54 protein-coding genes (2 of these 54 cut by a window edge) are annotated in these 56,949 nt (G+C 58.9%); 29 read left to right on the forward strand and 25 right to left on the reverse strand.

What is annotated here, in order from left to right:
* Positions 1-23, reverse strand: partial view of a molybdopterin molybdotransferase MoeA gene (moeA, locus tag ABLU50_RS02455; RefSeq protein WP_087832379.1) — the start only. Its footprint begins 1,213 nt before the window's first position; the window shows 23 of its 1,236 coding nt (coding positions 1-23); the start codon lies at positions 21-23; the stop codon falls past the left edge of the window.
* Between the two features lie 235 nt (positions 24-258).
* Between moeA and iaaA the strand changes: the two genes are divergently transcribed.
* From iaaA to gsiD, 5 genes are all read left to right on the forward strand, one after another.
* Positions 259-1,200 carry a beta-aspartyl-peptidase gene (iaaA, locus tag ABLU50_RS02460; RefSeq protein WP_023320035.1) on the forward strand — a complete coding sequence of 314 codons (942 nt, stop codon included), beginning with the start codon at positions 259-261 and terminating at the stop codon, positions 1,198-1,200.
* A 17-nt stretch (positions 1,201-1,217) separates the two neighbouring features.
* Positions 1,218-3,077 carry a glutathione ABC transporter ATP-binding protein GsiA gene (gene gsiA / locus ABLU50_RS02465; protein ID WP_017900145.1) on the forward strand — a complete coding sequence of 620 codons (1,860 nt, stop codon included), beginning with the start codon at positions 1,218-1,220 and terminating at the stop codon, positions 3,075-3,077.
* A gap of 32 nt (positions 3,078-3,109) precedes the next feature.
* Positions 3,110-4,651: a glutathione ABC transporter substrate-binding protein GsiB gene (gene gsiB, locus ABLU50_RS02470; protein ID WP_323083958.1), complete on the forward strand. Its 1,542-nt coding sequence runs from the start codon at positions 3,110-3,112 to the stop codon at positions 4,649-4,651.
* A gap of 72 nt (positions 4,652-4,723) precedes the next feature.
* On the forward strand, positions 4,724-5,644 hold the full coding sequence (gsiC, locus tag ABLU50_RS02475) for a glutathione ABC transporter permease GsiC (RefSeq protein WP_087832378.1): 921 nt from the start codon (positions 4,724-4,726) through the stop codon (positions 5,642-5,644).
* A gap of 1 nt (position 5,645) precedes the next feature.
* Complete coding sequence (gene gsiD / locus ABLU50_RS02480; protein ID WP_004886276.1) at positions 5,646-6,557, forward strand: glutathione ABC transporter permease GsiD; 912 nt, start codon at positions 5,646-5,648, stop codon at positions 6,555-6,557.
* Positions 6,558-7,095: 538 nt separating this feature from the next.
* Here gsiD and rimO read toward each other — a convergent pair.
* Positions 7,096-8,421, reverse strand: a complete 1,326-nt coding sequence (gene rimO / locus ABLU50_RS02485; RefSeq protein ID WP_048294427.1) for a 30S ribosomal protein S12 methylthiotransferase RimO — start codon at positions 8,419-8,421, stop codon at positions 7,096-7,098.
* A 235-nt stretch (positions 8,422-8,656) separates the two neighbouring features.
* Positions 8,657-9,898: an oligosaccharide MFS transporter gene (locus ABLU50_RS02490; protein ID WP_017900143.1), complete on the reverse strand. Its 1,242-nt coding sequence runs from the start codon at positions 9,896-9,898 to the stop codon at positions 8,657-8,659.
* A gap of 376 nt (positions 9,899-10,274) precedes the next feature.
* Between ABLU50_RS02490 and bssR the strand changes: the two genes are divergently transcribed.
* Both bssR and ABLU50_RS02500 read left to right on the forward strand, forming a co-directional pair.
* On the forward strand, positions 10,275-10,658 hold the full coding sequence (gene bssR / locus ABLU50_RS02495; RefSeq protein ID WP_004201285.1) for a biofilm formation regulator BssR: 384 nt from the start codon (positions 10,275-10,277) through the stop codon (positions 10,656-10,658).
* Positions 10,659-10,773: 115 nt separating this feature from the next.
* Complete coding sequence (locus ABLU50_RS02500; RefSeq protein WP_087832914.1) at positions 10,774-11,883, forward strand: PQQ-dependent sugar dehydrogenase; 1,110 nt, start codon at positions 10,774-10,776, stop codon at positions 11,881-11,883.
* A 2-nt stretch (positions 11,884-11,885) separates the two neighbouring features.
* On the opposite strand, the gene ABLU50_RS02505 is transcribed toward ABLU50_RS02500, so the two are convergent.
* Positions 11,886-12,512, reverse strand: coding sequence for a glutathione S-transferase family protein (locus ABLU50_RS02505; protein ID WP_017900142.1), 627 nt, complete (start codon positions 12,510-12,512; stop codon positions 11,886-11,888).
* Between the two features lie 255 nt (positions 12,513-12,767).
* Here ABLU50_RS02505 and dacC point away from each other — a divergent pair, with 255 nt between their 5' ends.
* Entirely contained in the window at positions 12,768-13,970 is a 1,203-nt protein-coding gene (dacC, locus tag ABLU50_RS02510; RefSeq protein ID WP_004201290.1) for a serine-type D-Ala-D-Ala carboxypeptidase, read from the forward strand.
* 39 nt (positions 13,971-14,009) lie between these two features.
* On the opposite strand, the gene deoR is transcribed toward dacC, so the two are convergent.
* Positions 14,010-14,768, reverse strand: a complete 759-nt coding sequence (gene deoR, locus ABLU50_RS02515) for a DNA-binding transcriptional repressor DeoR (RefSeq protein ID WP_348864524.1) — start codon at positions 14,766-14,768, stop codon at positions 14,010-14,012.
* Between the two features lie 102 nt (positions 14,769-14,870).
* On the reverse strand, positions 14,871-15,464 hold the full coding sequence (ybjG, locus tag ABLU50_RS02520; RefSeq protein ID WP_048294431.1) for an undecaprenyl-diphosphate phosphatase: 594 nt from the start codon (positions 15,462-15,464) through the stop codon (positions 14,871-14,873).
* A gap of 326 nt (positions 15,465-15,790) precedes the next feature.
* Here ybjG and kdeA point away from each other — a divergent pair, with 326 nt between their 5' ends.
* Positions 15,791-17,023: a multidrug efflux MFS transporter KdeA gene (kdeA, locus tag ABLU50_RS02525; protein ID WP_023320039.1), complete on the forward strand. Its 1,233-nt coding sequence runs from the start codon at positions 15,791-15,793 to the stop codon at positions 17,021-17,023.
* A gap of 38 nt (positions 17,024-17,061) precedes the next feature.
* On the opposite strand, the gene ABLU50_RS02530 is transcribed toward kdeA, so the two are convergent.
* The gene (locus ABLU50_RS02530; RefSeq protein WP_017900140.1) at positions 17,062-17,874 is read right to left on the reverse strand and encodes a Cof-type HAD-IIB family hydrolase; all 813 of its coding nucleotides are present in this window, start codon (positions 17,872-17,874) and stop codon (positions 17,062-17,064) included.
* Positions 17,874-19,076 carry an MFS transporter gene (locus ABLU50_RS02535; protein ID WP_017900139.1) on the reverse strand — a complete coding sequence of 401 codons (1,203 nt, stop codon included), beginning with the start codon at positions 19,074-19,076 and terminating at the stop codon, positions 17,874-17,876. Before ABLU50_RS02535 ends, ABLU50_RS02530 begins: the two co-directional genes overlap by 1 nt.
* Before the next feature lie 82 nt (positions 19,077-19,158).
* Between ABLU50_RS02535 and ABLU50_RS02540 the strand changes: the two genes are divergently transcribed.
* On the forward strand, positions 19,159-19,722 hold the full coding sequence (locus ABLU50_RS02540) for a TetR family transcriptional regulator (protein ID WP_087832915.1): 564 nt from the start codon (positions 19,159-19,161) through the stop codon (positions 19,720-19,722).
* A gap of 178 nt (positions 19,723-19,900) precedes the next feature.
* Here the strand turns inward: ABLU50_RS02540 and ABLU50_RS02545 are convergent, their stop codons facing one another.
* Positions 19,901-21,586, reverse strand: coding sequence for an aspartate:alanine antiporter (locus ABLU50_RS02545; RefSeq protein ID WP_004179131.1), 1,686 nt, complete (start codon positions 21,584-21,586; stop codon positions 19,901-19,903).
* Positions 21,587-21,853: 267 nt separating this feature from the next.
* Between ABLU50_RS02545 and ybjM the strand changes: the two genes are divergently transcribed.
* Positions 21,854-22,237 (forward strand): inner membrane protein YbjM, encoded by a 384-nt coding sequence (ybjM, locus tag ABLU50_RS02550; RefSeq protein ID WP_004201325.1) that lies wholly within the window; start codon positions 21,854-21,856, stop codon positions 22,235-22,237.
* 6 nt (positions 22,238-22,243) lie between these two features.
* On the opposite strand, the gene ABLU50_RS02555 is transcribed toward ybjM, so the two are convergent.
* Positions 22,244-22,507, reverse strand: a complete 264-nt coding sequence (locus ABLU50_RS02555) for a GrxA family glutaredoxin (protein WP_087832916.1) — start codon at positions 22,505-22,507, stop codon at positions 22,244-22,246.
* A 202-nt stretch (positions 22,508-22,709) separates the two neighbouring features.
* On the opposite strand from ABLU50_RS02555, the gene ABLU50_RS02560 reads away from it, so the two are divergent.
* From ABLU50_RS02560 to ABLU50_RS02615, 12 genes are all read left to right on the forward strand, one after another.
* Complete coding sequence (locus ABLU50_RS02560) at positions 22,710-22,997, forward strand: YbjC family protein (RefSeq protein ID WP_004201326.1); 288 nt, start codon at positions 22,710-22,712, stop codon at positions 22,995-22,997.
* Positions 22,981-23,703, forward strand: coding sequence for a nitroreductase NfsA (nfsA, locus tag ABLU50_RS02565; protein ID WP_004201327.1), 723 nt, complete (start codon positions 22,981-22,983; stop codon positions 23,701-23,703). Before ABLU50_RS02560 ends, nfsA begins: the two co-directional genes overlap by 17 nt.
* Before the next feature lie 114 nt (positions 23,704-23,817).
* Positions 23,818-24,720, forward strand: a complete 903-nt coding sequence (rimK, locus tag ABLU50_RS02570; RefSeq protein ID WP_004201328.1) for a 30S ribosomal protein S6--L-glutamate ligase — start codon at positions 23,818-23,820, stop codon at positions 24,718-24,720.
* Between the two features lie 88 nt (positions 24,721-24,808).
* Positions 24,809-25,288, forward strand: coding sequence for a YbjN domain-containing protein (locus ABLU50_RS02575; protein ID WP_017899416.1), 480 nt, complete (start codon positions 24,809-24,811; stop codon positions 25,286-25,288).
* Between the two features lie 348 nt (positions 25,289-25,636).
* Complete coding sequence (potF, locus tag ABLU50_RS02580) at positions 25,637-26,749, forward strand: spermidine/putrescine ABC transporter substrate-binding protein PotF (RefSeq protein WP_004201329.1); 1,113 nt, start codon at positions 25,637-25,639, stop codon at positions 26,747-26,749.
* Between the two features lie 161 nt (positions 26,750-26,910).
* Positions 26,911-28,044, forward strand: a complete 1,134-nt coding sequence (gene potG, locus ABLU50_RS02585; RefSeq protein ID WP_002896370.1) for a putrescine ABC transporter ATP-binding subunit PotG — start codon at positions 26,911-26,913, stop codon at positions 28,042-28,044.
* A 10-nt stretch (positions 28,045-28,054) separates the two neighbouring features.
* The gene (potH, locus tag ABLU50_RS02590) at positions 28,055-29,008 is read left to right on the forward strand and encodes a putrescine ABC transporter permease PotH (protein WP_004201331.1); all 954 of its coding nucleotides are present in this window, start codon (positions 28,055-28,057) and stop codon (positions 29,006-29,008) included.
* Positions 29,005-29,850 (forward strand): putrescine ABC transporter permease PotI, encoded by an 846-nt coding sequence (potI, locus tag ABLU50_RS02595; RefSeq protein WP_002896372.1) that lies wholly within the window; start codon positions 29,005-29,007, stop codon positions 29,848-29,850. Before potH ends, potI begins: the two co-directional genes overlap by 4 nt.
* Positions 29,851-29,907: 57 nt before the next feature.
* Positions 29,908-30,396 carry a YbjO family protein gene (locus tag ABLU50_RS02600; protein WP_004201332.1) on the forward strand — a complete coding sequence of 163 codons (489 nt, stop codon included), beginning with the start codon at positions 29,908-29,910 and terminating at the stop codon, positions 30,394-30,396.
* Between the two features lie 41 nt (positions 30,397-30,437).
* Positions 30,438-31,565 (forward strand): 23S rRNA (uracil(747)-C(5))-methyltransferase RlmC, encoded by a 1,128-nt coding sequence (gene rlmC, locus ABLU50_RS02605; RefSeq protein WP_017899418.1) that lies wholly within the window; start codon positions 30,438-30,440, stop codon positions 31,563-31,565.
* Positions 31,566-31,643: 78 nt separating this feature from the next.
* The gene (locus ABLU50_RS02610; protein ID WP_004201334.1) at positions 31,644-32,360 is read left to right on the forward strand and encodes a response regulator transcription factor; all 717 of its coding nucleotides are present in this window, start codon (positions 31,644-31,646) and stop codon (positions 32,358-32,360) included.
* On the forward strand, positions 32,357-33,829 hold the full coding sequence (locus tag ABLU50_RS02615; RefSeq protein WP_087832917.1) for an ATP-binding protein: 1,473 nt from the start codon (positions 32,357-32,359) through the stop codon (positions 33,827-33,829). The genes ABLU50_RS02610 and ABLU50_RS02615 overlap by 4 nt, the downstream gene beginning before the upstream one ends.
* An 83-nt stretch (positions 33,830-33,912) precedes the next feature.
* Here the strand turns inward: ABLU50_RS02615 and artJ are convergent, their stop codons facing one another.
* From artJ to yahO, 7 genes are all read right to left on the reverse strand, one after another.
* On the reverse strand, positions 33,913-34,644 hold the full coding sequence (gene artJ, locus ABLU50_RS02620) for an arginine ABC transporter substrate-binding protein ArtJ (protein WP_004201336.1): 732 nt from the start codon (positions 34,642-34,644) through the stop codon (positions 33,913-33,915).
* Between the two features lie 184 nt (positions 34,645-34,828).
* Positions 34,829-35,497 carry an arginine ABC transporter permease ArtM gene (gene artM / locus ABLU50_RS02625; RefSeq protein WP_004201338.1) on the reverse strand — a complete coding sequence of 223 codons (669 nt, stop codon included), beginning with the start codon at positions 35,495-35,497 and terminating at the stop codon, positions 34,829-34,831.
* Complete coding sequence (artQ, locus tag ABLU50_RS02630; RefSeq protein ID WP_087832918.1) at positions 35,497-36,213, reverse strand: arginine ABC transporter permease ArtQ; 717 nt, start codon at positions 36,211-36,213, stop codon at positions 35,497-35,499. The genes artM and artQ overlap by 1 nt, the downstream gene beginning before the upstream one ends.
* A gap of 6 nt (positions 36,214-36,219) precedes the next feature.
* Positions 36,220-36,951 (reverse strand): arginine ABC transporter substrate-binding protein ArtI, encoded by a 732-nt coding sequence (gene artI, locus ABLU50_RS02635; RefSeq protein WP_002896390.1) that lies wholly within the window; start codon positions 36,949-36,951, stop codon positions 36,220-36,222.
* Positions 36,952-36,971: 20 nt separating this feature from the next.
* Positions 36,972-37,700: an arginine ABC transporter ATP-binding protein ArtP gene (artP, locus tag ABLU50_RS02640; protein ID WP_004201340.1), complete on the reverse strand. Its 729-nt coding sequence runs from the start codon at positions 37,698-37,700 to the stop codon at positions 36,972-36,974.
* 226 nt (positions 37,701-37,926) lie between these two features.
* Positions 37,927-38,442 carry a lipoprotein gene (locus tag ABLU50_RS02645; protein WP_004201341.1) on the reverse strand — a complete coding sequence of 172 codons (516 nt, stop codon included), beginning with the start codon at positions 38,440-38,442 and terminating at the stop codon, positions 37,927-37,929.
* A 250-nt stretch (positions 38,443-38,692) separates the two neighbouring features.
* Positions 38,693-38,965: a DUF1471 family periplasmic protein YahO gene (gene yahO / locus ABLU50_RS02650; RefSeq protein WP_004201342.1), complete on the reverse strand. Its 273-nt coding sequence runs from the start codon at positions 38,963-38,965 to the stop codon at positions 38,693-38,695.
* A gap of 360 nt (positions 38,966-39,325) precedes the next feature.
* Between yahO and ABLU50_RS02655 the strand changes: the two genes are divergently transcribed.
* Together ABLU50_RS02655 and ABLU50_RS02660 are read left to right on the forward strand one after the other, a co-directional pair.
* Positions 39,326-40,465, forward strand: coding sequence for a GGDEF domain-containing protein (locus ABLU50_RS02655; RefSeq protein ID WP_087832919.1), 1,140 nt, complete (start codon positions 39,326-39,328; stop codon positions 40,463-40,465).
* A gap of 31 nt (positions 40,466-40,496) precedes the next feature.
* Positions 40,497-41,327, forward strand: a complete 831-nt coding sequence (locus tag ABLU50_RS02660; RefSeq protein ID WP_004201345.1) for an N-acetylmuramoyl-L-alanine amidase — start codon at positions 40,497-40,499, stop codon at positions 41,325-41,327.
* Here ABLU50_RS02660 and ABLU50_RS02665 read toward each other — a convergent pair.
* The 4 genes from ABLU50_RS02665 to poxB form a co-directional block, all read right to left on the reverse strand.
* The gene (locus ABLU50_RS02665; RefSeq protein ID WP_002896399.1) at positions 41,324-42,337 is read right to left on the reverse strand and encodes an NAD(P)-dependent oxidoreductase; all 1,014 of its coding nucleotides are present in this window, start codon (positions 42,335-42,337) and stop codon (positions 41,324-41,326) included. The two genes, ABLU50_RS02660 and ABLU50_RS02665, sit on opposite strands and share 4 nt — an antisense overlap.
* A gap of 87 nt (positions 42,338-42,424) precedes the next feature.
* Positions 42,425-43,867, reverse strand: a complete 1,443-nt coding sequence (locus ABLU50_RS02670; protein WP_087832921.1) for an SDR family oxidoreductase — start codon at positions 43,865-43,867, stop codon at positions 42,425-42,427.
* A 10-nt stretch (positions 43,868-43,877) separates the two neighbouring features.
* Complete coding sequence (gene ltaE / locus ABLU50_RS02675) at positions 43,878-44,879, reverse strand: low-specificity L-threonine aldolase (protein WP_057214149.1); 1,002 nt, start codon at positions 44,877-44,879, stop codon at positions 43,878-43,880.
* Between the two features lie 38 nt (positions 44,880-44,917).
* The gene (poxB, locus tag ABLU50_RS02680) at positions 44,918-46,636 is read right to left on the reverse strand and encodes a ubiquinone-dependent pyruvate dehydrogenase (RefSeq protein ID WP_087832966.1); all 1,719 of its coding nucleotides are present in this window, start codon (positions 46,634-46,636) and stop codon (positions 44,918-44,920) included.
* A 151-nt stretch (positions 46,637-46,787) separates the two neighbouring features.
* On the opposite strand from poxB, the gene ABLU50_RS02685 reads away from it, so the two are divergent.
* Positions 46,788-47,222, forward strand: a complete 435-nt coding sequence (locus tag ABLU50_RS02685; protein ID WP_004201350.1) for a DoxX family protein — start codon at positions 46,788-46,790, stop codon at positions 47,220-47,222.
* A 206-nt stretch (positions 47,223-47,428) separates the two neighbouring features.
* Here the strand turns inward: ABLU50_RS02685 and hcr are convergent, their stop codons facing one another.
* The 4 genes from hcr to aqpZ all read right to left on the reverse strand — a co-directional run bounded on the left by hcr (position 47,429) and on the right by aqpZ (position 51,914).
* A complete protein-coding gene (gene hcr, locus ABLU50_RS02690) occupies positions 47,429-48,397 on the reverse strand; it encodes an NADH oxidoreductase (RefSeq protein WP_087832922.1) in 969 nt (322 codons plus the stop codon).
* A gap of 10 nt (positions 48,398-48,407) precedes the next feature.
* A complete protein-coding gene (hcp, locus tag ABLU50_RS02695; protein ID WP_348864530.1) occupies positions 48,408-50,060 on the reverse strand; it encodes a hydroxylamine reductase in 1,653 nt (550 codons plus the stop codon).
* Between the two features lie 143 nt (positions 50,061-50,203).
* Positions 50,204-51,103: a lysine exporter LysO family protein gene (locus tag ABLU50_RS02700; protein ID WP_004201354.1), complete on the reverse strand. Its 900-nt coding sequence runs from the start codon at positions 51,101-51,103 to the stop codon at positions 50,204-50,206.
* A 115-nt stretch (positions 51,104-51,218) separates the two neighbouring features.
* Positions 51,219-51,914, reverse strand: coding sequence for an aquaporin Z (gene aqpZ / locus ABLU50_RS02705; protein ID WP_004201355.1), 696 nt, complete (start codon positions 51,912-51,914; stop codon positions 51,219-51,221).
* A gap of 419 nt (positions 51,915-52,333) precedes the next feature.
* Between aqpZ and ABLU50_RS02710 the strand changes: the two genes are divergently transcribed.
* The 3 genes from ABLU50_RS02710 to macB form a co-directional block, all read left to right on the forward strand.
* The gene (locus ABLU50_RS02710; protein ID WP_049093426.1) at positions 52,334-53,992 is read left to right on the forward strand and encodes an ATP-dependent endonuclease; all 1,659 of its coding nucleotides are present in this window, start codon (positions 52,334-52,336) and stop codon (positions 53,990-53,992) included.
* 146 nt (positions 53,993-54,138) lie between these two features.
* Positions 54,139-55,254, forward strand: coding sequence for a macrolide transporter subunit MacA (macA, locus tag ABLU50_RS02715; RefSeq protein ID WP_087832923.1), 1,116 nt, complete (start codon positions 54,139-54,141; stop codon positions 55,252-55,254).
* Positions 55,251-56,949: the 5' portion of a macrolide ABC transporter ATP-binding protein/permease MacB gene (gene macB / locus ABLU50_RS02720; RefSeq protein ID WP_069602577.1), read on the forward strand. It continues 242 nt past the right edge of the window; the window shows 1,699 of its 1,941 coding nt (coding positions 1-1,699); it begins with the start codon at positions 55,251-55,253; its stop codon lies beyond the right edge, outside the window. Before macA ends, macB begins: the two co-directional genes overlap by 4 nt.

Raw genomic sequence — 56,949 nt, forward strand, 5'->3', positions numbered from 1 at the left:
ATCAGTCCGGCGGTAAAATCCATGGGTCACTCCTGCGGGCAAAACGGCGAAAACGCCTATTATGGCAGAAAAGCGGCGCGGGCTGTATGCCACCTGGGTACGAGGCTTTACATCGCCCGCCGCTCTTTCTATATTCAAAAATTGTATAAGACATTCAGCAATATAATGATATCAATACCCTTATTCCTGACGTGACCGGCGCCGCGACGCGCTACGACAGGGCGGGGGCTATCCACTTCATCGTTAAGGACTGGCGAAATGGGCAAGGCGGTTATAGCAATTCACGGCGGCGCAGGGGCGATTTCTCGCGCGCAGATGACGCCGGAGCGGGAGCGGGAGTACGTGGCGGCGCTGTCGGCTATCGTCGAAAGCGGACAGAAAATGTTGGCTGCGGGCGCCAGTGCGCTGGATGCCGTGACCGAGGCCGTCCGTCTGCTGGAGGAGTGTCCGCTGTTTAACGCCGGGATCGGCTCGGTATTTACCCACGATCAAACCCACGAACTGGACGCCTGCGTGATGGACGGCTACAGCCTGCAGGCGGGGGCGGTGGCCGGGGTCAAACATTTACGTAATCCGGTGCTGGCGGCGCGTCTGGTGCTGGAAAAGAGCCCGCACGTGCTGCTGATCGGCGAGGGGGCGGAAAATTTCGCCTTCTCCCACGGAATGGCGCGCGTCGATAACGATCTCTTTTCCACCCCCGAGCGCCTGCTGCAGCTGCAGGAGGCGAAAGCGGGTGGGGAGATCATCCTTGACCACCATGCCGCTCCGCTCGACGAACGCCAGAAAATGGGCACCGTCGGGGCGGTGGCGCTCGATCTGGCCGGCAATCTGGCGGCGGCGACCTCCACCGGCGGCATGACCAACAAACTGCCCGGACGCGTTGGCGACAGCCCGCTGCCGGGCGCGGGGTGCTACGCCAACAATGCCAGCGTGGCGGTCTCCTGCACCGGCACCGGCGAAGTCTTTATGCGTACTCTGGCGGCCTACGATATCGCCGCCCTGATGGAGTACGGTCAGCTCAGTCTCTATTCCGCCTGCGAGCGGGTGGTGATGGAGAAGCTGCCGGCCCTCGGCGGCAGCGGCGGACTGATTGCCGTCGATCGCGAAGGCAACGTCGTTTTACCGTTTAACAGCGAAGGCATGTACCGCGCCTGGTGCTATGCCGGCGATACGCCGACCATTGGCATTTATCGCGAATAGAACAAGGGAGAAGGAGAGTGCCGCAAACTCACGAAACGGATACCTGCGAAGTACTGGTGGTGCGCAACCTGAACGTGGCGTTTCGCCAGCAGGATGCGCCAGAGGTGCAGGCCGTGCGTCAGCTTTCCTTCAGCCTGCGCCGCGGCGAGACGCTGGCGATTGTCGGGGAGTCCGGTTCGGGAAAATCGGTCACCGCTCTGGCGCTGATGCGTCTGCTTGACGCCGCCAGCAGCGAGGTGAGTAGCGAGGGGCTGTGGCTGCGACGGCGCAACCGGCAGGTGATCGCGCTCAATGAGCAATCGGAGGCCGAAATGCGCCGGGTACGCGGCGCGGACCTGGCGATGATTTTTCAGGAGCCGATGACTTCGCTGAACCCGGTGTTCACCATCGGCGAGCAGATCGCCGAATCCCTGCGTCTGCACCAGGGGCTGGGGCGCGAAGAGGCGCTGCGCGCGGCAAAAAAGATGCTCGACCAGGTGCGTATTCCCCAGGCGGAAGAGATGCTCTCACGCTATCCGCACCAGCTCTCCGGCGGCATGCGCCAGCGGGTGATGATCGCCATGGCGCTCTCCTGTCGGCCGGCGGTGCTGATTGCCGACGAGCCGACCACGGCGCTGGATGTCACCATCCAGGCGCAAATTTTGCAACTTATCGCCGTCCTGCAAAAGGAGATGGCGATGGGAGTAATCTTTATCACCCATGACATGGGGGTGGTGGCCGATATCGCCGATCGGGTGCTGGTCATGTATCGCGGCGAGGCGGTGGAGACCGGCAGCGTCGAGGAGATTTTCCGTTCACCGCAGCACCCTTATACGCAGTCCCTGCTGGCGGCGGTCCCCCGGCTGGGTGAGATGCGCGGTCGGGATCTGCCGCGCCGCTTTCCGCTGCCGGGGCAGCCGCTGGCGGAGACAGAAACGCCAGACACGGTGGTGGCGGGTGAGCCGATTCTGCAGGTGCGCGATCTGGTGGCCCGTTTCCCGGTGCGCGGCGGGCTGCTCAATCGCGTGACGCGCGAAGTGCATGCGGTGGAGAAGGTGAGTTTTGATCTCTGGCCGGGAGAGACCCTCTCTCTGGTGGGGGAGTCCGGCTGCGGCAAGTCGACCACCGGCCGGGCGCTGCTGAGGCTGGTTGAGACCCAGGGTGGCACCATTACCTTCGATGGTCAGCGGATCGATACCCTCTCCGGCAGCAAGCTGCAGTCCCTGCGGCGCAATATTCAGTTTATTTTTCAGGATCCTTACGCCTCGCTCGATCCGCGCCAGACGGTCGGCGATTCGATTATGGAGCCGCTGCGGGTGCATGGCCTGCTGGACAGGGAGGCGGCTCGCGAGCGGGTCGCCTGGCTGCTGAAGCGCGTGGGGCTGCAGCCGGAGCATGCCTGGCGCTACCCCCACGCCTTTTCCGGCGGCCAGCGGCAGCGGATCTGCATTGCCCGCGCGCTGGCGCTGAATCCGAAGGTGGTGATTGCCGATGAGTCGGTGTCGGCCCTGGATGTCTCCATTCGTGCGCAGATTATCAATCTGATGCTCGACCTGCAGCGCGAGATGGGCATCGCGTTTCTGTTTATTTCCCATGATATGGCGGTGGTGGAGCGCATCAGCCACCGCGTGGCGGTGATGTATCGCGGCCGGATTGTCGAAATCGGCCCGCGCCGCGCAGTGTTTGAAAACCCGCAGCACCCCTATACCCGTAAGCTCATGGCTGCCGTACCGGTGGCCGACCCGGCCTACCGTCATCCGCAGCGGGTCCTGCTGTCTGATGACGTCCCGGGCAATATCTATAAGCGGGGCGAGGAGATCGCCAGCCCGCCATTGCAGCAGGTTGGGCCGGGCCACTTCGTCGCCCGCGACGCCGCCGACGTGCTGGGCAGAACATAACAACACATAACGCACCTTTTCAGGAGAACACGATGACACAACCTGTTTCACGCAAATGGTGGCTGGCGCTGAGTATCGCGGCGGCCCTGGCGAGCGCCCCCGCTTTTGCTGCCAAAGATGTGGTGGTGGCGGTCGGGTCTAACTTCACGACGCTCGACCCCTATGATGCTAACGATACTCTGTCGCAGGCGGTGGCGAAGTCCTTTTATCAAGGCCTGTTCGGCCTTGATAAAGAGATGAAGCTGCAAAATGTTCTTGCCGAGAGCTACACCGTGTCGCCGGATGGCCTGGTGTACACCATCAAGCTGCACGGCGGGGTGAAATTCCAGGATGGCACCGACTTTAACGCCGAGGCGGTCAAGGCTAACCTCGACCGCGCCAGCAACCCGGAAAACCATCTCAAGCGCTATAACCTGTATAAAAATATCGCCAGCACCGAGGCGGTTGATCCGACCACGGTGAAAATCACCCTCAAACAGCCGTTCTCGGCGTTTATTAATATTCTCGCCCATCCGGCGACAGCGATGATTTCGCCGACGGCGCTGAAAAAATATGGCAAGGATATCGGCTTCCACCCGGTGGGCACCGGGCCGTATAAGCTCGATACCTGGAACCAGACCGACTTCGTGAAGGTCAGCAAGTTCGATGGCTACTGGCAGCCGGGGCTGCCGAAGCTGGATTCCATTACCTGGCGACCGGTAGTCGATAACAATACCCGGGCGGCGATGCTGCAGACCGGCGAGGCGCAGTTTGCCTTCCCGATCCCCTACGAGCAGGCGCCGCTGCTGGCGAAAAACAGCAAACTGGAGCTGGTGGCCAGTCCGTCGATCATGCAGCGTTACATCAGCATGAACGTGACGCAGAAACCGTTCGATAATCCGAAGGTGCGCGAAGCGATCAACTACGCCATCAACCGCCAGGCGCTGGTCAAGGTGGCGTTTGCCGGCTATGCCACCCCGGCGACCGGCGTGGTGCCGCCATCGATTGCCTACGCTCAGAGCTATCCCGCGTGGCCTTACGATCCGGCGAAAGCGCGCCAGCTGCTAAAAGAGGCCGGCTACCCCAACGGGTTTAGCACTACGCTGTGGTCGTCACATAACCACAGCACCGCGCAGAAAGTGCTGCAGTTTACCCAGCAGCAGTTGGCGCAGGTGGGCATAAAGGCGCAGGTGACGGCGATGGACGCCGGTCAGCGGGCGGCGGAAGTGGAAGGTAAAGGGCAGAAAGAGAGCGGGGTACGGATGTTCTATACCGGCTGGTCCGCCTCCACTGGCGAAGCCGACTGGGCGCTGTCGCCGCTGTTTGCTTCCCAAAACTGGCCGCCGACCCTGTTCAACACCGCTTTTTACAGCAACCCGCAGGTGGATAGCGCGCTGAGCGAGGCGCTGAAAACCACCGATCCGCAAGAGAAAACCAAACTCTACAAAGCGGCGCAGGATATTATCTGGAAAGAGTCGCCGTGGGTGCCGCTGGTGGTGGAGAAACTGGTCTCCGCCCACAGCAAGAACCTCACCGGCTTCTATATCCAGCCGGACACCGGCTTCAGCTTCGAACAGGCAGATTTAACACCGTGAAGGTCGAGATGATGCCCTCCGGCGCTAGTGGGCGGAGAGCGGTTTTTCCGCGGGGCGGGTTGTGGAGGTACGATGCTCAACTATGTGATTAAGCGCCTGCTGGGGCTGATCCCCACCCTGCTAATCGTCGCGGTGCTGGTGTTTCTCTTCGTCCATATGCTGCCCGGCGACCCGGCGCGGCTGATTGCCGGACCAGAGGCCGATGCCCAGGTGGTGGCGATGGTGCGCCAGCAGCTGGGGCTTGACCAGCCGCTGCACGTCCAGTTCTGGCACTACATCACCAACGTGCTGCGCGGCGATTTTGGCATGTCCATGGCCTCGCGGCGTCCCGTTGCCAGTGAGATAGCCAGCCGCTTTATGCCCACCCTGTGGCTGACGCTGGCCAGCATGAGCTGGGCAGTGCTGTTTGGCATGGCGGTGGGGATCGCGGCGGCGGTGTGGCGCAATCGCTGGCCTGACCGTCTGGGAATGGCGCTGGCGGTGAGCGGTATTTCGTTTCCGGCCTTTGCCCTCGGCATGTTGCTGATGCAGGTGTTTTCGGTTGAGCTGGGCTGGCTGCCGACGGTGGGCGCCGACAGCTGGCGGCACTATATTTTGCCGTCGCTGACCCTCGGCGCGGCGGTGGCAGCGGTGATGGCGCGCTTTACCCGCGCGTCGTTCGTCGATGTGCTGCATGAAGACTATATGCGTACCGCCCGGGCGAAAGGGGTGAGCGAAACGCGGGTGGTGCTCAAGCATGGTCTGCGCAATGCGATGATCCCGGTGGTCACCATGATGGGGCTGCAGTTCGGTTTCCTGCTCGGCGGCTCGATCGTCGTGGAGAAGGTCTTCAACTGGCCGGGGCTGGGGCGACTGCTGGTCGATTCGGTAGAAATGCGCGATTACCCGGTGATTCAGGCGGAAGTGCTGCTCTTTTCGCTGGAGTTTATTCTTATCAATTTAGTGGTGGATGTGCTGTACGCGGCCATAAACCCGGCTATCAGGTATAAGTAAGGTGCGATTGCTTAACTGGAGAAGGCAGGCGGCGCTGAACGCCATGCCGGGCATCAGGCCCGGCGAAATCCATACCCCCTGGCATGAGTTCTGGCGGCGCTTTCGGCGTCAGCCGGTGGCCATGGGCGCCGGTATTTTCGTGCTGTTGCTGATTGCGGTGGCCATCGTCGCCCCATGGATAGCGCCGTACGATGCGGAAAATTATTTCGACTACGACCGGCTTAACGAGGGGCCTTCGCTGGTGCACTGGTTCGGTGTCGACTCTTTGGGGCGCGATATTTTCAGCCGGGTGCTGGTGGGGGCGCAGATCTCGCTGGCCGCGGGGGTGCTGGCGGTGCTGATTGGCGCGGCCATCGGCACGGTGCTTGGGCTGCTGGCCGGCTACTATGAGGGCTGGTGGGACCGGCTGATTATGCGTCTGTGCGACGTGCTGTTCGCCTTTCCGGGGATCCTGCTGGCGATCGCGGTGGTCGCCGTCATGGGTAGCGGGATGGCCAACGTGATTATCGCCGTGGCGATCTTCTCGATCCCGGCGTTCGCCCGGCTGGTGCGGGGCAACACCCTGGTATTAAAGCAGCAGACCTTTATTGAATCGGCGCGCAGCATTGGCGCCAGCGATGCCACCATCCTCTTCCACCACATCCTGCCGGGGACGGTGTCGTCGATCGTGGTTTATTTCACCATGCGCATTGGGGTATCGATTATTTCGGCGGCCAGTCTGTCGTTTCTCGGTCTCGGCGCGCAGCCGCCCACGCCAGAGTGGGGCGCGATGCTCAACGAGGCGCGGGCGGATATGGTGATGTCCCCGCACGTGGCGCTGTTTCCGGCGGTGGCGATTTTCGTGACCGTGCTGGCGTTTAATCTGCTGGGGGATGGCCTGCGCGATGCACTGGATCCGAAGTTAAAGGGGTAGGGTGAGGGAAAGCACCGCCGTGCGGTGCTTTATATTATTTGTGGCTTCAGCGCACATTGCGCTCCCGGTTAATCTTCTGCGTTATGTCTCTCATCGCGCAGGGAGCGCACAGGGGGCGGCCAGTCGCCGCCGCCCCCTGTACCCCGGGCTCCGGCCAGCAACATCGCCACTGCGTGGTGCCTTCGACTTATCCCTGCAGGCTGCGGGTCGGGCCGAGGCAGCGTCCGTGCAAAACACGGCCCTCAGCCCGCATCCATGTTGGCTGCCCCGGCCTTCCGGGAACGTCTCAGCGATGTTGAGGCCGCCAGCACCGGCAGTTTCAGCGGCCCCATGTCCGGCGGCGATTCACATATTGGGACTGGACCCCGTAGGCCGGGTAAGCGTAGCGCCACCCGGCAAAATAACGGCGCAACAGGGTTGCCTGGAAGGTCATCAACGCTTGCCCGGCAGCGCTGCGCTTGCGCGGGCCTGGAGGGGGAGCCTACGGGAGAACCCCGTAGGCCGGGGAATGCGCTAAGCCGCTATCCGGGAAGCTGGACTAGACCCGGGTTCCCCACAGGTCGTATTCGTCGGCGTGCTCGACTTTCACCCGCACCACGTCGCCCGGCTTGACGCCGGTTTCGCCGTTCAGGTAGACCGCGCCGTCGATTTCCGGGGCGTCGGCCATGCTGCGGCCAATGGCGCCTTCTTCATCAACTTCATCCACCAGCACCAGGATTTCGCGACCCACTTTTTCCTGCAGACGCTCGGCAGAGATCTGCTGCTGCAGCTGCATAAAGCGGTTCCAGCGCTCCTCTTTCACCTCTTCCGGCACCTGGTCCGCCAGCTCATTGGCAGTGGCGCCTTCAACCGGGCTGTACTTGAAGCAGCCGACGCGGTCGAGACGCGCCTCTTTCAGGAAGTCGAGCAGCATCTGGAAATCTTCTTCCGTTTCCCCCGGGAAGCCCACGATAAAGGTGGAGCGCAGGGTCAGATCCGGGCAGATTTCACGCCACTGCTTGATGCGCGCCAGCTGACGGTCAGCGGAACCTGGACGCTTCATCAGCTTCAGGATGCGCGGGCTGGCGTGCTGCAGCGGAATATCGAGGTACGGCAGAATTTTGCCTTCTGCCATCAGCGGGATCACATCGTCAACGTGCGGGTACGGGTAGACATAGTGCAGGCGCACCCAGATGCCGAGCTTCGCCAGCTCTTCGCACAGGCTGACCATGCTGGTCTTCACCGGCATACCGTTGTGGAAACCAGTGCGGTGCTTGACGTCGACGCCGTATGCGGAGGTGTCCTGCGAAATCACCAGCAGCTCTTTCACGCCAGCGTCAGCGAGGCGTTTGGCTTCCGCCAGCACTTCGCCAATCGGACGGCTCACCAGGTCGCCGCGCATGGACGGAATAATGCAGAAGGTGCAGCGATGGTTGCAGCCTTCAGAAATTTTTAAGTAGGCGTAGTGGCGCGGCGTCAGCTTAACGCCCTGTTCCGGCACCAGGCTCAGGAACGGGTTGTGCTTCGGCTTTGGCGTATAGTGGTGGACGTGCTCCAGCACCTGCTCATAGCTGTGCGGACCGGTGATCTCCAGCACCTTCGGGTGCACTTCACGGATCTGATCCTCTTTTGCGCCGAGACAGCCGGTGACGATCACCTTGCCGTTCTCTTTCAACGCTTCGCCGATCGCTTCCAGCGATTCCTGCACAGCGCTGTCGATAAAGCCGCAGGTATTAACGATCACCATATCGGCGTTGTCGTAGGTAGGGACGACGTCATAACCTTCGGTGCGCAGTTCGGTCAGGATACGCTCTGAGTCCACGAGGTTTTTCGGGCAGCCCAGGGAGACGAAGCCGATTTTCGGCTGGTGCGTGACATTGCTCATAGCTTAAAAAGTGTTCAATTATTGGAATGGTCAGGGCAGGAATTCTACAGATCTTTGCGAAAAAGAGTATAGCTCCGTCACGGTTAATGGTGAAAAAGCGCACCCAGCCCTGCCTTTCATGCCCCTGCCGCTAAAGCGGATCCCGCACGCCCCGGAGCAGAGGGGCGGGAAACGCTTCCGGCAAGCCGTGCGCGCAGGCGGCGATTCACGCCCGGCGTTGCTGCCGGGCAGAAACTTATTGCGCCGGGGTGACGGCTCCGGAGGGGGCGGCGCCGGGCTTTTTCGGCTCGCGCTTATCCTGCAGCGTGAAGACAGAGATCAAAGTAAAGAGCCCGGCGATGCCGCCGAGGATCAGATAGGTGTCGGCGAAGCCAATGGTATCGTACAGATAGCCAGCCAGCGGGGAGTAAATGGCGGTGGCGATCGAGGCGACAAACAGCACCAGTAAATAGACTGTCGAAGAGAGCTTGTGGTCGAAGTTGGCGGCGATGAATTTAAAGACCGACACCAGAATTAACGGTTTCTCCAGGGCATGCATCATTTTTACTGCGCCAATCCACACCGGGCCAAGAGGCACCGCCGAACCAACAATACGTACCGACATGATCAGCCCGGCAATGATCAGCGCCCACTTGGCGCCGGTCCGGTTAACAAACCACGGCATCAGGCATAAGAACAGCGTTTCGCCGCACACCTGAATGGAGGCGAGGATCCCATACCAGCGGTTGCCTTCCTCCGGCGTCGGGAACTGTTGCGAGAAGTACTGGGCAAACTGCTGATCGTAGGTGTCATAAATCTGCGTGACGAACAGGGTAAAGAGCAGCAACATCCAGAACTGACCATTCTTCGCCAGCTCGAGGGCATGGGAGACCTTCAGCGATTCGCTTCGCGCTACATCGGCGTCGGTTAATTCGATTTTGGTCAGCATAAAGCAGACGGCGGCGATGACGATGGCGAGGCTGGCGAGCCAGAAGGCCAGATTGGGATTGCTGTCGATATATTTACCGACGATCCAGGCCGCGGCCGCCCAGCCTAACGAGCCCCACATCCGCACCCGACCGTATTCGAACTGGTAGCGGCGGGAAATCTTATCGATATAAGAGTCGATCACCCCGCAGCCGGAGTTAAAGATGATCCCCAGATAGATCCCCCCCAGCAGCGCGCCAATCCAGAAGCTGTGCATCAGCAGCGGCGCGTAAACGTAGATAAAGAAGGGGCCTACCGGCAGGAGCAGGGTCACCAGCAGCCAAATAAGCCGTTTTTTCAGGCCGAACTTGTCGGAAATAAAGCCGAAGAAAGGCTGCATTAGCAGGGCGATAAAGGCGTTTACCGAGTAGAGCAGGCCGGTTTTCGTGGCGCTGATGCCAAGATGCTGGGTGGTCCAAATGACAAAGAAAGCCATGGTCGACGACCAGGCGAACAGGTAGAGGAAATCGAATAGACTCAACAGAAGGTAGTTTCTTTTACCGGGCGTCATGGTTCAGTTCCTTGCAAACGGTCAGAGAGATTATCAGCGAACCGCGGCCGAGGTCGCTGTTTTTATTAAATGTTATACGTATTACATTAATGATTTGTTATGGCACTCGGGCTGACGATCATGCAATAGCGTCTGCGATATAATGTGATCATTGCAGCACTATTTGGCCACTTAATGGCGATGAAGGCGATTTTGTTTCTTTGCGAAATTAAATGTGACCGTATTACATTTATTTTGTTATAGACCTGACAAAGCGGCAGAGTTGTCAAATTGTAAAGGGTGTTAAAGTCTTGGGAATAATTGACCTGGCGCATCATTTTGTACAAAAAATAACCGTATTATGGATAGGGTAAAGGACGACAGAGGAGGAACCGTGATGACCGTTGACAGACTATACCGCCACCTTTTGCAGAAGCTCATTAACGCCAATATCGATATTGACGCCTATCTGCAGCTGCGGAAGGCCAAAGGCTACATGTCAGTCAGCGAAAATGACCATCTGCGTGAAAACTTGTTTGAGCTTTGCCGTGAAATGCGTGCCCAGGCGCCGCGCCTGCAGCATGTCATTTCACCGGAGGAAAAGGATGCCCTTCGTTTGGCCGGCGAGTCCGTCGCCGCCGCTGCAGTATGCCTGATGAGCGGGCATCATGATTGTCCGCTGTACATCGCTGTTAACGTAGAGAAGCTAGAACGCTGTCTGACAGGATTGACTTCAAATATTCATAAATTGAATAAATTGTCGCCAATTCCTCATGCCTGATCGGCTGAAACCCAGGGGAAGTGGATGCTTCCCCTGTTAAAGGTTATGTAAAAATCCCCGCGCAAATTTCCCCGCTGGCTACCCTTTAGCGCAGAGCTGACGAAAGGAGAATGCCATGCGTCCGATCCCGCTGCTGTTGCTATTGAGCGCCCTGTCGCTGCCGGCCCTGAGCCAGGCCGCGGCGCGGGTGGAGGTATTGCAGAACCGGCTGGCCCATCCGTGGAGCCTGGCATTTCTCCCCGGCGACCAGGGCATGTTGATTACCCTGCGTGGCGGCGAGCTCAAGCGCTGGCAGCCGGGTAAAGGCCTGTCGGCGCCGATAGCCGGCGTGCCGCAGGTGTGGGCCAACGGCCAGGGGGGCTTACTGGACGTGGCGCTGGCACCGGATTTCGCGCAGTCGCGGCGGGTGTGGCTAAGCTATGCGGAAAGCGACGCCAGCGGCAAAGCGGGCACCGCGGTGGGCTACGGGCAGTTGAGCCAGGATGCCACCCAACTGACGAATTTCACCGTGGTGTTTCGCCAGCAGCCGAAACTCTCCATCGGCAATCATTTTGGCGGCCGGCTGGTGTTTGACGGCAAAGGGCATCTCTTTATTGGCCTCGGGGAGAACAATCAGCGTCCCACCGCTCAGGATCTCGACAAGCTGCAGGGAAAAGTGGTCCGCCTGACGGAGAACGGGGGTGTGCCGCCGGATAATCCCTTTGTTGGCCGGGCCGACGTGAGGCCGGAGATCTGGGCCTACGGCATCCGCAACCCGCAGGGGATGGCGATAAATCCGTGGAGCGGGGCGCTGTGGCTGAACGAGCACGGCCCGCGCGGCGGGGATGAAATTAATATCCCGCAGGCGGGAAAAAACTACGGCTGGCCGCTGGCGACGCACGGCATTAACTACAGCGGCCTGCCCATTCCGGAGGCCAGGGGCAAAACGGTTCCGGGAACCGAGCCTCCCCTGTATGTCTGGCCGGTCTCACCCGGGGTAAGCGGGATGGCCTTCTACGCGGCGCAGACCTTTCCCCAGTGGCAACATAAGCTGTTTATCGGCGCGCTGAAGGAGACGTCGCTGATTGTTCTGGCGGTGGACGGCAATCAGGTCCGCGAGGAGGGGCGCCTGCTGGAGGCGCGCGGGAAACGCATCCGCGACGTTCGCGTGGGACCCGACGGCTATCTGTATGTGTTAACCGACGAGTCTAACGGCGAGCTATTGCGGCTGAGTCCGGAGAAGTAGCGTCAGGTGACCGGGATCTGCACCACTTCGCGCCAGGCGGGACGCTGGCTAATCTGCTGATACCAGCGCTGCAGATGGGGCCGCGGTTGCCAGCTGTCGAGGATCGACAACAGGTTGTAGACGAAGGGGGCGACGGCAATATCGCCAAGGCCGAACTGCTCGCCAGAGAGCCACGGCATTTTGGCCAGTTCGTCATCCAGCATGGCGAATAGCGCTTCGCAGGCGCTGATCCCCGCGGCGATCGCCGCCGGGTCGCGTTGCTCCGGCGGCGTCCTCACCAGGCCCATTAACACCGGGCGATGAGCGGGAGAGAGGGTGCCGTTGGACCAGTCCATCCACTTTTCGCCTTGCGCGCGCTGCGCCGGCGCGGCCAGCCACAGACGGTCAACGCCATACTGGGCGGCAAGGTAGCGAATAATCGTATTTGATTCCCACAACACCACCCCGGTGGCATCGTCCTTTAACAGCGGCACCAGCCCGTTGGGGTTCATCGCCAGATATTCCGGGTCATGATTGAGACCAAACTCCAGCCCGGCGAGGATCTGCTCATACGGCAGATCCAGCTCCTCCAGCACCCAGCGCACTTTCTTCACGTTGGTCGAATTATTACGTCCCCACAGTGTAATCATTTTCGCTCCTGAGTTTGTTTCACTGCCGTTGCAGCGCGATCGGCGATCATGTTGGGATAAAGTTAATATTTAGGCAATCACGATCAAAAAAATTGTTCTGATTAAAGCACGGCGGCATGTTATTGCGTAAACTTTAAAAACTTTACCAACTCGCTGTTTCTTTAAGGTCATTTGTACGCTTTACTCACCGGTTGCTGCGGCGCGGTCAGAGTGGCGCGGCATATTTTGTTTGGAAAGGATACTTGGGTGGCTCTTATGATGCATGACGCTTTTTCCCTTCGCGGCCTCGCGGCAGGTTGCGCGCTGTTATTTCTTGTCGCACCTGCGGTGCAGGCTGCAGAACAACTCCCCGACGCCCCTTCGATTGACGCTCGCGCCTGGATCCTGATGGACTACGCCAGCGGGAAGGTGCTGAGCGAAGGCAATGCCGATGAAAAACTCGACCCGGCCAGTCTGACGAAGATCATGACCAGCTACGTGGTGGGGCAGGCGATAAAAGCGGGAAAAATTAAACTGACCGATATGGTGACCGTCGGGCGCGATGCCTGGGCGACCGGCAACCCGGCGCTGCGCGGCTCATCGGTGATGTTCCTCAAGCCCGGCATGCAGGTTTCCGTGGAAGATCTGAACAAAGGGGTCATCATTCAGTCCGGTAACGACGCCAGCATTGCCATTGCGGACTACGTGGCGGGCAGCCAGGATGCTTTCGTCAGCCTGATGAACGGCTACGCCAAAAAAATGGGGCTGACCAACACCACCTTTATGACCGTTCACGGCCTTGATGCGCCGGGGCAGTTCAGTACCGCTCGCGATATGGCGTTGTTGACCAAAGCGATGATCCACGATGTACCGGAAGAGTACGCGGTACATAAAGAGAAAGAGTTCACCTTTAATAAAATTCGTCAGCCAAACCGTAACCGTCTGCTGTGGAGCACCAACCTCAATGCCGATGGTGTGAAAACCGGGACCACCGCCGGAGCCGGCTATAACCTGGTTTCTTCGGCCACGCAGGGCGATATGCGTCTGATTGCCGTGGTGCTGGGGACCAAAACCGACCGCATTCGTTTTAACGAGTCAGAAAAACTGCTGACCTGGGGCTTCCGCTTCTATGAAACCGTGACGCCGATTAAACCGGATGCCACCTTCGTCACTCAGCGCGTGTGGTTTGGCGACAGCAGCGAAGCGAAACTGGGGGCTGGCGAAGCGGGCTCTATCACCCTGCCGAAGGGGCAGCTGAAAAACCTGAAAGCCAGCTACACCTTAAACCAGCCGCAGCTTACCGCGCCGCTGGAGAAGGGGCAGGTGGTCGGGACTATCGACTTTAAGCTGAATGATAAAACCATCGAGCAGCGCCCGCTGATCGTCATGGAGCCGGTGAAAGAAGGTGGCTTCTTCAGCCGAATGATCGACTTCGTACTGATGAAATTGCACGGCTGGTTCGGCAGCTGGTTCTCCTGATGTCATGACCGCGCCCGGCGGGGCGCGGTCCGTTCATGTTCAGTACAGCAGCGAAATCTGCTGCGCCTTCGCCAGCGCGACCAGCTCGTCATCCGGGCAGATATCGCTGGCGATCACATCAAACTTTGCTAACGCCCCCATGCGCGCCGGACGCACTTTGCCAAACTTGCTGTGGTCTACCACCAGCACGTGGTAGCGCGCGTGTCGCATCGCCCAGTGCTTGACCGGCAGTTCCTCCAGGTTATAGCAGGTTGCCCCTTGCTCGCAGTCAATGCCCGCCGCCGAGTAAAAGGCGATGTCAGGGCTCAGATGGCTGAGGGTATCCTCAAGGCTCAGCGGCATAAAAATCGCGTTGCTGGCATGAAATTCCCCACCGCACAGGACCGCGCGGCACTGGGGCTTTTCCTGCAGGGCCAGAAAGGTGTTCAGGGAGTAGCAGACGCCGGTGAAGGGCAGGGCGTCGTCAATGGCGTCGATGATCCACGGGGTGGTGGTCCCGCAGTCGAAGAAGGCCATCTGATGGGCCTCCAGCAGCGCGGCCGCATGGCGGGCGGCACGGCGTTTTTCTTCGACCAGCCGGGTTTTTTGGTCGCTGAGCAGGTAATGGGTGGCGCTGCGCGGCTCCAGCACAATGTATCCGCCGAGCAGCACGACCGGACCGCTGTGGCCGTTGAGGTCGCGACGAATGGTCATTTCCGACACCCCGAGCAGGGAGGCCGCTTCTTTCAGATGCAGCCTATCGCTGCGCTTGAGTGCCTGAATGAGCTGACTGATGCGTTCGTCACGGCGAGTTTCCATATTCCCTCTGCGCTAAAATCGCCCTGCGGAGGCAGGTCGTTAGCGGGATTTTACCTGTCGCTTGCGGGTTAGTCACGCGGTCGCCGCCGCGACGGTCGGCGTTTAGCCGCGCACCCAGCCTTTGCGGATCGGCAGGGAGAAGCAGAGGCGATAGAGGCGCTGCAGCTGACGGTACAGCGCCGAGCCGACAGTATGCCAGATTAGCGCCGCGCCAAGACAGCCGCACATCCCGGCCAGCAGGCCGCCGACCATGTCCAGCGGCCAGTGGACGCCGAGATAGACGCGGGACCACGCGATGGCGGCGGCAAGGGCCATCAGCAGGGCGCCGGACCAGACGCGGTGCCAGAACAGGAAGGCCAGGGCAAAGGTAAAGCTGACGGTGCCGTGGTCGCTGGGGAAGGAATCGTCCGCCGCGTGGTGCAGGAAGTTATAGCCCACGCCAGCGACAAACGGCCGATCGTGCGGATAGAGGTGGCCGATCGCCCATGAGACGGTCAGGCTGATGGTCAGCGCCAGCATCAGCTTAAACACCATCTGCCGCTGGGCAGGCCCCCACAGCCACAAGGTCACCACCAGCAGGGGTACGATCAGAATCAGATCTTTAGCGATGAAAATCGCCACCTCAATGGCCCACTGCGGCGAGGCCGGGGTCGCGTTGAGCAGGGCGAACAGCGCGTAGTTAATATTTTCCAGCATAGACTTCCAGGCTCGTTGGTCCGATAGCAAATAAGCCGCCTACCCTAAATAAAAGCGGTGCGGAGATAAAGCAGTATTGTCTTAAATATCAGGTTGTTAAGAAATGTCGCCTTCTGAGGTGCGGCGCTAACCCCCTGAAAAGCGTCAGTATATCCTTTGTCACATGGCTGAAACATAAACGGAATATATACGCAGAGTGAATTGCTAAGACGAGCCCTGACGCTGGCGCGAAACTCGCAATATTGTGCGGTGTCACCCACAATTCACTATCTCCGCGCCGGGAGTTTCATTACACTTTGCGCGATTTTTGATAGATAAGAGATTTCATGCAAAATTATTCGCTTTCAGGTCGCCGCCTCGGAAGGCAGGCGCTGCTGTTCCCGCTATGTCTGGTGCTGTACGAGTTTTCCACCTATATCGGCAACGATATGATCCAGCCGGGTATGCTGGCCGTGGTTCAGGAATTTCAGGTGGGCAACGAGTGGGTACCCACCTCGATGACCGCTTATCTGGCCGGCGGCATGTTTCTACAGTGGCTGCTGGGGCCGCTGTCGGACCGTATTGGCCGCCGTCCGGTGATGTTGACCGGGGTGGTGTGGTTTATCGTCACCTGCCTGGCGACGCTGCTGGCGCAGACCATTGAACAGTTCACCCTGCTGCGCTTCCTGCAGGGGATCAGCCTGTGCTTTATCGGCGCGGTCGGCTACGCGGCGATCCAGGAGTCCTTTGAGGAGGCGGTGTGTATTAAAATCACCGCCCTGATGGCCAACGTGGCGCTGATTGCCCCGCTGCTGGGGCCGCTGGTGGGCGCCGCCTGGGTGCATATCCTGCCGTGGGAGATGATGTTCGTGCTGTTCGCCGTGCTGGCGGCTATCTCGTTTGTCGGCCTGCAGCGGGCGATGCCGGAAACCGCGACGCGACTGGGTGAAAAGCTGTCGGTCAAAGAGCTGGGCCGCGACTATCGGCTGGTGCTGAAGAACCTGCGCTTCGTCGCCGGCGCGCTGGCTACCGGCTTTGTCAGCCTGCCGCTGCTGGCGTGGATCGCCCAGTCGCCGGTGATTATTATCAGCGGCGAACAGGCGACAAGCTATGAGTATGGCATGCTGCAGGTGCCGATTTTCGGCGCGCTGATTGCCGGCAACCTGGTGCTGGCGCGCCTGACTTCGCGCCGTACCGTGCGCTCGCTGATTATCATGGGCGGCTGGCCTATCTTGTTTGGCCTGCTCCTCTCCGCGGCGGCGACGGTGGTCTCTTCCCACGCCTATCTGTGGATGACCGCCGGTCTGAGCTTCTACGCCTTCGGGATTGGCCTGGCGAACGCCGGCCTGGTGCGCTTAACCCTGTTCGCCAGCGAAATGAGCAAAGGCACGGTTTCGGCGGCGATGGGGATGCTGCAGATGCTGATCTTCACCGTCGGCATCGAGCTCAGCAAACATGCTTACGAGCTCGGCGGCAACGGGCTGTTCAGCCTGTTTAACCTGTTGGGCGGGGTACTGTGGCTGGGGCTGATGATCTACTTCCTGAAAGATAAAAGCGTCGGCAATTCGCAGCAGGGATAACCGGTTGAAAACCCGGATGCGCTCGCATCCGGGTCTTATCAGGCGAATGGCGCTTCGCGATCCAATACCTTATCGATAATCTGCAGAACACCCTCTTCGTTATTGTGCGGCGCGTGATAGCGGGCGACGGCTTTGACGTCTTCCCGGGCGTTGGCCATGGCGAAGCCAAATCCGGCGTGCTGCAGCATTTCGATATCGTTGCCGCTGTCGCCGAACGCCACCACCTCGTGATCTTCAATACCCCAGCGCTGCTGCAAAATACGCAGGCCGTTGGCTTTGTGCACCCCCGGGATAATTAAGTCGATGCTACCGTAGCCGGTGGCTACCGCGGTCACCATGTCCCCCAGCGCCGCGTGCAGCTTCGGCTGAATCTCCGGGATCAGGCGGTCCGGCACGTTGAGACCAAATTTGAGGATGGTGTCATCGAGATGGTTAAAATCATCCACCAGTTCAAGGCGGTGATAATACTTCGCCGCCACCGTCTTCAGCGCGTCGTTGTAGCGGTTGAGGGTGTAGGCGCTGCGCTTCCCGCAGGCGATGATTTCGATATTCGGCAGCGTCTGCAGATGGTCGACCACGGCGTTGAAATGGTGAACCGGCAGCTGGCAGTTGAAGACGTCTTCATTGTCGCTCACCACCCAGCCGCCGTTTTCCGCCACGAAGGCGATCTGGTGGGCGATCTCCGGGAAGAAGGAGATCAGCTGGTAGTACTGGTTGCCGCTGGCGACCACGAAGCGAATGTTTTGCTCGCGCATTCGCTGATACTGGGCGAGGAAGCGCGGCCGGTTGTAAGTTTTGGCATCGCTTAAAAAGGTGCCGTCCATATCCACCGCAATCAGTTTGATGCTCATTAGCTGTTCTCCATAACGGGTTCAGACTGTGGCTTAGCCACCGCGCGGGCGACCAGCGCCGCCACCATCACCAGGCCCAGCACCACCATCATGGCGCTGCGCAGGCCGAAATGCTCGCCGAGGAAGCCCAGCAGCGGCGGCCCGACGAGGAAAGCAAGATACCCGGTAATCGCCACCACGCTGACGCGCTTAGGGGCATCCGGACCGGTATCGCTGGCGGCGGAGATGGTCAACGGGAAGCCGAGCGAGGCGCCAATGCCCCACAGCAGCACCGAAATGCCCGCCACCCAGGGGTTGTCGACGAAGATAATCAGGCCAATGCCCAGAGCGCCCATCACCGCGCTGCCACGAACCACCGTCACCCGGCTGTAGCGATCGATAAACCAGCCGCCGGTAAAGCGGCCCAGCGTCATGCCGAGGGTGAAGCCGGCATAGATCAGCGAGCCGGAGGTGGGGCTAAAGCCGTGGCCGTCCACCATCAGCAGCGGCAGCCAGTCATTGGCTGAGCCTTCGGCGAAGGCCATCGCCAGGACGATGACACCGATAAGCAGCAGCTGCGCATCGCGCCATACCGGCAGACCTTTCGCCTCGCCGTGGGCGGCTTCGGCGGCATTTTTACCGGTACCCTCCGGAATGGCGCGGATAGCAATGGCGATGGGCAGGATGGCCACCAGCGCGGCCGCCAGGATATGCGGGGCGGCGGGAAGGCCGAACCCGGTCACCGCCATGCCCACCCCGGCGCCGAACAGGGTGCCAAAGCTGTAGAAGCCGTGCATCATCGGCAGCACCGTTTTATTCATCTCCCGCTCAACCGCCGCGCCTTCGACGTTAATGGCGACCTCTGCCGAGCCAAAGCTGGCGCCAAAGATGGCCAGACCGAAGGCGAACAGCGGGGCGGAGGCAAGCCACAGCGCCAGGCTGAGCACCAGCATGCCGAGTACGGCGAAGGACATGGTGGTGCGGATGACCTTGCGGGTGCCGAAGCGCTTCACCAGCCACGCCGAGCAGAGAATACCGCTCATCGACCCCACCGACAGGCCAAACAGCACGACGCCCATCTCTGCGGTAGAAAGCGCCAGCAGATCGCGTATCGCCGGCGTGCGGGTGGCCCAGGAGGCCATTAACAAGCCGGGGATGAAAAAGAACATAAACAGCGCCCACAGTCGAAGCTGGAGTGCTCTGCGCGAAGATTGCGTCGTCATCCGTAAACGCCTTAAAGGAGAAGAGTGAAGACAACAGTAGCAAGCATGTGTACATTTGTACATAAACCGGAAGAGGAAAATCATGGCCCGTAGACCGAACGATCCGCAGCGCCGCGAGCGCATCCTGCAGGCGACGCTGGACACCATCGCGGCGCACGGCGTCCATGCGGTGACGCACCGTAAAATCGCCACCTGCGCGAATGTGCCGCTGGGGTCGCTGACCTACTATTTCAGCGGCATCGAGGCGCTGATCGAGGAGGCGTTCAGCCTGTTTACCGCCGAGATGTCGGCGCAGTATCAGCAAAGCTTCGCCGGGGTAGCGAACCGGCAACAAGCCTGCGATGCCATCGCGGAGCTGATCTTCAGCGCCCAGGTGACCACGGCGCGCAATATGGAGCTGATGTACCAGCTGTATGCGTTCTGTAGCAGCCAGCCAGCGCTGAAGGCGGTGATGCGGAACTGGATGCGGCGCAGCCAGCAGACGCTGGAGCAGTGGTTTGCCCCCGACACCGCCCGCGGCCTCGACGCCTTTATTGAAGGGATGACCCTGCACTTTGTCACCGACCGTGCGCCGCTGTCGAAGGCGGCGATCCGCATGATGGTCGGGCAGCTGGCGGGGGAGAGGGCGCAGGAAGAGGAGTGCTGAGGCGGCGTTTCACCCGGAATGGCTAAACGCAGGCAACAAAAAACCCATCAACCTTGAACCGAAGTGGCGGGGTTGATGGGCTCCACAAAATGGGGACATCAAAGAAAAGCAGTGGCATTACTTATGACTGATGCCCTGAGAAAAAGTTCTGCCTGTGGCGGCTTTTTTCGCAAAAAATTTATTGTAGCCCCGGCCAGATGATCACGATGAGCGTCCCGGCGAGGGTGAGCAGCACGTTGGCGATAGCGTAGGTGCCCGCATAGCCGAGCGCCGGAATGTTGCTGCGCGCGGTATCGCTAATGATCTCCATCGCCGGGGCGCAGGTGCGCGCCCCCATCATGGCGCCGAACAGCATCGCCCGGTTCATGCGCAGCACATAGGCGCCAAACAGGAAGCAGATCACCACCGGCACCAGGCTGACGATAAGCCCTGCCGCCAGCATCTGGCCGCCGACGGCGCCCAGCCCGTTATTGATCCCGGCCCCGGCGCTGAGCCCGACCCCGGCCATAAACACCATCAGGCCAAACTCTTTCACCATGTTCAGCGCCCCCTGCGGGATATAGCCGAAGGTTGGGTGGTTGGCGCGCAGGAAGCCAAGCATGATGCCGGCGAACAGCAGGCCCGCGGCGTTGCCGATGCCGAAGCTGAAGGAGCTGAACTGGAAGGTGATCATGCCGATCATCAGGCCGACGATAAAGAAGGCGCAGAAGGCCAGCAGGTCGGTCACCTGGCTGTGAATGGAGATAAAGCCGATGCGATCGGCAACGGTCTTCACGCGGCGGGCGTCGCCGCTGACCTGCAGCACGTCGCCTTTGTTCAGCACCACGTTGTCGTCGATAGGCATCTCGATCTGGCTGCGAATAACCCGGTTTAAGAAGCAGCCGTGGTCGGTGAGCTTGAGTTGCGCCAGGCGGCGGCCGACGGCGTTGTGGTTTTTGACCACAATCTCTTCGGTGACGATGCGCATGTCGAGCAGATCGCGGTCGAACACCTCTTTACCGTTGCGGAAGCTCGGGTCGAGGCGAGCGTGCGCGTCCGGGTAGCCCACCAGCGCAATATCGTCGCCCATCTGCAGCACCGCGTCGCCGTCCGGGTTGGCCAGAATGCCGTTGCGGCGGATGCGTTCGATATAGCAGCCGGTCTGGCGATAAATGCCCAGCTCGCGCAGATTTTTGCCATCGGCCCATGCCACCAACTCCGGGCCGACGCGATAGGCGCGGATCACCGGCAGGTAAACTTTACGTTTGGAATCGGTATCGAGGCCGCGCTCGCGGGCGATTTGCTGGGCGCTGGTCTGCAGATCCTGATGCTGCAGCTTGGGCATATAGCGGGCGCCGACGATGAGGCTCACCAGACCAACCAGGTAGGTCAGGGCATAGCCGAGGCTCAGATGGTCAAGCGACTGCGCCAGCTGATCGCTGGGCAGGCCGAAATGGCGCAGAGTGTCCCCCGCGCCCACCAGCACCGGGGTGGAGGTCATCGCCCCCGCCAGCATACCGGCGGTGAGCCCGATATCCCAGCCGAACACTTTACCCAGCACCATGGCGATCAGCATCGCGCTGCCGACCATCACCAGCGCCAGCATCAGATAGTTTTTCCCGTCACGGAAAAAAATCGAAAAAAAGTTAGGACCGGCTTCCACGCCGACGCAAAAAATAAACAGCATAAAGCCGAGATTAAGGGCATCGGTGTTAATCGCGAAATGCTGCTGACCTAATAATAGAGAAACGACTAAAACGCCAATGGAATTACCAAGTTGTACTGAGCCGAGACGCAGTTTTCCCAGGCATAGTCCTAATGCAAGTACAACGAATAATAACAGGATGTAATTCCCGTTTAACAAATCTGCGACGTTTATATTCACGAAAGCCAACTTCTCGTTTACTAGTAAGTTGTTGAAGGAAATGGTTATTTGGTCTAAGGTTGCTCAGGCGTTCGCGTTGTCGCGAACCTATTCTGGCACCCTGTTATAACCAGCAAAAATATACCCGCTAGTTTAATCCTTCCTGGATGCGGCGGCTAGTGACAATCGTTTTCAGGCTGGCAGGGGAGTTATTGGCATGGATTGCCGAAATGCTTTATCTGACTGGGCGACGTGGACGTGAGTTAGAGGCAACATCAGGAGGATACGGTGAAATCTGAGCGTAGTTGGGCCGGCATTATCTGTGGCTTCGTTCTGTTCATTGTGGTGTGCTTATCGTTGTTGTTACATATGAAAGGGGCCTTTCGCGCCAGCGGCAACCCGGAGCTGGGCCTGCTCTTCTTTTTGCTGCCAGGAGCGGCGGCGAGCTGTCTCTCTCCCGGTCGGCGGGTGCTGCGTCCTTTGCTCGGCGCGATGCTGGCGGCGCCGGTCTGTATGGTGACGATGCGGCTGTTTTTCGTCACGCACCGGACGTTCTGGCAGGAGATGGCGTGGGTACTGAGCGCGGTGTTCTGGTGTGCGCTGGGGGCGTTGTGCTTTTTGTTTATCTGCGCCTGGCTTGATACCTGGCGCAGTCATTCATCGAGCAAATAAATTTACTCAGGCAAACAGGCCAAGGTTCTCTTTCGCCCAGGCTTCGAAATCGGTGCAACCGCCGATGTGTTTCTGGTCGACGAAAATCTGCGGTACGGTTTCAACCGGTTTGCCGACGGTTTTTTCCAGGTCAGCTTTGCTGATGCCTTCGACGTGAATATCCACGTAACGGTAGTTAAAATCATCACGCTCGTTGGTCAGTTTTTCGGCCAGCTCTTTGGCGCGAACACAGTAAGGGCAGCCTGGACGACCAAAAATAACGGTAAACATTGCTTCTCTCCTTAAACCTCAGCCGGATGGCGAATGGCGCTTATGATGCCTGCATTGGCCGGTGAGGGAAAGCAGGTTCTGCCTCTTGCTTCGATGGTTTACGGCTATGTTTGATAAATGTCTTACTATCAAAACCCGTATACTGACCCGGCGGCGCGGCGGCATTGGCTGGCGCGTTGCGTTTATCAACCGGAGAGGCGTGATGCGAAAATTTGCCCCGTTGCCGAAAAGCATTCTGCTGGTTGAGATCCTCGGGATGGGGCTGTTAACCCTCGCCTGGCTCTCGCTTAACCAGTATGTCCAGTTGCCTGCGCCCATTGCCAGCCCGACCGCGGCGCTGGTGATGCTCTTTGCCGGGATCGTGCTGATGATCCCTGCCGCCATCGTCGTGATGTGGCGGATGGCGCAGATCGTGGCCCCGCAGTTAACCCACTCTCCTGAGCCTGAATCCTTGTCTGACAGAGAAAAACGAAATGACGCCGACCATTGAGCTGCTGCGCAGCCACCGTTCTATCCGCCACTTCACCGATGCGCCCGTGAGCGACGAACAGCGCGCGGCGATTATCGCCAGCGCGCAAGCGGCATCTACCTCGAGTTTTTTACAGTGCACCTCCATCATCCGTATTACTGACCCGGCCCTGCGTGAACGTCTGGTCCCGCTGACCGGCGGCCAGCAGCATGTCGCCCAGGCGGCGGAGTTTTGGGTCTTCTGCGCCGACTTTAATCGCCACCTGCAGATCTGCCCGCAGGCGGAGCTGGGGCTGGCGGAACAGCTGCTGATCGGCGTTGTCGATACGGCGCTGCTGGCGCAGAACGCGCTGACCGCCGCCGAGTCCCTCGGGCTGGGCGGCGTCTATATCGGCGGGTTGCGCAACAGCATCGAGGCGGTGACCGAGCTGCTGGAGCTGCCAAAGCACGTCCTGCCGCTGTTCGGCCTCTGCCTTGGCTGGCCGGCGGATAACCCGGACATCAAGCCGCGGATGCCGGCCGCCATGCTGGTGCATGAGAACCGCTATCAGCCGCTGGATAACGCGCTGTTGGCGGAGTATGACGACCAGTTGGCGCACTATTATCTGTCGCGCGGCAGCAACGCCCGCCGCGATACCTGGAGCGATCATATCCGTCGCACTATCGTGAAAGAGAGTCGTCCGTTTATTCTCGACTATCTGCATAAGCAGGGGTGGGCAACGCGCTGATTACGTGTACACTGCTGCTCCGGCCAGGCGGTATCCACCGCTGGCGGCAGGAAAGGTGAAAATGTGTTCGATAGCTGAGGCCCGCCAGAGCGGGTCTTTTTGCAGAGGTGCAGGATGAAAATTGCCATATTATCCCGGGATGGAACGCTTTATTCATGTCGACGCCTGCGCGAAGCGGCGCAACAGCGCGGGCATCAGGTCGAGATCCTCGATCCGCTTTCCTGTTATATGAACGTCAGTCCGGTGGCCTCGTCGATCCACTACAAAGGTCGCCAGCTGCCGCACTTTGATGCGGTGATCCCGCGCATTGGCTCAGCGATCACTTACTATGGCACCGCGGCCCTGCGACAGTTTGAGCTCCTGGGAAGCTATCCGCTGAACGAATCGGTCGCTATTACCCGCGCTCGCGATAAGCTTCGCTCGCTGCAGCTGCTGGCGCGCCAGGGCATCGATCTGCCGCTGACCGGCATCGCTCACTCCCCCGATGACACCAGCGATCTGATCGCCATGGTCGGCGGCGCGCCGCTGGTGGTGAAGCTGGTGGAGGGCACCCAGGGGATCGGCGTGGTGCTGGCGGAGACCCGTCAGGCGGCGGAGAGCGTGATAGACGCCTTTCGCGGGCTGAACGCCCACATCCTGGTGCAGGAGTACATTGCCGAGGCGAAAGGCTGCGATATTCGCTGCCTGGTGGTCGGCAATGAGGTGGTGGCGGCGATCGAACGGCGGGCGAAAGAAGGCGATTTTCGCTCTAACCTGCACCGCGGCGGCATGGCCTCGGTGGCGCAGATTAGCGACGAGGAGCGGGCCATCGCCATCAAGGCGACGCAAACCCTGGGGCTGGACGTCGCCGGTGTCGATATTTTACGCGCCACCCGCGGGCCGCTGGTGATGGAGGTAAATGCCTCGCCCGGGCTGGAAGGGGTGGAAACCACCTCCGGTGTGGACATCGCCAGCAGGATGATCGCCTGGATCGAGCGCCAGGCGACACCGGAATTCTGTTTGAAAATAGGCGGCTAACCGCCGGATGCAAGACTGTCATGGTATGCGGCGCTTTTTTTGCGTAAGCTATGGCGTCGTTTTTCCACTGTAAGAGGTCACAGGCACTATGGATTCACTGGTCGTACCGGGTCTGGATACGCTACGTCGCTGGCTGGATGAGATCGGCATCAGCTTTTTTGAGTGCGATTCCTGCCAGGCATTGCACCTGCCGCATATGCAGAATTTCGACGGTATTTTTGATGCCAAAATTGACCTGGTGGACAACGTGGTGCTCTTTTCCGCCCTGGCGGAGGTGAAGCCGACTGCTCTGTTGGCGCTGTCAGCGGATCTCTCGGCCATCAACGCCAGCTCGTTAACCGTGAAGGCATTTATCGACATTCAGGACGATAATTTGCCCAAGCTGGTGGTCTGTCAGTCGCTGTCTATCGGTCCTGGGGTGACCATGGAGCAGTTCGCCTGGTTCTTCCGCCAAAGCGAGGAGCAGATCTCGATGGTGATCCTCGAAGCCGGCGCCAATCAGCTGTTGTACAAAGGCGAAGAAGAAGAGCCGGCCGCGGAAAACGTGCAATACCATTTTCTTCACTAAACCTGCCTAAAATTAGCGCAGCCACTACCGCAGCGGCTGCGTATTACCCGCTTTTATTCTGTATTTAACCTTTCTTTAAAGCATTATTCACCGCCATTCAGGCCGTTTTGGCTTATCACGTAGACCGTTACTGCATAAAAATTTGATAAAAGGCGTTTTTTTACCTGGGCTATAGCCTCTTATTCTGGCTACAGTTATTCTGGCGATGCTTCCAGTTGCGAGCAACCACTCCGGGAGAGATCCGCTCTCCTTTTCTCAGGCAATGAAAAAATATGCATGATTTTTGCATGCGTAGAAATGCGTATATTTGAGCCCGTAAGTTAACGGGCGTTGAGAAGGAAAAGAGATATGACCGCCTTTGGTAAAAAATGGTTAACAGGTCTGGTTACGGGTGCGCTGATGGCCGTCTCTGCCGGTTCGCTCGCCGCCGAACAAAAAACCCTGCATGTCTATAACTGGTCTGATTATATTGCGCCGGACACCGTGGCCAATTTCGAAAAAGAGACCGGGATTAAAGTCGTGTATGACGTTTTTGATTCCAATGAAGTGCTGGAAGGCAAATTGATGGCCGGCAGCACCGGTTTCGATCTGGTGGTGCCGTCGGCAAGCTTCCTTGAGCGCCAGCTGGCGGCGGGGGTGTTCCAGCCGCTGGATAAGAGCAAGCTGCCGAACTGGAAGAACCTTGATCCCGAAGTGCTGAAGCTGGTCGCCAAACATGACCCGGATAATAAATACGCTATGCCTTACCTGTGGGCGACGACGGGCATTGGCTATAACGTGGATAAAGTGAAAGCCGTCCTCGGCAAAGATGCGCCGGTGGACAGCTGGGATCTGGTGCTGAAGCCGGAGAACCTTGAAAAACTGAAAAGCTGCGGCGTCTCCTTCCTCGACGCGCCGGAAGAGATTTTCGCCACTGTGCTGAACTACCTTGGCAAGGATCCGAACAGCAGCAAAGCGAATGATTACACCGGTCCGGCTACCGATCTGCTGCTGAAGCTGCGGCCGAACATCCGCTACTTCCACTCTTCGCAATATATTAACGACCTCGCCAATGGCGACATCTGCGTGGCGATCGGCTGGGCAGGGGACGTCTGGCAGGCGGCAAACCGTGCGAAAGAGGCCAAGAACGGCGTCAACGTCTCTTACTTTATTCCGAAAGAGGGCGCGCTGGCGTTCTTTGACGTCTTTGCCATGCCGGCCGATGCCAAAAATAAAGATGAGGCCTATCAGTTCCTTAACTATCTGATGCGCCCGGATGTGATCGCCAAAATCAGCGACCAGGTGTTCTACGCCAACGGCAACAAGGCTTCCACGCCGCTGGTCAGCGAGACTATCCGTAACAACCCGGCGATTTATCCGCCAGCGGATGTGTTCGCCAAACTGTTCACGCTGAAGGTGCAGGATCCGAAGATCGACCGCGTGCGTACCCGCGCGTGGACCAAAGTGAAGAGCGGTAAATAAACTCTGACGGCCCGGTAAGCGGGCCGAATCAGAACGGCACTCGCCGGGAAATGGCAGCGCGCCCGGCGAGCAGAAGCACCAGGATGGTGCACATGCACTGTTAAGCACGAAGTATGGCACCGGACCATATGGTGATCGTTTTTTTGCCGGAGAGCACCCGATTGAACGACGTAATGCCCCGCCCACAGGCGAAAGCCCCCAAAGCGCTGACCCCGCTGCTGGAAATCCGTAACTTAACCAAGTCGTTTGACGGCCAGCATGCTGTCGACGATGTCAGTCTCACTATTTACAAAGGCGAAATTTTTGCTCTGCTGGGCGCATCAGGCTGCGGGAAATCGACCCTGCTGCGCATGCTGGCGGGCTTTGAGCAACCGACCGCCGGACAGATTATGCTCGACGGCGTGGATCTGGCGCGCGTGCCGCCCTATCAGCGGCCTATCAATATGATGTTCCAGTCCTACGCCCTGTTTCCCCATATGACCGTTGAGCAGAATATCGCCTTCGGCCTGAAACAGGATCGTCTGCCGAAGGCGGAAATCACCGCCCGGGTGCAGGAGATGCTGGCTCTGGTGCACATGCAGGAGTTTGCTAAACGTAAGCCGCACCAGCTCTCTGGCGGCCAGCGCCAGCGTGTCGCGCTGGCGCGCAGTCTGGCGAAACGACCTAAGCTGCTGCTGCTCGACGAACCGATGGGGGCGCTGGATAAAAAGCTGCGCGATCGCATGCAGCTGGAGGTGGTGGATATTCTTGAGCGCGTTGGCGTGACCTGCGTGATGGTGACCCACGATCAGGAAGAGGCCATGACCATGGCGGGCCGTATCGCCATCATGAACCGCGGCAAGTTTGTGCAGATTGGCGAACCGGAAGAGATTTACGAACACCCGACCACCCGCTACAGCGCCGAGTTCATCGGCTCGGTGAACGTCTTTGAAGGATTGGTGAAAGAGCGCCTCGAAGATGGCCTGGTGCTGAGCTCGCCGGGCCTGATGCATCCGCTGAAGGTTGACCCCGACGCCTCGGTGGTGGACAACGTGCCGGTATGGGTGGCGCTGCGTCCGGAGAAGATCATGCTGTGCGATGAGCCGCCGGCGGATGGTTACAATTTTGCCGTCGGCGAGGTGATTCATATCGCCTATCTGGGGGATCTCTCTATCTATCATGTGCGCCTGCAAAGTGGGCAGATGATCAGCGCCCAGCTGCAGAATGAGCACCGCCATCGGAAAGGGACGCCCACCTGGGGTGACGAGGTGCGTTTATGCTGGGATGCGGACAGCTGCGTTGTACTGACGGTGTAAGGAGAGGGCGATGAGTACCGTTGAATCCCCGTCAGGGGCGAAAAAACCGGGCGGCTTCGCGCTGTGGGCGGCGCGCCTGCAGATGGCACATGGCCGCAAGCTGGTGATCGCGCTGCCCTATCTGTGGCTGATCCTGCTGTTTATGCTGCCGTTCCTGATCGTGTTCAAGATAAGTCTTGCCGAGATGGCGCGGGCGATCCCTCCCTACACCGATCTGATGGAGTGGGCGGATGGCCAGCTGACGCTGACCCTTAACTTTGCCAACTTCCTGCAGCTGACCGACGATCCGCTCTATTTCGAGGCTTATCTGCAGTCGCTGCAGGTGGCGGGCATCTCGACGCTCTGCTGCCTGCTGCTGGGCTATCCGCTGGCCTGGGCGGTGGCGCACAGCAAGCCATCGACGCGCAATATTCTGCTGCTGCTGGTGATCCTTCCGTCGTGGACGTCGTTTTTGATCCGCGTCTATGCCTGGATGGGGCTGTTGAAGAGCAACGGGGTGTTGAATAACTTCCTGCTGTGGCTAGGGGTTATCGATCAGCCGCTGGAGATCCTGCACACCAACCTGGCGGTTTATATCGGTATCGTCTATGCCTATCTGCCGTTTATGGTGCTGCCTATCTATACCGCGCTGACCCGCATCGACTATTCGCTGGTGGAGGCCTCGCTGGACCTCGGCGCCCGGCCCCTGAAGACCTTCTTTCAGGTGATCGTTCCGCTCACCAAAGGGGGGATTATCGCTGGCTCCATGCTGGTGTTTATCCCGGCGGTGGGGGAGTTCGTGATCCCGGAGCTGCTGGGCGGGCCGGACAGCATTATGATTGGCCGCGTGCTGTGGCAGGAGTTCTTTAACAACCGCGACTGGCCGGTCGCCTCGGCGGTGGCGATTGTCATGCTGCTGTTGCTGATTGTGCCGATCATGTGGTTCCACAAGCACCAGCAAAAACAGATGGGAGAGCAGGGATGAACGACTTGCCTGTAGTACGCTCGCCGTGGCGCATTCTGATCCTCGTGCTCGGGTTCACCTTCCTTTATGCCCCGATGCTGATGCTGGTGATCTACTCGTTCAACAGCTCGAAGCTGGTGACGGTCTGGGCCGGGTGGTCGACGCGCTGGTATAGCGAACTGTTCCACGATGACGCGATGATGAGCGCGGTGGGGCTGAGCCTGACTATCGCCGCCTGCGCGGCGACGGCGGCGGCGATCCTGGGCACCATCGCCGCGGTGGTGATGGTGCGCTTTGGGCGTTTTCGCGGCTCCAACGGCTTCGCGTTTATGATCACCGCGCCGCTGGTCATGCCGGACGTGATCACCGGGCTCTCGTTGCTGCTGCTGTTCGTGGCGCTGGGTCACGCCATCGGCTGGCCGTCTGATCGCGGGATGTTGACCATCTGGCTGGCGCACGTCACCTTCTGTACCGCCTACGTGGCGGTGGTGATCTCCTCGCGCCTGCGCGAGCTGGACCACTCGATCGAAGAGGCGGCGATGGATCTGGGCGCCGCGCCGCTGAAGGTCTTCTTCGTCATCACGCTGCCGATGATTATGCCGGCGGTGATCTCCGGCTGGCTGCTGGCCTTCACGCTGTCGCTGGACGACCTGGTGATCGCCAGCTTTGTCTCCGGTCCCGGGGCCACGACCTTGCCGATGCTGGTCTTCTCCAGCGTGCGCATGGGGGTCAACCCGGAGATCAACGCCCTGGCGACGCTCATCCTCGGCGTGGTCGGTATTGTTGGTTTTATCGCCTGGTATTTGATGGCCCGCGCAGAAAAGCAGCGAGTGCGCGATATCCAGCGTGCAAGACAAGGCTGAACCACCTAAAATCGGTACAGCAGCCTCCGGTCGGCGCCACCCTGTGGCGCCGTTTTCATGGAAGACATTACGTTGGGATTGTTTACGAAAACTCGCTCATCGCATGCCCGCCTTAACGTCCCTGCGCTGGTGCAGGTGGCGGCCTTTGCTATTATTTTGATTCGCGGTTTGGATCTGCTGATGATCCTCAATCTGTTGGGCCTGCAGGGGCTGAACGAATTCATACACCGTAGCGTCCAGACCTGGAACCTGACGCTGGTCTTCCTCGGCAGCCTGGCGCTGGTGTTTATCGAAATCTGGTGCGCCTTCTCGCTGGTGAAAGGGCGCAACTGGGCGCGCTGGGTCTATCTGCTGACGCAGATGATAGCCGCCGGCTACCTGTGGGCGGCGTCGCTGGGCTACGGGTATCCGGAGTTGTTCAGCATTCCCGGCGAATCCAAACGGGAGATCTTCCACTCGCTGGTGATGCAAAAACTGCCTGATCTGCTGGTCCTGACGCTGCTGTTTGTGCCCGCGAACTGCCGCCGGTTTTTCCGCCTGCAATAACGGTGATACAATCCCCGCCCCTGGAATTTTGAAGGTCAATTATGCATTGCGCACTCTACGACGCCGGCCGCTGCCGCTCCTGTCAATGGCTGGAACGGTCGGTTCCGCAACAGCTCGCCGATAAAATGGCCGACCTGCGCACGCTGCTGGCAGCGATCCCCGTCGCCGACTGGGGCGAGCCGGTCAGCGGGCCGGAGGCGGCATTCCGTAACAAGGCCAAAATGGTGGTCAGCGGCAGCGTTGAGCGTCCGCTGCTGGGAATGCTGCACCGCGACGGCACCCCGGTGGATCTCACCGACTGCCCGCTCTATCCCGCCGAGTTTGCGCCGGTGTTTGCCGTCCTGAAGCCCTTTATCGCCCGCGCCGGGTTAACCCCCTACAACGTCGCGCGCAAGCGCGGGGAGCTGAAATATCTGCTGCTAACCGCCAGCCAGCAAGGGGAGATGATGCTGCGCTTCGTGCTGCGCTCAGAGGCCAAGTTGGCCCAGCTGCGCGCCGCGCTGCCCTGGTTACAGGCACAGTTGCCGCAGCTTAAGGTGATCACAGCGAATATCCAGCCAGTGCATATGGCTATTATGGAAGGCGAGCAGGAGATCTTCTTCACTGAACAGCAGGCGCTGGGGGAGGTCTTTAATGAGGTGCCGCTGTGGATCCGTCCGCAAAGCTTCTTTCAAACTAACCCGACGGTAGCCAGCCGGCTGTACGCCACCGCCCGCGACTGGGTGCGCGCGCTGCCGGTCCAGCATATGTGGGATCTGTTTTGCGGCGTCGGGGGTTTTGGCCTGCACTGCGCGACGCCGGCGATGCGCCTGACCGGTATAGAGATTGCCCCGGAAGCGATCGCCTGCGCCAGGCAGTCTGCCGCGCAGCTGGGGCTCAGCAATCTGCATTTTCAGGCGCTGGACTCCACGCAGTTCGCCACGCATGAAGCGGATATCCCGCAGCTGGTGCTGGTCAACCCGCCGCGTCGCGGCATTGGCGCCGAACTGTGCGACTATTTAAGCCGCATGGCGCCGCCCTATATTATCTATTCCAGCTGTAACGCCCGCACCATGGCGACCGACATTGCTCTTCTTAGCGGCTATCGCGTCGAGCGGGTCCAGCTGTTTGATATGTTCCCCCACACCGCCCACTACGAAGTGCTGACCCTGCTGGTCCGCGAAGTTTAAACAAAATGTGAAGGCTTTGCGTCGCAGAAATCGGGTAAGCTTGACGCAGCATGTTTTGTTATTGGTGGGGGGAATCTAATGGCCAAAACCATTCTGCTGGTGGAAGATGATGAGGATATTGCCACGCTGCTGCGGCTCAATCTTCAGGATGAGGGCTATCAGATTGTGCATGAGGCCGACGGCAGCCAGGCTCTCGCCCGGCTGGAAACGCGGGTCTGGGATGCGGTGATCCTCGATTTGATGCTGCCCGGCGTCGATGGCCTGGAGATCTGCCGGCGTATCCGCCAGATGACCCGCTATCTGCCGGTGATCATCATCAGCGCTCGCACCAGCGAAATGCACCGCGTGCTGGGCCTGGAGATGGGCGCCGACGACTATCTGGCGAAACCCTTTTCGCTGCTGGAGCTTATCGCCCGCGTTAAAGCGCTGTTTCGTCGCCAGGAGGCGATGGGGCAGAACCTGCTGATGGACGCCGGGCGCCTGTCCTGCCATGGTCTGAGCATCGATCCGCTGTCCCGCGAAGTGAGGCTGCGCGGCGAGTTGGTGGATCTCACGCCGCGCGAATTCGAGCTGCTGTATTACTTTGCCCGCCATCCCGGGGAGGTGTTTTCGCGGCTGGCGCTGCTGGAGCAGGTCTGGGGATATCAGCACGAGGGCTATGAGCACACGGTCAATACCCATATCAACCGCCTGCGCAGCAAAATTGAACGTGACCCGGCCGAGCCGGACATCATTCTGACCGTCTGGGGCAAAGGCTATAAGTTCGCCCCGGTGACGCAAGAGGCCGCCCCGTGATCCGCCGCCTGAGCCTCAGCCAGCGGCTGGCGCTGGTGGTGGTCTCCCTGCTGATACTGTGCGCGGCGGCGGTGTGCGCCGTTCAGTTACACAGCAGCGCGCAGTATGGCAACGCCATGGTGCAGCGCCTCTCCGCCGGGCTGGCTCAGCAAATTGTGGCCCGCGAACCGCTGCTGGACGCCCACGGCGAGGTCAACCGGCAGACTCTGAAGTCGCTGTTTGACCGTCTGATGACCTTTAATCCCAGCGTGGAGCTCTATCTGCTGTCGCCGGATGGCGACCTGTTGGCCGATGCGGCGCCGCCGGGACATATCCAACGCCAGCGGATCGACATGGCGCCGGTGCAGGTTTTTCTCACCGGCAGTACGTCGCCGGTATATGGCGACGATCCCCGCAGCCTTGACGGGCGAAAAGTCTTCAGCGCCGCCCCGCTGCGCGTCGACGGCCAGCTGCGCGGTTACCTGTATATCATTTTGCAGGGGGAGACCTTTAATCAGCTGGCGGCCGACGCCTGGCAAAAAACGCTGTGGAGCATTGTTCTGTGGACCCTGCTGCTGGTGGCTCTGTTTGGCCTGCTGGCGGGAGGCCTGGCATGGTACTGGGTGACCCGGCCGGTCCGCCAGCTCACCGCCCAGGTGGCGGCGAACGATCGGGACAGCATCAGCGCCATCAAAACCCTGGCGGCCCGCACGCCGGAGCCCCATCCCGGTAACGAGGTGGCGGTGCTCGAAAATCGCTTTATTGACCTTGCCCGGCAGATAGCCGGTCAGTGGGATCGGCTGGCCGACAGCGACCGCCAGCGCCGCGAATTTGTGGCCAATATTTCCCACGATTTACGCACGCCGCTCACCTCGCTGCTGGGGTATCTGGAAACGCTGACCCTGAAGGACGAAAGGCTGACCGCCGAGGAGCGCAGGCAGTATCTCACCATCGCCCTGCGCCAGGGCAACAAAGTGCGCCATCTTTCGCAGCAGCTGTTTGAGCTGGCGCGACTGGAGCACGGGGGCATTAAGCCGCAGCGCGAGCGTTTCGCGATGGGGGAGCTGATTTCCGACGTGGCGCAGAAGTTTGAATTAACCGCCCGCACGCGCGAGGTGAACCTGCAAATTGATGTGCCGGGGCCGCTGCCGCTGGTTAACGCCGATGTGTCGATGATTGAGAGGGTGGTGACCAACCTGCTCGACAACGCCATGCGGCATACTCCCGTCGGCGGGAAGATTTGTCTGGCGGTCTGGCAGGAGAATCAACAGATCCAGGTCGAAGTGGCTGACAACGGAACGGGCGTCGATGCCGCGCTGCGCGACGATCTGTTCCAGCGGCCGTCGGCGTTGTCTGCCCAGGCGTCGCGGGAGGATCGCGGCGGGTTAGGGCTGCTGATTGTGAAACGAATGCTGGAGCTGCACGGGGGCGGGATCAGGCTGGTGGAGTCGGTAAGCGGGGCGCGGTTCAGGTTCTTCGTGCCACTTTGAGAAATTGCCGGGTGGCGGCTACGCCTTACCCGGCTACGGGGAAAGTGTAGGCCGGGTCAGCGCAGCGCCACCCGGCAAAAAAGTTACTCCGGGAACCACTGGTTGCTGATTTTCTGGTAGGTACCGTCGGCTTTAATCGCCTTCAGCGCCGCGTTCAGTTTCTCCAGCAGCGCCTTGTTGTCCGGGCGCACGGCAATCCCAAGGCCGGTGCCGAAGTATTGCGGGTCGGTCACTTTCGGCGTGGCTGCCCCCAGCTGCGGGTTGGTTTTCAGCCACTCGTTGACCACCGCCGTGTCGCCGAACACGCCGTCGATACGGCCATTTTTCAGATCGATAATCGCGTTCTGGTAGCTGTCATAGGCGACGGTCTTCACCTCAGGATGTTTATCCTGCAGATATTTCTGGTGGGTGGTGCCGTTTTCCATGCCGATCCGTTTGCCTTTCAAATCATCGAACGAGTGGAATGCGTCTTTTTTGGCGATCACCAGCGCGGAGTTGGCGTAGTACGGGTCGGTGAAGGCGACCTGCTTGCTGCGCTCCGGCGTAATATCCATTCCGGAAATCACCGCGTCATACTTCTTAAACTTCAGCGCCGGGATCAGGCTGTCAAACGCGTGGTTGGTAAAGGTGCATTCTGCCTGCATTTGTTTGCACAGCGCATGGGCCAGATCGATATCAAAGCCGACAATCTGGTTATTAGCGTCCATCGATTCAAACGGCGGATAGGTCGCGGACACGCCGAAGCTGATTTTCTCCGCGGCGGCGGCGCCGAAGGTGAACGTGGTGAGCAGTGCAGCCAGAACTAACTTTTTCATCGTGGAACTCCCGTCTGTCAATCTTATGATTATTCGCCGTGTCTGCGGCATAGGGTGACAATGCCATTAAATGAATTTGTATGCAATAAAAATGATTAAATATTTTATTTGATATAAAAAAAGACGGACAGGTATTAGACTTGTCCGTCTTGTTGTTCACTTATTATGCAAAATACGCCGGGCGCTAATTACGCCGCTCGAAGGCTAGCGCTTTGCGCTCCACCAGCCGCATCAGCAGCGTCAGCAGCCCGTTGACGATGAGATAGATAATCCCGGCGGCGCCGAACACCATCACGTCGTAGGTCCGTCCGTACAGCAGCTGGCCGTGGCCCATCACTTCCATCAGGGTGATGGTGTAGGCCAGAGAGGTACTCTTAAAGACCAGCACCACTTCGTTGGAATAGGACGACAGCGCGCGCTTAAAGGCATACGGCAGCAGGATCGCCAGGGTATCCTTTTTACTCATCCCCAGCGCGCTGCACGACTGCCATTGCCCGTCGGGGATCGCCCGGATGGCGCCATAAAACAGCTGGGTGGTATAGGCGGCGCTGTTGAGCGACAGGGCGATCAGGGCGCACAGCCACGGTTCGGAGATAAGGTGCCACAGCCAGGGATATTCCTGTAGCGAAGGAAACTGTCCTGGGCCGTAGTAGATCAGGAAGATCTGCACCAGCAGCGGTGTACCGGTAAACAGGGTGATGTAGCCGCGCACTATCCACACCAGCCCCGGCGTCTTCAGCGTCAGGATAATGGTAAAGATCAGCGACAGGATCAGCGCCACGATAATCGACGCCACGGTCAGCGTCAGGCTGGTATGCAGTCCTTTCAGCAGTTCGGGTAAGTAGTCGAGCATCAGCCTGGTCTCCGTTCGAAGCGCGTCGCACGCTGGTCAATCCGCTTAAGGATGTATTGACTCAACAGGGTGATGACGAGATAGATTGCCGCGGCAATGATATACCAGTTAAAGGGCTCCTGAGTGCGGGTGGCGATGCTTTTAGTCTGCAGCATCAGATCGTTGACGCTGATAAGGCTCACCAGCGCGGTGTCCTTCAGCAGCACCAGCCACTGGTTGCCGAGACCGGGCAGCGCATGGCGCCACATCTGAGGCATCACCAGGCGGAAGAAAATGGCCGCTTTCGACAGCCCCAGCGCCTGGCCGGACTCCCACTGACCCTGCGGAACGGCTTTCAGCGCGCCGCGCAGCGTTTGCGAGGCGTAGGCGGCATACAGCAGCGACAAGGCGATCGCCCCGCAGAGGAACGGACTGACGTCAAAGTTCTCAATCTGCATCTGCACCGGGATCTGGGTGAACCCGAGCGGGACGGTAAAACCGTCAGAGAGCGTCAGCAGCAGCTGGGACGAGCCAAAATAGATAAACAGCACCACCAGAATTTCAGGTAGTCCGCGCAGGATGGTCACAATGCCGGTTGCAAGCCAGGCTACCGGGCGCCATTTCACTGACTCCAGTACCGCGAAGAGCATCGCCAGGACGAGGCCGATGGCGAGCGCGCAAACGGCAAGGCCGACGGTCATCCCGGCGGCGCTTGCTAATGGAAAAATTTCGTTCATTCAGTCTTACTTCTGGAACCATTTGTTATAGATGGTCTGGTAAGTGCCGTCTTTCTTCACTTTTTCCAGCGCAGCGTTAAATTTCTGCTGCAGGTCGGTGTTGCCCTGACGCACGGCAATGCCCAGCCCGGTGCCGAAATAGGCTTTGTCAGTCACTTTATCGCCCACGGCCGCCAGCTTCGGATTGCTCTTCAGCCATTCGGTGACCACGGCGGTATCACCAAAGACCGCGTCAATACGACCATTCTGCAGATCCAGCTTCGCATTCTGGTAGCTGTCGTAAGGGACGGTAGTGATTTCCGGATGTTTATCGGTGATAAATTTCTGGTGCGTGGTACCGTTCTGTACGCCCACTTTTTTGCCCTTCAGCTGATCAATGCTGGTGAACTTGCCCTGCTGACCGACGAACAGCGCCGAGTTGTCATAATACGGGGTGGAGAACAGTACCTGCTTTTCACGCTCAGGCGTGATGTCCATCCCGGCCATGACCGCGTCGAAACGGCGGAATTTCAGCCCTGGGATCAGGCTGTCAAAGGCCTGGTTGGTGAAGGTACAGGTGGCATCGATCTCTTTACACAGTGCGTTAGCCAGATCCACATCGAAACCGACGATCTGGTTGTTGGCGTCCACCAGCTCAAACGGAGGGTAGGAGGCCTCGGTGGCGAAACGAATGGTCTGCGCGGCGGAAGCGGAGAGGCTCATGCCTGCGAGCAGGGCGGCAATCAGTACTTTTTTCATCGTCATTTCCCCGAAAAACATCAATGTGAAAGATAGTTTTTAAACGCGTCAGTTTGCGGATGCGTGAAGCAGGAGGCATCCCCTTGCTCGACGACATGGCCATTTTCCATATACACCACCCGGCTGGCCGTTTTGCGCGCCACTTCAACTTCATGGGTGACGATAACCTGGGTGATGCCGGTTTCAGCCAGCTCGCGGATGATGCTAACGATCTGGGCGGTGATTTCCGGGTCGAGCGCCGCGGTAGGCTCATCGAACAGCAGAACCTGCGGCTCCATCATGAGCGCGCGGGCGATCGCCACACGCTGCTGCTGGCCGCCGGATAAATGCAGCGGGTAACGATCGCTGTAGGGCTTCAGACGCAGGCGCTCCAGCAGCTTCTCGGCGCGAGCCAGCGCCTGATCCTTGCTTAACCCCAGTACGCGACAGGGGGCTTCGATCAGGTTCTGCTGTACCGTCAGGTGCGGCCACAGGTTGTACTGCTGAAAAACCATGCCGACGTTCTGCCGCAGTTCGCGAATCGCTTTATCGGACGGCGCTCTGGTGAAGTCGAAATGGTTACCGGCGATGGTTAACGAACCGGAACGCGGCATCTCCAGCAGGTTGAGTACGCGCAGCAGCGAGCTCTTCCCGGCACCGCTGGGGCCGAGCAGCACCAGCGTTTCCCCCTGCGGGCAATCCAGCGTGATGTCGAACAGCGCCTGGTGCGCGCCGTAGAAGCAATTAATGCCGTTTAGTTTAATACTCATCTGGGCAGTCTGATACGAATAGCTATTGAGGCCGCAAATAGTACCTTTGGCAGAATAGTTATGCAATATTTATGCGTTAAAAGTTAAATCTAAACCACGTTTAGCTTTAAAGTTAGCACAAAATATTGCCTGGTGGGTGAGGGGGGCGTAAATGTCGGCATTCTCGGGGCGAATACCGACATTTTACCGGGGTTATCGTTTCAGCGGCGTCGCTTCAACTCCCGAACTAGCGTTTCTCCAGACTCTGTCGCAACGTTCCGGCCGGCGCGTGGCTGTTGTTGCCGAGATAGCGAACGTCATCGACGGCCCAGCACTGGCCTTCCTGGATCATCAGCACTTCGTCTTTCCAGTTCTGGGTTCCCTGTTTCAGCTCCACGCGCAGCGGAATGTTGCGCGCATCGCGATTAGGGATGGTTGAGGCGCTGGCGACGACGGCGCTGTCCGCGGGGGTGCTGCTGCTGGAGAACGGGTTAGCCTGCAGCAGCTTGCTGTTGGCCGGATCCTGACGGGCGTCATTGAGTAACTTCGCCAGGCCGTCGCTGAGATAGGGGCGCAGCGCCGCCGGATCCTGAGTACGGTTCTGGATCTGAATGTCATAGAATTTTTGCGCTACGTCGTCAGGGCCGCCTTCGACACAAGGGCCGCTGCGGGTGCCATTATCTTTATAGGCCGGGGTGACGGTCGTACAGGCGCTGAGCGCCAGCGCGCAAGGGAGAAGTGCTGCAAGAAGTTTGTAGCGCATGATGATTTCCTTATAAGCGAACTACGTTTTCAGTTTCCGTTAAAGCATAGCGTATAGCGTGCGGATTGTACTTGACGCAAAGAGCTAAGACCTTGATGTGGCTACAGCCTTAGGGCTGGAAATCAGCAGGGGGAGGACGGCGGTTTTCAGGCAGAAAAAATCACGGCGGGATAAAAATAAATTATGGCTTTGCATAAACAAGAAACACTACCCCGGAAACAGGGTAGTGTTTCTTGAGAGATAAGATTAGTTATTTCTTCTTATAGATATTAGCGGAAATGTGCAGTTTTTTATCCGTGTTCCCGGAAGAGAGCACGATAACATCCGCGCCCTTTTCATCAGCTTTTTTAATCAGCTCTTCACGAGCATCGCTCGGTGCGGTCTGGCCGGTAGAAGAAATGGTGCCGATCTTGGTGTATTGCGTATGGACCTTATCAAAAGCTTCTTTCGATAAAATCTCAGCGGAGAAGGCGTTCGCCGTTAAAAACAATGCCGCACCTGCCACTAAAGCTGCATATTTCATATTTTTAGACTCCATTGTTTATCTTGCTATCATCATGCTCTTGTTTTAACTCACCAATGAGCGATTTCAGATTGTACTAACACCGCTTTTTTTTCAAGCAAAATACTGCAATTTTATGACGGCTAGTTAACTCTTTTTTAAAGAAAAGATGACGGAATTCGCATTGATAATGCTTGCTTTTTTTGGCCGGTTACACATCGTGAACGGAGCATACCAATTTCTACTGACATTAGCTGAAAATCAACTTAAGAGGCCGGGTCAGGGGAGACAGCGCGCGGACAGACATTCCCGGAAACATAGTTTATCATATAGACAAGCAGGGGCTGCGCCTATGGTCATGCAGGTCACCAGGGAGATAAGATGTTAAAAAATAAGCGAGAGCGCGCCCGGCAGCAGCGAACCGCGTTGTGGGCCACCCGAGATGATGTCCAGCGCCATGCGCTGTCAATGAGTCTGCCCTGGCTGGCTTTTGTCAATATCGCGTTTGCGTTAATGATTTTCTCCCGCAACTTTATTTTTACCTATTTTGATAAGAAGCTCCTGACTCACCAGGCGGTTATTCCTTATATCGAAATAGCGCTGATTGCGGTTATTATTATTTCGGCCATTTTAGTGATTATTGCCGTCACGCCGCGTCTGGCGCAGGGGCGTTATACGCTGAATATCATCACCGCGCTGCTGCTGGTGCTCAGCCTGTGCTGGTCCCTGAGTAATTACTGTTTTATCTTTTTCTGGGCTTTGCCCTTCGCCTGGCCGCTGCTGGTTATATTGTTGACCACTGGCCTCACTGCGTTGTATCACCATTGGCCGGGCATTATCGCTTTTATGCTGCCGCTATGGGGGACGGCCTTGCTAGCGGGAATTCAGATCCACTATCACGCTGAAATTCGCTTTTTGATCCTGTGGGCCATCTTTACGGCGATTTTGCTGTATGGACGACGTATTCTCCAGCGCTGGTACGATGAAGCCTGGGATACGCATCAGGAAAATATGCAGCTTATTCAGCGGCTGGAAAGTATTGCCAACCAGGATGCATTAACCGGGACCGCTAACCGCCGGGCGCTGAATGCGTATCTGGCGGAGATCTGGCAGCAAAACACGCCGTTGTCGCTGATGATGATCGATGTCGATTACTTTAAACGCTATAACGATCGCTATGGTCATCAGGCTGGTGACGAGTGCTTATCTTCTGTCGCGCAGGTGCTGAAAATGGCGGTCCGGGCCGAAGATGATCTGGTGGCTCGCTATGGCGGCGAGGAATTTGTGGTGGCGTTGCCAAGGGTTCCCCTGGTGCATGCCACCGCGATTGCCGAGCGCATTCAGCAGAAAATTCACGAGGCGGCGCTCCCTCATGAGGCATCAGAGGTGGCGTCGGTGGTGACCGTCAGTATCGGGATCGTCGATTCCGATGGCACGGTCCCGATGGAGACGCTGATCGCCCGGGCGGACAGTGCGCTGTACCAGGCGAAAAATAAAGGACGTAATCAATGGTCTTATTAACCCGGAGACGCTGCCGGGCAAGGGAGAAGGGATGAAACGGATTGCCTATGTACTCCTGTTGGCGCTACTGCTGGCCGGCTGCGCGGGGGAAAAAGGCATCATCGATCGCGACGGATATCAGCTGGACACTCGCCATCCGGCGCAGGCGGCCTATCCGCGCATAAAAGTGCTGGTTATCCACTATACCGCAGATAATTTTGATGTCTCCCTGGCAACCCTGACTGATAAAGAGGTCAGCTCCCACTATTTAATTCCTGAACAGCCGCCGCGCCACCACCATAAACCGCGGATCTGGCAGCTGGTGCCGGAAGAGGATCTGGCCTGGCACGCCGGGGTGAGCTACTGGCGCGGCAGCACGCGCATCAACGATACTTCCATTGGTATTGAACTGGAAAACCGCGGCTGGCAGAAGACCGCGGGGGGTAAAAGCTTTACCCCCTTTCACCCGGAGCAGATCGCGGCCCTGATCCCGCTGGCGCGCGATATTATCACCCGCTATCACATCGCGCCGCAGAACGTGGTAGCCCATGCCGATATCGCCCCGCAGCGCAAAGACGATCCGGGACCGTTGTTCCCCTGGCAACAGCTGGCGCAGCAGGGGATTGGCGCCTGGCCGGACGAGCAGCGGGTGGCTTTCTATCTGAACGGGCGCCCGGCCAGTGAGCCAGTGGACCCTGAGGTAGTACTGGATTTGCTGGCGCGCTACGGCTATCAGGTCACGCCGGAGATGACTCCCGCGCAGAAAAAACGAGTGATTACCGCCTTCCAGATGCACTTCCGCCCCCAGCGCTGGGATGGCGTCGCAGATGCGCAAACCGAAGCGATAGCCGAGGCGCTGTTAGAAAAGTATGGTCAGGGTTAGCGGTGAAGTTTACCGTGGTCGCGCAGCCAGGCGGCGGTACGCACAATCCCGTCGTCCAGCGTCACCACCGGCTGATAACCCAGCTCATCCTGCGCGCGAGTGATATCGAGCGTAAAATCAAAATTCAGTTTCGAGACGCCGTAGTGGGTAAAGGCCGGCTCTTTGGCCGTTTTATCGCCAAAACGCTCCATGCTGCGGGCGATAATATCCAGCATCGGGTAGGGGACTGAGCGGATCCGGCATTTGATGCCCAGCTCGTCGATCAGTTTCTGCACGATACTGCGCAGGGTGCGCGGTTCGCCGTTGCTGATATTCCACGCGCGGGCGGAGGGAAGATGATCGCACGCCGGCTGGCTCGCCAGCCACATCGCGTGGACGGCATTTTCATAATAGGTCATATCGACCAGCGCGCTGCCGCCCCGTGGCAACAGGACGCTGCCATAGTGTTGCATCATTTGCGCCAGCCGGGGGATAAAGACTTTATCGTGCGGCCCGAACAAACTCTGCGGGCGCAAAATGGTAAAACGGGTGTGAGGGTTGGCCTGCGCCAGCAGGTTGATCACCTCTTCGCTGGCTGCCTTGCTGCGGGCAAACTCGTTGGCGAAGCGGTGCGGGCGGAAATCTTCCTGAATATCGCGATGGTGGTGATAATCAAAATAGAGCGAGGGCGAAGAGATATGAACGAAATTGCGTACGCCCCATGCTACCGACCATTCGCCGAGGCGGCGGGTGGCGCGGACGTTAGCGAGATCGAAAGCCTGCTGCGTGCCCCAGGGCGAGGTAAAGCTTGAGCAGTGCCACAGGGTATCGATACCGGCGAGCATCACTTTAGCCTGCGAAGAGACCAGCTCGGTTAAATCCGCCGGGATGAATTCCGCCCCCATTTTGCTCAGAAGCTTACCCATCGCTTCGTTGCGCCCGGTCGCTCGCACGCTGATGCCCTTGTTGCGCAGATATTCCACTGCGTTGCGGCCTAATCCGCTGGTCGCACCGGTAACCAGTACCTTCATATCACTCTACTGTCCCAGAAAAGAATTTCGTGCGCATTTTTCCGTGATTCTCCCGACTATGCAATGAGAATCATGAAAGAATAATGCTTATCCTTCGACTCTGCCTGAGATTTGTTCGGCCAACCGGGCGATGCGTTGCGCCATACCGCGGAAAATAAACAGGTGCGCCGGGATCATCAGCAGCCAGTAGACCAGGCCCGGCATACCGTGCGGGTGCCACCAGGCGCGGACGTCCAGTTCACGACGATCGCCTTTATCGTTAATGGTAAAGCTTAACCGGCCCAGCCCCGGCGCTTTCATGCCGAACAGCAGAGTGAGCTGTTTTTCTTCCTCCACAATAATCACCTTCCAGCTGTCGACCGTATCGCCGGTCTGCAGATAGTCTCGCTGCGGTCGCCCTTTGGCCAGCCGGTGGCCGACCAGCAGATCCATCGCGCTGCGGGTTTTCCACAGCAGATTGCCGAAAAAATATCCCTCTTTACCGCCGATTTGGTTAACAACCTGCCACAGGGCTTTGCGGCTCGCCGGAGTGGCGACGGTGCAGCCTGCCTGTTTCGGATAGTAGCCGTACTCCGGTCGCCAGCGGGCGAAAGCCTGGGCGTCGTAGCCCCAGTCGCTGGAGTTTACCAGCTGCTCTTCTTCTTTCAGGGTGCGGCGAACCGCCTGATCGAAGGGGATCAGCGTTTGCGGGATCAGCGCCCGCAGCGTCCGGTCATCGGCGATCAGATCGTGCTTCAACCCCTGAATCAGCGCTTTGGCGATGGTCGGCGGCACCGAGGTGATGACATTGAGGAACCACACCGAGATCCAGCGCGTCGGCAGGGGAATCGGAATAAGCGGGCGGTGTTTGCCGCTGACGGCCATAAAGCGAATGAACTGCTGCTGGTAGCTTAACACCTCCGGACCGGCGGCTTCGAAGACGCGGTGCGCGTCGGAAGGATGATTCAGCAGCTCAACGAGGTCAACGAGCAGGTTTTCCAGCGCGACAGGGGTGGTACGCGAACGCACCCAGCGCGGAGGAGTCAGCACCGGCAGGTTATAGACCATGTCGCGCATCACCTCGAAGGCGGCGGAGCCGGCGCCGACGATAATTCCGGCCCGCAGCTCGGTGACCGGCACGCCCGACTCGCGCAGGAGATCGCCGGTGACCTGACGAGCGCGCAGATGGTCGGACTGCTCCTGCGCTGGTGCCTGCAGCGAGCTGAGAAAGATAATCTGACGCACCGGCGTCTGGCGCAGGGCATCGCGAACATGCGTCGCCACCCGACGCTCATGGACGATAAAATCGCCGCCTTCGCCCATGCCATGTACCAGATAGTAAAGCGTATCGATACCCGTGAGCAGCGCAGGCAGAGCCTGCGGCTGATTGAGATCGACGGACCGGCAGGTGACGCCGGGCAAATCGAGCTTTTGCAGTCGGTCGGTATGGCGCGCCGCCGCCAGCACCGGATATCTCCGCGCGCTTAACTCGCGGACTAAATGCTGACCGATATAGCCGCTGGCGCCGAGCACCAGAACAGATTGCGACACGCCTGACTCCTTAGCGTTGTAAAAAAGCCTGCCAGTGGGCGACCACCTCGCTCAACTGCTGACGGTTGACATCCAGGTGAGTGACCAGACGGACGACTGGCGAAGCGTTGATCAGCACGCCGCGCGCCTGCATAAACTCGCCGAGCGCCCGGGCCTGCTCATCACCGACGCGAACGAACAGCATGTTGGTATCGTGACGGGTGACGTCGGCGCCGATGGCGCGCAGCTGATCCGCCATCCACGCGGCGTTATCGTGATCCTCCTGCAGGCGCTGCACATTATTTTTCAGCGCGTACAGTCCGGCGGCGGCCAGAATGCCCGCCTGGCGCATCCCGCCGCCGACCATTTTCCGCCAGCGAACGGCGCGACGAATGTACGCCTCACTACCGACCAGCAGCGAGCCTACCGGGGCGCCAAGCCCCTTTGACAGGCAGATGGTGAAGGAGTCGCAGTATTGGGCGATATCGCGTAACTCGCAGCCGTAGGCCACCACGGCGTTAAAGATGCGCGCGCCGTCGACGTGCAGCGCCAGATTGCGCTGGCGGGTAAACGCCCAGGCTTCCTGCAGATAGTCGCGAGGCAGCACCTTACCGTTATGGGTGTTTTCCAGACTCAGCAGGCGGGTCGGGGCAAAATGGATATCGTCAGGTTTGATTTTCGCTGCGACTTTATCCAGCGGCAGCGAACCGTCCGCCGCGGCGTCAATCGGCTGCGGCTGAATACTGCCGAGAACCGCCGCCCCGCCGGCTTCGTACAGATAGTTATGCGCCCCCTGGCCGACGATATACTCTTCGCCGCGCTGGCAATGGCTGAGCAGGCCGACGAGGTTGGCCTGGGTGCCGGTGGGCAGAAACAGCGCCGCCTCTTTGCCGGCCAGGTCGGCGGCGTAGCGCTGAAGTTCATTGACGGTAGGGTCGTCGCCATACACATCGTCCCCGACCGGGGCGGCCATCATGGCTTCCAGCATGGCGCGCCCGGGGCGGGTAACGGTATCACTGCGCAGATCGATCACGGCTATTCCTTGTTCTGGTTCAGAGTATTGCTTCTGTTTTACCTGAGCCAGTTGGTTTTCGCCAGTTCGATGACTTCATCGCCGCGCCCGCTGATGATCGCCCGCAGCATATACAGGCTAAAGCCTTTAGCTTGCTCCAGCTTGATCTGCGGCGGGATCGCCAGCTCCTCTTTGGCGACCACTACGTCGACCAGCACTGGACCGTCGGTGTGGAAGGCGGTCTGCAGCGCTTCATCCACCTCGGAGGCTTTCTCAACGCGAATACCTTTAATCCCGCAGGCTTCGGCGATGCGGGCGAAGTTGGTGTCGTGCAGCTCCGTGCCGTCGGTGAGATAGCCCCCGGCCTTCATCTCCATCGCCACGAAACCCAGCACGCTGTTGTTAAAGATGATAATTTTCACCGGCAGCCTCATCTGCGCCAGCGACAGAAAATCCCCCATCAGCATGCTGAACCCGCCGTCGCCGCACATGGCCACCACCTGACGCTCCGGCGCGGTGGCCTTGGCGCCAATGGCCTGCGGCATGGCGTTGGCCATGGAGCCGTGATTGAATGAACCCAGCAGGCGGCGTTTGCCGTTCATCTTGAGATAGCGTGCCGCCCAGACGGTCGGGGTGCCGACATCGCAGGTGAAAATGGCGTCTTCATCGGCAAAATGGCTGATCTGCTGCGCCAGATATTGTGGGTGGATCGCCTTCTCGCTGGGCTTCGCCAGATCGTCGAGTCCTTTTCGCGCGTCGCGATAGTGCTCCAGCGCCTTATCGAGGAAGCGGCGATCGGTTTTCTCTTCCAGCAGCGGCAGCAGCGCCTTCAGCGTTGATTTAATGTCGCCCACCAGCGCCATATCGACCTTACTGTGCGCGCCGATGCTGCCGGGGTTAATGTCGATCTGAATAATTTTGGCGTCGGTCGGATAGAAGGCGCGATAGGGGAACTGGGTGCCGAGCAGGATCAGGGTGTCGGCATTCATCATGGTGTGGAAGCCAGAAGAGAAGCCAATCAGCCCGGTCATGCCCACATCATACGGGTTGTCATACTCCACATGCTCTTTACCGCGCAACGCATGGACGATGGGAGCTTTAATTTTCGCCGCGAACTCCACCAGCTCCTGGTGGGCGCCGGCGCAACCGCTGCCGCACATGAGCGCGATATTGCTGGAGTAGCGGATAAGCTGGGCCAGCTTGCGCAGCTCTTCTTCCGCCGGGGTGACCGTCGGCAACGGCGCATGATACCACTGGCTGCTGGCGCTCTCCGGGGCCGCCTTCAGCGCCACGTCGCCGGGCAGCACCACCACCGAAACGCCGCGGTTGATCACCGCCTTGCGCATCGCCACCGCCAGCACCTGCGGGATCTGCTCCGGGGTGGAGACCAGCTCGCAGTAGTGGCTGCATTCGCGGAACAGCTCCTGGGGATGGGTCTCCTGGAAATAGCCGCTGCCAATCTCGCTGGATGGAATGTGGGCGGCAATCGCCAGCACCGGGACATGGTTGCGGTGACAGTCAAACAGACCGTTGATCAGATGCAGGTTACCCGGTCCGCAGGAACCAGCGCAGACCGCCAGTTCGCCGGTCAGTTGCGCCTCCGCGCCGGCGGCGAAAGCGGCAACCTCTTCGTGCCGGGTGGCCATCCAGTCGATGGTGCCCATGCGGTTCAGGCTATCGCTCAATCCATTGAGGGAATCGCCGGTGACGCCCCAGATACGTTTCACGCCGGCCTGTTCCAGCATTTTGGCAATGTATGCGGCCACGGTTTGTTTCATGATCTCCATCTCCTTTTTTTGATAACGCCTTCAAGCTTAGATGAAACTGCAGCTTACGTTGCCGATTGCCCTCAATTTTTTGCTGGTTTTATTGCTGAAGCATTGGGCATACTCTGGGATCTCACAGGGTGTAAAACAGGAAGCACATCAAATGGTTAAGGGATTGTTAAATGCAGTAAACAGAACGCTGTCGCATGAAGACGCCGGTAAACTCTTGTTACGACTCGCCGTCGGTGGGTTAATGCTGTTTCACGGTTTGCACAAGCTGCTGGATGGCGTGGACGGCATTAGCGGGATGCTGGCGGCGAAGGGGTTGCCGGGGTTTATCGCCTACGGTGTGCTGGTGGGGGAGGTGGTCGCCCCCTGTTTGTTGATTGTCGGCATCCTGACGCGCCCTGCGGCGCTGGTTTTGGCTTTCACCATGGTGGTGGCGTGGCTGATGGTCGGTCTCGGCAAGACATTTGCGCTTGATGCGGTGGGGGCGTGGGCGATCGAGAATCTGGTCTATTTCTTTGTTGGCGCGCTGGCGATTGCGCTTTTGGGCGCCGGGCGTTACTCGCTGGCCGGTCAGTCGGTTTGGCGGTAAAAATGCCTCATTCGTTCTGGGGCGTAAAGTCGATACTGTTGTCGGTTTGCCGCTTTTCAGTCCGGGAAAGCGTTTATCTCATGTCACCTGAGAGTTTATTGTCGCCAGGGGTTTTCCCGGAGGCGGCGCATTGCGCCTTCTCCGGGCTACCAAATCGCACAGCGCTGTAGCCCCGGTAAGCGGTAGCGCCACCGGGGATTTTGACCTCAGGCGAGAACCAGATCGCTCTGCGGGTGACAGGAGCAGGCCAGCACATAGCCGTCGGCGATTTCATCTTCGGTCAGCGTCATGGTGCTGGTGACGCTATACTCCCCGGAAACGACTCTGGTTTTGCAGCAGCCGCAGACGCCGGCGCGGCAGGCGACGGTCACCGGCACCTGATTGCTCTCCAGCGCCTCGAGCAGGGTGGTGCCCACCGGCGCGTAAAACTCTCTCGCCGGCTGCAGTTTGGTGAATTTCAGCCCGCTGGTGGCGGCCTCTGCCACCGGGGTGAAGAACTTCTCCTTAAAGAAGCGGGTGACACCCAGGGCGGCCACCTCCTGCTCAACCTTCTCCATATACGGCGCTGGCCCGCAGGTCATCACGGTGCGGCTGGCGATATCCGGCACACTCTGCAGCAGCTCCGGGGTCAGACGGCCGGCGACAAAACCGTGCGTTGCGTTGTGCTCCGCCACCAGGGTAACCGGATAGTTGCGCCACTCCTCGGCAAAGATCACATCCTCCGGCGAACGAACGCTATAGATCACTTGCACGTCTGCCAGCGGGCGGTACTTCGCCAGCCAGCGGCGCATCGACATTATCGGCGTCACCCCGCTGCCGGCGGCCAGCAGCAGGAATTTATCTTCTGCTTTATCGTCGCAGATAAACTCGCCCATCGCATCGGACAGCCAAAGATAATCGCCGCGTTTGACCTCGTGGGTTAACCATTGTGAACCCGCGCCCTCGTTAATGCGGCGAACGGTCAGCGTAATATACTCGCTGACCCCCGGCGTGGAGGAGAGGGTGTAGGCGCGCAGCGTTTCCGCGGAATCACGCACGCTGACCAGGGCGTACTGCCCGGCGCGATACGGATAGTAATCGTGGCACAGCAGCGAAAGGGTCCACACGTCAGGGGTTTCCTGGTGAATGTGGTGAACCTGCATCCGCCATGGGCATTGCGAAGTTGGCATGGTCATCAGGGACTCCTTACGCGCTCAGCAGCTGCTGCATATCTTGTTCCACGGTGGTCACGGAGCGCAGACCAAACTTCTCATTGAGGATAGCCAGCAGATCCGGAGTGAAGAAGCCCGGCGCCGTCGGGCCGGTGACGATATTTTTCACGCCGAGAGACAGCAGCGTCAGCAGGATGACAATCGCTTTCTGTTCGAACCAGGAGAGCACCAGCGACAGCGGCAGATCGTTGACGCCGCAGCCCAGTTTTTCCGCCAGCGTGACCGCCAGAATAATCGCCGAATAGGCATCATTACACTGACCAGCGTCGACCAGACGCGGCAGACCTTCGATATCGCCGAAATCCAGCTTGTTAAAGCGGTATTTACCGCAGGCCAGCGTCAGGATCAGGCAGTCGTCCGGCACGCTGGTGGCAAAATCGGTGAAATAGTTACGTTCCCCGCGCGCGCCGTCACAGCCGCCGACGAGGAAGATATGGCGCAGTTTTTCACGGCTGACCAGATCGATCAGCGTATCCGCCGCGCCGAGCAGGGTCTGACGGCCAAAGCCGACGGTGATCAGATGCGGGATTTCGTTGTACGGGAAGCCCGCCATCTGCTGCGCCTGGGCAATGACCGGGGAGAAGTCTTCACCTTCCAGGTGGTTCACGCCCGGCCAGCCGACGATGCTGCGAGTCCAGATGCGATCGTCGTAAGCGCCGACGGTGGGATCGATGATGCAGTTAGAGGTCATCACGATGGGGCCCGGGAAGCGGGCGAACTCCACCTGCTGGTTTTGCCAGCCGCTGCCGTAGTTGCCAATCAGATGTTTGAATTTACGCAGCTCCGGATAGCCGTGCGCCGGCAGCATTTCGCCGTGGGTATAGACGTTGACGCCGGTGCCTTCCGTCTGCTCCAGCAGGTTGTAGAGATCTTTCAGGTCGTGGCCAGAGATCAGGATACATTTACCTGCGGTGGCTTTTACGTTGACCTGAGTCGGCGTTGGGTGGCCATATTTGGTGGTTTCGCCGGCGTCAAGGATGCTCATCACTTTGAAGTTCATCTGGCCGATTTCCATCGAACATTCGAGCAGCGCATTCATATCCGCAGGCCAGGTGCCCAGCCAGGCCATGATCTTGTGGTACTGGGCATAAATGGCGTTGTCGTACTGGCCGAGCACGTGGGCGTGTTCCATATAAGCCGCAGCGCCTTTCAGACCATACAGGCACAGCAAGCGCAGGCCGAGGATATTCTCGCCGATAGCGGCTTTATCTTTATTCGGGGCATAGTCTGCCGCCTGACGCTGCAGGTCACCCAGATCGTCGCCGACCAGCTGCAGGTCGGCCACCGGGCTGTCAACTTTGGCGCTGGCATCAAGGTCCAGGCACTGCGCTTTCAGCGTCTCACGCAGGGCAATCGCCTGACGGGCATAGCCGACGATGCGCGGAGAATCGAAATTGACGTTAGTTAGCGTAGAGAAGAAGGCGCGGGGGGCGAAGCTGTCGACCTCATGATCGATAATGCCATATTCGCGGGCCTTTAGCGCCCAGGCGGAGAGGCCTTGCAGTGACGCAATCAGCAGATCCTGTAGATCGGAGGTTTCCGCTGTTTTACCGCACATCCCCTGCGCGTAAGAGCAGCCGTTGCCGGCCGGGGTACGAATGGTTTGTTCACATTGCACACAAAACATGGTCACACCTTTAAAGTTATATTTGATATACATGTTTAAGGTTATGCCCGAGCGCGTGAGGAGAAAAGGTATTTCTGATACAACTTAAAGGGAGATTGATTTAGCGCAAAATTGGCGGCAGGAAGTCTGCCGCCAGCGCCTACTCAGGCGGCAAAAAAGGCGATCAGGATCGGGACCAGCAGGCTCAGCAGAAAACCGTGTACGATGGCGGCAGGGACGATCTCCACGCCGCCGGAACGCTGCAGCACCGGTAAGGTGAAGTCCATGGAGGTGGCGCCGCACAGACCCAGCGCCGTGGAGCGGCTTCGGCGAATCAGGCCCGGAATTAACATGATGGCCAGCAGCTCGCGGCACAGGTCGTTGAAGAACGCCGCGCTGCCGATTACCGGGCCAAAGGATTCGGTCAGTAAAATACCGGAGAGTGAATACCAGCCGAAGCCGCTGGCCATCGCCAGACCGGTCTTTAGCGGCAAATCCAGAATAAAGGCGTTGAGGATGCCGCCGAGTAATGAACTGATCGTGACCACCACGGCGACGATCATTCCCCGGCGGTTAAGGACTATTTGTCGCAGACTCATTCCATTATTGCGTAATTGAATACCGACGAGGAACAGGAGAAAGATCAGCGTATATTCGCTGGCTTCGGTGGCGTGTTGTAAAAAAGGCAGGCCGGTCAGGCCAAGCAAAAAACCGAGGACCACCACCCCGCACAGCTGGAGTGATTCCAGGGCCATGGCCAGGCGCGAGGGTAATTTCTCCTGACGATGCAGACTGCGCCAGGGCATTTTTCTTTCCAGCCACAGCAGAGCGGTAATATTACACAGTAAAATGATGACCACGCTCACCGCGGCGTAATGCAATATCGCCAGCAGATTGCTGGCCAGATTGTCGAGAAACGCCAGGCTGATACCCATAAAAAAGAGGATCACATAGACAATCCAGCTCAGCATCCGGTGAATCAGTTTTAGCGCAGAGGAGTGACGAAGAGGCAGTAAATAGCCGACGACCAGCGGCAACAGAATGATGAACAGTCCCGAGAACATGAACGATGCAGCCCTTGCATGATGAGAATAGCGCTCATGACACTACCCAAATAGCCGGGCCGAGTAAAGCTATCGCCAGAAAGAAAAAGCCCGGAGACCCGGGCTTTAGAAAGGATTAATCGCGTTTTTCCAGCAGAGTGCGGTACAGCACGCCGCCGAGGATCCCGCCGACGATCGGCATGACCCAGAACAGCCACAGCTGCTGCAGCGCCCAGCCTCCCTGGAAAATCGCCACCGCGGTGCTGCGCGCCGGGTTGACGGAAGTGTTGGTGACCGGAATGCTGATTAAATGGATGAGAGTCAGCGCCAGGCCGATAGCGATCGGCGCGAAGCCCGCAGGCGCGTGTTTATCGGTAGCGCCATGGATAACCAGCAGGAAGCCGCAGGTCAGTACGATTTCAATAACGATAGCCGACAGCATAGAGAAGCCGCCCGGGGAGTGTTCGCCATAGCCGTTAGAGGCAAAGCCGCTGGCGGCGGCATCAAAGCCGGCTTTACCGCTGGCCACCACGTACAGCACCGCGGCGGCAATAATTCCGCCGACCACCTGGGCGATAATATAGCCAATGACCTCTTTCGCCGGGAAACGACCACCGGCCCACAGGCCTAAGGTTACCGCCGGGTTGAAATGACCGCCGGAAATATGGCCAACCGCATACGCCATGGTTAATACGGTTAAACCAAATGCCAGCGCCACGCCGGCAAAACCGATACCCAACTCGGGAAATGCTGCGGCAAGTACGGCGCTACCGCAGCCGCCAAATACAAGCCAGAAGGTGCCGAAGCATTCGGCTGCTAATTTTCTGAACATAACCACCTCAATTTAAATGTATACGCGCACGAGCGGACCGTGCCGGTCTTTATTTATCGTGATAAGGGACGACGATAAAAATAAAGCGGCGTTATTCTAGAGATAATCGCCATCCCAGAGCCAGTTAAATATATTGATATTATTTGATTTAGGGCAAGGTGAAGGGATTGCGTTTGCCAGTTTAACTCTTCCTATATCCATCCAAGATTATCAATAGTGTAGAACATAACGTCTGAAATAAAACTATTTTGTTTGATGAATAATCAATAGCCGTTAATAGACGATAAGTGCGTAATTTTATGAATATATTTAATCTCCTGAATAGGATGCGCAGAGGTGATTAAGCGGAGTGTCATCTTGCCGCCGCCCTCGCTATACTGTTGATTACTGAAGGAGAGTGGTGGTGTAGCGGAGGGGATATGCTTCTTGAGCGCGTAGAAATCGTCGGTTTTCGCGGTATCAATCGTCTGTCGTTGATGCTGGAGCAAAATAACGTCCTGATCGGGGAGAACGCGTGGGGGAAGTCCAGTCTGCTTGATGCGCTGACCCTGCTTTTGTCGCCAGAGTTCGATCTTTATCACTTTGTCCGCGATGACTTCTGGTTTCCCGCAGGCGACATCCAGGGGCGCGAGCACCATTTGCATATTATTCTGACCTTTCGTGAAACCGAGCCGGGGCGCCATCGGGTGCGGCGTTTCCGTCCGCTTCAGCGCTGTTGGGTGCCCTGTGATGACGGGTATCACCGGGTGTTCTACCGCCTGGAAGGCGAACTCGCCGATGACGATAGCGTGATGACCCTGCGCAGTTTTATCGATGGCGAAGGCGAAGCGCTGGCGCTGGAGGATATCGATGAGCTGGCCAGACACCTGGTGCGTTTGATGCCGGTGCTGCGCTTGCGCGACGCGCGCTTTATGCGGCGCATTCATAACGGGACGGTACCGCACTCGCCGCAGATAGAGATCACTGCCCGCCAGCTGGATTTTCTCTCCAGAGAGCTGGTCAGCCATCCGCAAAATTTATCCGACGGTCAGATCCGTCAGGGGTTGTCGGCCATGGTGCAACTGCTGGAGCATTACTTTGCCGAGCAAAGCAGCGCCCAGACGCGACATCGCCTGATGCGTCGACGTTCCCATGATGAGCAGCGTAGCTGGCGTTACCTGGATATTATCAACCGCATGATCGACAAGCCCGGCGGGCGCAGCCATCGGGTGATCCTGCTGGGGCTGTTTGCTACCCTGCTGCAGGCGAAAGGGACGGTGCGCCTCGATCGCGACGCGCGGCCGCTGCTGTTGATTGAGGATCCCGAGACCCGCCTGCACCCGATCATGCTCTCCGTCGCCTGGCATCTGCTGAATTTGCTGCCATTGCAGCGTGTGACCACCACCAACTCCGGAGAGCTGCTGTCCCTGACGCCGGTGGAGCAGGTTTGTCGGCTGGTGCGTGAATCGTCGCGGGTGTCGGCATGGCGGCTGGGGCCGGGCGGAATGAATGCCGAAGAGAGTCGACGCATTGCCTTTCACATCCGCTTCAATCGCGCCTCATCGCTCTTCGCCCGCTGTTGGCTACTGGTGGAGGGGGAGACGGAAACCTGGGTTATCAACGAGCTGGCCCGCCAGTGCGGCCATCATTTTGATGCTGAAGGGGTGAAAGTGATTGAATTCGCCCAGTCGGGCCTGAAGCCATTGATCAAATTCGCCCGCCGGATGGGGATCCAGTGGCACGTGCTGGTGGATGGCGATGAGGCAGGGAAAAAATATGCCGCGACCGTACGCGGTCTGCTGAATAACGATCGCGAGCTGGAGCGCGACCATCTGACCGCTCTGCCGGCGCTGGATATGGAACACTTTATGTATCGTCAGGGATTTGATGACGTTTACCACCGGGTGGCGCAGATCCCGGATAATGTACCCATGAATATGCGGCGGGTGATCACCAAGGCCATCCATCGCTCATCCAAGCCGGACCTGGCGATTGAGGTGGCAATGGAAGCCGGCCGCCGTGGGGTGGACGCTGTGCCGACGCTGCTGAAAAAAATGTTCTCGCGGGTACTGTGGCTGGCCCGCGGTCGCGCTGATTAATCTCTTCGCCGTCGGGAATTTCGGCGGCGCAAAGCTCTCCGGCAGCTAAACAAAACATCATTGGCGCGAAAAATGGGTGTCCTGTTGCCGACGGGTTTCGATAGAATCACCGCCTGGAGCGGCAGGGAAACAGCAGGAATCGGAATATGAAAGTGAAGGGAAAACGCAGGACCGTCTGGTGGCTGTTGGCGATCGTTGTGCTGGGTCTGGCTGTCTGGGGATGGCGGATTCTCAATGCGCCGCTACCGCACTACCAGACGCTGGTGGTGCGCAGAGGCGATCTCCAGCAGAGCGTGCTGGCCACCGGCAAGCTGGATGCCCTGCGAAAAGTTGACGTCGGCGCCCAGGTCAGCGGACAGCTGAAGACGCTGCACGTGAATATCGGCGATAAGGTCAAAAAGGACCAACTGCTGGGGATTATCGATCCTGAGCAGGCGCAAAACCAGATCAAAGAGGTGGAGGCGACGTTGATGGAGCTGCGCGCCCAGCTCAATCAGGCGCGCGCGGAGAGTAAGCTGGCGCAGGTGACCCTGGCCCGTCAGCAGCAGCTGGCGCAGCGCCAGCTGGTCTCGCGACAAGACCTCGATACCGCGGCCACCGACCTGGCGGTGAAACAGGCGCAAATCGGCACCATTGAAGCGCAAATTAAGCGCAACCAGGCAACGCTCGACACGGCGAAGACCAACCTCGACTACACGCGGATCCTGGCGCCGATGGCTGGTGAAGTGACGCAAATTACTACCCTGCAGGGACAGACGGTGATCGCTGCCCAGCAGGCGCCGAACATTCTGACCCTGGCGGACCTCAGCACCATGCTGGTGAAAGCGCAGGTCTCCGAAGCGGATGTCATCCACCTCAGACCGGGACAAAAGGCGTGGTTTACCGTGCTGGGCGACCCGCTAACTCGCTATGAAGGCAAGCTGAAGGACATTCTGCCGACGCCGGAAAAAGTCAACGACGCCATCTTCTATTATGCCCGCTTCGAGGTCCCGAACCCGCAGGGAATTCTGCGCCTCGACATGACCGCGCAGGTGCATATCCAACTGGCCGAGGTGAAGAACGTGATCACCATCCCGCTGAGCGCCCTGGGTGATGCGGTCGGTGATAACCGCTACCACGTCCGGCTGTTGCGTACCGGCGAGGTCAAAGAGCGTGAGATTGTCATTGGCGCGCGCAATGATACCGACGTCGCGGTGGTGCAGGGACTTGAAGAGGGGGATGAGGTGATCGTCGGCGAGAGCGCGAGCGGGGCGGCAAAATGACGGCCCTGCTCGAGCTGCGTGATATTCGTCGCAGCTATCCTTCCGGCGACGGCAGCGTTGAGGTCCTCAAGGGGATCACCCTCAGTATCCATGCCGGGGAGATGGTGGCGATCGTCGGCGCCTCCGGCTCGGGTAAATCAACGCTGATGAACATCCTTGGCTGCCTCGATAAACCCACCAGCGGCACCTATCGGGTGGCGGGAACCGATATTGCGCAGCTGGATGGCGATGCGCTGGCCCGTCTGCGGCGGGAGCACTTTGGTTTTATCTTTCAACGCTATCACCTGCTTTCGCATCTGACCGCCGCGCAGAACGTCGAAGTGCCGGCGGTGTATGCCGGCAGTGAACGGCGGGCGCGCCTGGCGCGCGCGCATGAGCTGCTGGCGCGCCTGGGGCTTGGCGATCGCGCCGACTATCAGCCGTCGCAGCTGTCCGGCGGCCAACAGCAGCGGGTCAGTATCGCCCGCGCCCTGATGAACGGTGGGGAAGTGATCCTCGCCGATGAGCCCACCGGCGCGCTGGACAGCCATTCCGGCGAAGAGGTGATGGCGATCCTGCACCAGCTGAAAGCGCAGGGGCACACTGTCATCATTGTGACTCACGATCCGCAGGTCGCCGCTCAGGCGGAGCGGATCGTCGAGATCCGCGATGGCGAAATCGTCCGCAACCCGCCCGCCAGCCGCCAGGGCGGTGGGCTGCGCGCCCGTCAGCAGGAGGAGCCCTCGGCGTGGCGTCAGTTCACCAGCGGCTTTCGCGAGGCGCTGGTCATGGCCTGGCGGGCGATGGCGGCGAATAAAATGCGCACCCTGCTGACCATGCTCGGCATTATTATTGGGATTGCCTCGGTGGTGTCGATCGTCGTGGTGGGCGATGCCGCCAAGCAGATGGTGCTGGCAGATATTCGCGCGATAGGCACCAATACCATTGACGTCTACCCTGGCAAGGATTTTGGCGATGACGACCCGCGCTATCAACAGGCGCTGAAGTATGACGACTTGCTGGCGATCCAGAAACAGCCGTGGGTGCGTTCCGCTACGCCGGCGGTGTCAAAAAGCCTGCGCCTGCGCGCCAACAATATTGACGTTGCCGCCAGCGCGGAAGGGGTCGGGCCGCAGTACTTTAATGTTTACGGCATGACCTTCAGCGAGGGCAATACCTTTAATGAACTGCAGCTCAACAGCCGGGCGCAGGTGGTGGTGCTCGACAGCAATACTCGTCGCCAGCTGTTTCCCAATAAAGCGAAAGTGGTGGGCGAGGTGATCCTGGTGGGTAATATGCCGGCCACGGTGATTGGCGTTGCGGATGAAAAGCAGTCGATGTTCGGCAGCAGTAAAATTCTCCGCGTCTGGTTGCCTTACACCACCATGGCGGGAAGAGTGATGGGCCAGTCGTGGCTGAACTCGATCACCGTCCGGGTTCATGAAGGCTATGACAGCGACACTGCTGAAAAACAGCTGCTGCGTTTGCTGGAGCTGCGGCATGGTAAAAAAGATGTCTTCACCTGGAATATGGACAGCATCTTGAAAACCGCCGAAAGGACCACACATACCTTACAGCTGTTCCTGACATTAGTGGCGGTGATTGCCCTGGTGGTCGGCGGGATTGGCGTAATGAATATTATGCTGGTGTCGGTGACCGAACGGACGCGGGAGATCGGCATCCGCATGGCGGTTGGCGCGCGGGCCAGCGATGTGC

This window comes from Klebsiella sp. GG_Kp173, assembly GCF_040062415.1.
GTDB lineage: Bacteria > Pseudomonadota > Gammaproteobacteria > Enterobacterales > Enterobacteriaceae > Klebsiella > Klebsiella quasipneumoniae.

Coding starts and splice junctions, on each gene's coding strand:
- deoR (WP_348864524.1), bottom strand. CDS start 14,768: ATGGAAACTCGCCGTGACGAACGCATCAGTCAGCTCATTCAGGCACTC.
- ABLU50_RS02560 (WP_004201326.1), top strand. CDS start 22,710: ATGCGAAAATTTGCCCCGTTGCCGAAAAGCATTCTGCTGGTTGAGATC.
- artJ (WP_004201336.1), bottom strand. CDS start 34,644: ATGAAAAAGTTAGTTCTGGCTGCACTGCTCACCACGTTCACCTTCGGC.
- potI (WP_002896372.1), top strand. CDS start 29,005: ATGAACGACTTGCCTGTAGTACGCTCGCCGTGGCGCATTCTGATCCTC.
- rimK (WP_004201328.1), top strand. CDS start 23,818: ATGAAAATTGCCATATTATCCCGGGATGGAACGCTTTATTCATGTCGA.
- ABLU50_RS02685 (WP_004201350.1), top strand. CDS start 46,788: ATGGTTAAGGGATTGTTAAATGCAGTAAACAGAACGCTGTCGCATGAA.
- ABLU50_RS02535 (WP_017900139.1), bottom strand. CDS start 19,076: ATGACGACGCAATCTTCGCGCAGAGCACTCCAGCTTCGACTGTGGGCG.
- ABLU50_RS02540 (WP_087832915.1), top strand. CDS start 19,159: ATGGCCCGTAGACCGAACGATCCGCAGCGCCGCGAGCGCATCCTGCAG.
- aqpZ (WP_004201355.1), bottom strand. CDS start 51,914: ATGTTCAGAAAATTAGCAGCCGAATGCTTCGGCACCTTCTGGCTTGTA.
- artQ (WP_087832918.1), bottom strand. CDS start 36,213: ATGAACGAAATTTTTCCATTAGCAAGCGCCGCCGGGATGACCGTCGGC.
- artM (WP_004201338.1), bottom strand. CDS start 35,497: ATGCTCGACTACTTACCCGAACTGCTGAAAGGACTGCATACCAGCCTG.
- ABLU50_RS02555 (WP_087832916.1), bottom strand. CDS start 22,507: ATGTTTACCGTTATTTTTGGTCGTCCAGGCTGCCCTTACTGTGTTCGC.
- ABLU50_RS02665 (WP_002896399.1), bottom strand. CDS start 42,337: ATGAAGGTACTGGTTACCGGTGCGACCAGCGGATTAGGCCGCAACGCA.
- rimO (WP_048294427.1), bottom strand. CDS start 8,421: ATGAGCAATGTCACGCACCAGCCGAAAATCGGCTTCGTCTCCCTGGGC.
- ABLU50_RS02575 (WP_017899416.1), top strand. CDS start 24,809: ATGGATTCACTGGTCGTACCGGGTCTGGATACGCTACGTCGCTGGCTG.
- ABLU50_RS02660 (WP_004201345.1), top strand. CDS start 40,497: ATGAAACGGATTGCCTATGTACTCCTGTTGGCGCTACTGCTGGCCGGC.
- gsiC (WP_087832378.1), top strand. CDS start 4,724: ATGCTCAACTATGTGATTAAGCGCCTGCTGGGGCTGATCCCCACCCTG.
- hcp (WP_348864530.1), bottom strand. CDS start 50,060: ATGTTTTGTGTGCAATGTGAACAAACCATTCGTACCCCGGCCGGCAAC.
- ABLU50_RS02710 (WP_049093426.1), top strand. CDS start 52,334: ATGCTTCTTGAGCGCGTAGAAATCGTCGGTTTTCGCGGTATCAATCGT.
- bssR (WP_004201285.1), top strand. CDS start 10,275: ATGACCGTTGACAGACTATACCGCCACCTTTTGCAGAAGCTCATTAAC.
- ABLU50_RS02700 (WP_004201354.1), bottom strand. CDS start 51,103: ATGTTCTCGGGACTGTTCATCATTCTGTTGCCGCTGGTCGTCGGCTAT.
- rlmC (WP_017899418.1), top strand. CDS start 30,438: ATGCATTGCGCACTCTACGACGCCGGCCGCTGCCGCTCCTGTCAATGG.
- ABLU50_RS02505 (WP_017900142.1), bottom strand. CDS start 12,512: ATGATTACACTGTGGGGACGTAATAATTCGACCAACGTGAAGAAAGTG.
- ABLU50_RS02500 (WP_087832914.1), top strand. CDS start 10,774: ATGCGTCCGATCCCGCTGCTGTTGCTATTGAGCGCCCTGTCGCTGCCG.
- potF (WP_004201329.1), top strand. CDS start 25,637: ATGACCGCCTTTGGTAAAAAATGGTTAACAGGTCTGGTTACGGGTGCG.
- ABLU50_RS02610 (WP_004201334.1), top strand. CDS start 31,644: ATGGCCAAAACCATTCTGCTGGTGGAAGATGATGAGGATATTGCCACG.
- nfsA (WP_004201327.1), top strand. CDS start 22,981: ATGACGCCGACCATTGAGCTGCTGCGCAGCCACCGTTCTATCCGCCAC.
- artP (WP_004201340.1), bottom strand. CDS start 37,700: ATGAGTATTAAACTAAACGGCATTAATTGCTTCTACGGCGCGCACCAG.
- poxB (WP_087832966.1), bottom strand. CDS start 46,636: ATGAAACAAACCGTGGCCGCATACATTGCCAAAATGCTGGAACAGGCC.
- dacC (WP_004201290.1), top strand. CDS start 12,768: ATGATGCATGACGCTTTTTCCCTTCGCGGCCTCGCGGCAGGTTGCGCG.
- ABLU50_RS02600 (WP_004201332.1), top strand. CDS start 29,908: ATGGAAGACATTACGTTGGGATTGTTTACGAAAACTCGCTCATCGCAT.
- ABLU50_RS02645 (WP_004201341.1), bottom strand. CDS start 38,442: ATGCGCTACAAACTTCTTGCAGCACTTCTCCCTTGCGCGCTGGCGCTC.
- kdeA (WP_023320039.1), top strand. CDS start 15,791: ATGCAAAATTATTCGCTTTCAGGTCGCCGCCTCGGAAGGCAGGCGCTG.
- ABLU50_RS02530 (WP_017900140.1), bottom strand. CDS start 17,874: ATGAGCATCAAACTGATTGCGGTGGATATGGACGGCACCTTTTTAAGC.
- artI (WP_002896390.1), bottom strand. CDS start 36,951: ATGAAAAAAGTACTGATTGCCGCCCTGCTCGCAGGCATGAGCCTCTCC.
- yahO (WP_004201342.1), bottom strand. CDS start 38,965: ATGAAATATGCAGCTTTAGTGGCAGGTGCGGCATTGTTTTTAACGGCG.
- iaaA (WP_023320035.1), top strand. CDS start 259: ATGGGCAAGGCGGTTATAGCAATTCACGGCGGCGCAGGGGCGATTTCT.
- ybjG (WP_048294431.1), bottom strand. CDS start 15,464: ATGCTGGAAAATATTAACTACGCGCTGTTCGCCCTGCTCAACGCGACC.
- ABLU50_RS02655 (WP_087832919.1), top strand. CDS start 39,326: ATGTTAAAAAATAAGCGAGAGCGCGCCCGGCAGCAGCGAACCGCGTTG.
- macA (WP_087832923.1), top strand. CDS start 54,139: ATGAAAGTGAAGGGAAAACGCAGGACCGTCTGGTGGCTGTTGGCGATC.
- potH (WP_004201331.1), top strand. CDS start 28,055: ATGAGTACCGTTGAATCCCCGTCAGGGGCGAAAAAACCGGGCGGCTTC.
- gsiB (WP_323083958.1), top strand. CDS start 3,110: ATGACACAACCTGTTTCACGCAAATGGTGGCTGGCGCTGAGTATCGCG.
- ABLU50_RS02490 (WP_017900143.1), bottom strand. CDS start 9,898: ATGACGCCCGGTAAAAGAAACTACCTTCTGTTGAGTCTATTCGATTTC.
- hcr (WP_087832922.1), bottom strand. CDS start 48,397: ATGACCATGCCAACTTCGCAATGCCCATGGCGGATGCAGGTTCACCAC.